The sequence below is a fragment of the Paenibacillus plantarum genome (genome assembly GCF_013141695.1).
Taxonomy (GTDB): Bacteria; Bacillota; Bacilli; order Paenibacillales; family NBRC-103111; genus Paenibacillus_E; species Paenibacillus_E plantarum.
In genome coordinates, this window is sequence record NZ_WHNY01000082.1 from 1 (window position 1) to 57,671 (window position 57,671).

General features: G+C 43.7%; 52 protein-coding genes and 1 riboswitch (1 of these 53 running past the window's edge). Of the genes, 14 read left to right on the forward strand and 38 right to left on the reverse strand.

Going from position 1 to position 57,671, the window contains the following annotated elements; genetic code table 11:
* Nucleotides 1–124: 124 nt before the first annotated feature.
* On the reverse strand, nt 125–823 hold the full coding sequence (locus GC096_RS33285; protein ID WP_171636565.1) for a metallophosphoesterase family protein: 699 nt from the start codon (nt 821–823) through the stop codon (nt 125–127).
* Between the two features lie 245 nt (nt 824–1,068).
* Between GC096_RS33285 and GC096_RS33290 the strand changes: the two genes are divergently transcribed.
* Nucleotides 1,069–1,668 carry a 50S ribosomal protein L25 gene (locus GC096_RS33290; RefSeq protein WP_171636567.1) on the forward strand — a complete coding sequence of 200 codons (600 nt, stop codon included), beginning with the start codon at nt 1,069–1,071 and terminating at the stop codon, nt 1,666–1,668.
* A 230-nt stretch (nt 1,669–1,898) separates the two neighbouring features.
* On the opposite strand, the gene GC096_RS33295 is transcribed toward GC096_RS33290, so the two are convergent.
* Together GC096_RS33295 and GC096_RS33300 are read right to left on the reverse strand one after the other, a co-directional pair.
* Entirely contained in the window at nt 1,899–2,270 is a 372-nt protein-coding gene (locus GC096_RS33295; protein WP_171636569.1) for a Rieske (2Fe-2S) protein, read from the reverse strand.
* Between the two features lie 2 nt (nt 2,271–2,272).
* On the reverse strand, nt 2,273–3,397 hold the full coding sequence (locus GC096_RS33300) for an amidohydrolase family protein (RefSeq protein ID WP_171636571.1): 1,125 nt from the start codon (nt 3,395–3,397) through the stop codon (nt 2,273–2,275).
* Between the two features lie 157 nt (nt 3,398–3,554).
* Between GC096_RS33300 and GC096_RS33305 the strand changes: the two genes are divergently transcribed.
* The gene (locus GC096_RS33305) at nt 3,555–4,439 is read left to right on the forward strand and encodes a helix-turn-helix transcriptional regulator (protein WP_171636573.1); all 885 of its coding nucleotides are present in this window, start codon (nt 3,555–3,557) and stop codon (nt 4,437–4,439) included.
* Nucleotides 4,440–4,502: 63 nt separating this feature from the next.
* Here GC096_RS33305 and GC096_RS33310 read toward each other — a convergent pair whose 3' ends face one another.
* On the reverse strand, nt 4,503–5,429 hold the full coding sequence (locus GC096_RS33310) for a helix-turn-helix transcriptional regulator (protein WP_171636575.1): 927 nt from the start codon (nt 5,427–5,429) through the stop codon (nt 4,503–4,505).
* Between the two features lie 101 nt (nt 5,430–5,530).
* Here GC096_RS33310 and GC096_RS33315 point away from each other — a divergent pair, with 101 nt between their 5' ends.
* Nucleotides 5,531–5,995, forward strand: coding sequence for a VOC family protein (locus GC096_RS33315; RefSeq protein WP_171636577.1), 465 nt, complete (start codon nt 5,531–5,533; stop codon nt 5,993–5,995).
* 183 nt (nt 5,996–6,178) lie between these two features.
* Here the strand turns inward: GC096_RS33315 and GC096_RS33320 are convergent, their stop codons facing one another.
* The 6 genes from GC096_RS33320 to GC096_RS33345 all read right to left on the reverse strand — a co-directional run bounded on the left by GC096_RS33320 (nt 6,179) and on the right by GC096_RS33345 (nt 10,737).
* A complete protein-coding gene (locus GC096_RS33320) occupies nt 6,179–6,637 on the reverse strand; it encodes a hypothetical protein (RefSeq protein ID WP_312886399.1) in 459 nt (152 codons plus the stop codon).
* A gap of 86 nt (nt 6,638–6,723) precedes the next feature.
* The gene (gene rpmG, locus GC096_RS33325; protein WP_171636579.1) at nt 6,724–6,873 is read right to left on the reverse strand and encodes a 50S ribosomal protein L33; all 150 of its coding nucleotides are present in this window, start codon (nt 6,871–6,873) and stop codon (nt 6,724–6,726) included.
* 38 nt (nt 6,874–6,911) lie between these two features.
* Nucleotides 6,912–8,129, reverse strand: a complete 1,218-nt coding sequence (locus GC096_RS33330) for a GTP-binding protein (RefSeq protein WP_171636581.1) — start codon at nt 8,127–8,129, stop codon at nt 6,912–6,914.
* Between the two features lie 88 nt (nt 8,130–8,217).
* The gene (locus GC096_RS33335; protein WP_171636583.1) at nt 8,218–9,156 is read right to left on the reverse strand and encodes a metal ABC transporter substrate-binding protein; all 939 of its coding nucleotides are present in this window, start codon (nt 9,154–9,156) and stop codon (nt 8,218–8,220) included.
* A 40-nt stretch (nt 9,157–9,196) separates the two neighbouring features.
* Nucleotides 9,197–10,084 (reverse strand): metal ABC transporter permease, encoded by an 888-nt coding sequence (locus GC096_RS33340; protein WP_171636585.1) that lies wholly within the window; start codon nt 10,082–10,084, stop codon nt 9,197–9,199.
* On the reverse strand, nt 10,030–10,737 hold the full coding sequence (locus GC096_RS33345; RefSeq protein ID WP_171636587.1) for a metal ABC transporter ATP-binding protein: 708 nt from the start codon (nt 10,735–10,737) through the stop codon (nt 10,030–10,032). Before GC096_RS33345 ends, GC096_RS33340 begins: the two co-directional genes overlap by 55 nt.
* 305 nt (nt 10,738–11,042) lie before the next feature.
* Here GC096_RS33345 and GC096_RS33350 point away from each other — a divergent pair, with 305 nt between their 5' ends.
* The 3 genes from GC096_RS33350 to GC096_RS33360 are packed head-to-tail and all read left to right on the forward strand — an operon-like array spanning nt 11,043 to nt 14,221.
* Nucleotides 11,043–12,062 (forward strand): CobW family GTP-binding protein, encoded by a 1,020-nt coding sequence (locus tag GC096_RS33350; protein ID WP_171636589.1) that lies wholly within the window; start codon nt 11,043–11,045, stop codon nt 12,060–12,062.
* A gap of 29 nt (nt 12,063–12,091) precedes the next feature.
* Nucleotides 12,092–13,102: a permease gene (locus tag GC096_RS33355; RefSeq protein ID WP_171636591.1), complete on the forward strand. Its 1,011-nt coding sequence runs from the start codon at nt 12,092–12,094 to the stop codon at nt 13,100–13,102.
* Between the two features lie 30 nt (nt 13,103–13,132).
* Nucleotides 13,133–14,221, forward strand: coding sequence for a TIGR03943 family putative permease subunit (locus tag GC096_RS33360; protein WP_171636593.1), 1,089 nt, complete (start codon nt 13,133–13,135; stop codon nt 14,219–14,221).
* A 92-nt stretch (nt 14,222–14,313) separates the two neighbouring features.
* Here GC096_RS33360 and GC096_RS33365 read toward each other — a convergent pair whose 3' ends face one another.
* Nucleotides 14,314–15,072, reverse strand: coding sequence for a polysaccharide deacetylase family protein (locus tag GC096_RS33365; protein ID WP_171636595.1), 759 nt, complete (start codon nt 15,070–15,072; stop codon nt 14,314–14,316).
* Between the two features lie 151 nt (nt 15,073–15,223).
* Here GC096_RS33365 and GC096_RS33370 point away from each other — a divergent pair, with 151 nt between their 5' ends.
* The gene (locus GC096_RS33370; protein WP_246303144.1) at nt 15,224–15,928 is read left to right on the forward strand and encodes a DUF421 domain-containing protein; all 705 of its coding nucleotides are present in this window, start codon (nt 15,224–15,226) and stop codon (nt 15,926–15,928) included.
* 29 nt (nt 15,929–15,957) lie between these two features.
* Here GC096_RS33370 and GC096_RS33375 read toward each other — a convergent pair whose 3' ends face one another.
* The 13 genes from GC096_RS33375 to GC096_RS33435 form a co-directional block, all read right to left on the reverse strand.
* The gene (locus tag GC096_RS33375) at nt 15,958–16,965 is read right to left on the reverse strand and encodes a phosphotransferase enzyme family protein (protein ID WP_246303146.1); all 1,008 of its coding nucleotides are present in this window, start codon (nt 16,963–16,965) and stop codon (nt 15,958–15,960) included.
* 300 nt (nt 16,966–17,265) lie between these two features.
* The gene (locus GC096_RS33380) at nt 17,266–19,275 is read right to left on the reverse strand and encodes a beta-galactosidase (RefSeq protein WP_171636600.1); all 2,010 of its coding nucleotides are present in this window, start codon (nt 19,273–19,275) and stop codon (nt 17,266–17,268) included.
* 64 nt (nt 19,276–19,339) lie between these two features.
* Nucleotides 19,340–20,422, reverse strand: coding sequence for a glycoside hydrolase family 172 protein (locus GC096_RS33385; protein WP_171636602.1), 1,083 nt, complete (start codon nt 20,420–20,422; stop codon nt 19,340–19,342).
* Between the two features lie 59 nt (nt 20,423–20,481).
* On the reverse strand, nt 20,482–22,239 hold the full coding sequence (locus GC096_RS33390; protein ID WP_171636603.1) for an exo-alpha-sialidase: 1,758 nt from the start codon (nt 22,237–22,239) through the stop codon (nt 20,482–20,484).
* An 11-nt stretch (nt 22,240–22,250) separates the two neighbouring features.
* Nucleotides 22,251–23,135: a carbohydrate ABC transporter permease gene (locus tag GC096_RS33395; protein WP_171636605.1), complete on the reverse strand. Its 885-nt coding sequence runs from the start codon at nt 23,133–23,135 to the stop codon at nt 22,251–22,253.
* 29 nt (nt 23,136–23,164) lie between these two features.
* Entirely contained in the window at nt 23,165–24,064 is a 900-nt protein-coding gene (locus GC096_RS33400; RefSeq protein WP_171636607.1) for an ABC transporter permease, read from the reverse strand.
* Between the two features lie 68 nt (nt 24,065–24,132).
* Entirely contained in the window at nt 24,133–25,857 is a 1,725-nt protein-coding gene (locus GC096_RS33405; protein ID WP_171636615.1) for a type 2 periplasmic-binding domain-containing protein, read from the reverse strand.
* A gap of 172 nt (nt 25,858–26,029) precedes the next feature.
* Nucleotides 26,030–27,715, reverse strand: coding sequence for an extracellular solute-binding protein (locus GC096_RS33410; protein ID WP_171636617.1), 1,686 nt, complete (start codon nt 27,713–27,715; stop codon nt 26,030–26,032).
* Nucleotides 27,709–29,403 carry a response regulator transcription factor gene (locus GC096_RS33415; protein WP_171636618.1) on the reverse strand — a complete coding sequence of 565 codons (1,695 nt, stop codon included), beginning with the start codon at nt 29,401–29,403 and terminating at the stop codon, nt 27,709–27,711. Before GC096_RS33415 ends, GC096_RS33410 begins: the two co-directional genes overlap by 7 nt.
* A gap of 1 nt (nt 29,404) precedes the next feature.
* Nucleotides 29,405–31,165, reverse strand: coding sequence for a sensor histidine kinase (locus GC096_RS33420; RefSeq protein WP_171636620.1), 1,761 nt, complete (start codon nt 31,163–31,165; stop codon nt 29,405–29,407).
* A gap of 169 nt (nt 31,166–31,334) precedes the next feature.
* Complete coding sequence (locus tag GC096_RS33425) at nt 31,335–32,282, reverse strand: sugar phosphate isomerase/epimerase family protein (RefSeq protein ID WP_171636622.1); 948 nt, start codon at nt 32,280–32,282, stop codon at nt 31,335–31,337.
* 68 nt (nt 32,283–32,350) lie between these two features.
* Nucleotides 32,351–35,536, reverse strand: a complete 3,186-nt coding sequence (locus GC096_RS33430) for a fibronectin type III domain-containing protein (protein ID WP_171636624.1) — start codon at nt 35,534–35,536, stop codon at nt 32,351–32,353.
* A gap of 207 nt (nt 35,537–35,743) precedes the next feature.
* A complete protein-coding gene (locus GC096_RS33435; RefSeq protein WP_171636626.1) occupies nt 35,744–36,301 on the reverse strand; it encodes a helix-turn-helix domain-containing protein in 558 nt (185 codons plus the stop codon).
* Nucleotides 36,302–36,470: 169 nt separating this feature from the next.
* On the opposite strand from GC096_RS33435, the gene GC096_RS33440 reads away from it, so the two are divergent.
* The 3 genes from GC096_RS33440 (at nt 36,471) to GC096_RS33450 (ending at nt 39,538) form a co-directional block, all read left to right on the forward strand.
* Complete coding sequence (locus tag GC096_RS33440; RefSeq protein WP_171636628.1) at nt 36,471–37,565, forward strand: Gfo/Idh/MocA family protein; 1,095 nt, start codon at nt 36,471–36,473, stop codon at nt 37,563–37,565.
* Between the two features lie 38 nt (nt 37,566–37,603).
* On the forward strand, nt 37,604–37,966 hold the full coding sequence (locus GC096_RS33445) for a cupin domain-containing protein (protein WP_171636630.1): 363 nt from the start codon (nt 37,604–37,606) through the stop codon (nt 37,964–37,966).
* Nucleotides 37,967–38,288: 322 nt separating this feature from the next.
* Nucleotides 38,289–38,390, forward strand: a riboswitch (purine riboswitch).
* Between the two features lie 101 nt (nt 38,391–38,491).
* Nucleotides 38,492–39,538, forward strand: coding sequence for a Rieske 2Fe-2S domain-containing protein (locus tag GC096_RS33450; RefSeq protein ID WP_171636632.1), 1,047 nt, complete (start codon nt 38,492–38,494; stop codon nt 39,536–39,538).
* A 355-nt stretch (nt 39,539–39,893) separates the two neighbouring features.
* Here GC096_RS33450 and GC096_RS33455 read toward each other — a convergent pair whose 3' ends face one another.
* Nucleotides 39,894–40,598 carry a type 1 glutamine amidotransferase gene (locus GC096_RS33455; protein ID WP_171636634.1) on the reverse strand — a complete coding sequence of 235 codons (705 nt, stop codon included), beginning with the start codon at nt 40,596–40,598 and terminating at the stop codon, nt 39,894–39,896.
* A gap of 281 nt (nt 40,599–40,879) precedes the next feature.
* Between GC096_RS33455 and GC096_RS33460 the strand changes: the two genes are divergently transcribed.
* Nucleotides 40,880–42,067 (forward strand): chromate transporter, encoded by a 1,188-nt coding sequence (locus GC096_RS33460; protein WP_171636636.1) that lies wholly within the window; start codon nt 40,880–40,882, stop codon nt 42,065–42,067.
* Between the two features lie 50 nt (nt 42,068–42,117).
* Here the strand turns inward: GC096_RS33460 and GC096_RS33465 are convergent, their stop codons facing one another.
* Nucleotides 42,118–43,029 (reverse strand): CapA family protein, encoded by a 912-nt coding sequence (locus tag GC096_RS33465; protein ID WP_171636637.1) that lies wholly within the window; start codon nt 43,027–43,029, stop codon nt 42,118–42,120.
* A 174-nt stretch (nt 43,030–43,203) separates the two neighbouring features.
* A complete protein-coding gene (locus tag GC096_RS33470) occupies nt 43,204–44,034 on the reverse strand; it encodes an SDR family oxidoreductase (protein ID WP_171636638.1) in 831 nt (276 codons plus the stop codon).
* 97 nt (nt 44,035–44,131) lie between these two features.
* Here GC096_RS33470 and GC096_RS33475 point away from each other — a divergent pair, with 97 nt between their 5' ends.
* Nucleotides 44,132–44,545, forward strand: coding sequence for a MerR family transcriptional regulator (locus GC096_RS33475; RefSeq protein WP_171636640.1), 414 nt, complete (start codon nt 44,132–44,134; stop codon nt 44,543–44,545).
* Here GC096_RS33475 and GC096_RS33480 read toward each other — a convergent pair.
* The 5 genes from GC096_RS33480 to GC096_RS33500 all read right to left on the reverse strand — a co-directional run bounded on the left by GC096_RS33480 (nt 44,535) and on the right by GC096_RS33500 (nt 48,742).
* Nucleotides 44,535–44,792 carry a hypothetical protein gene (locus tag GC096_RS33480; RefSeq protein WP_171636563.1) on the reverse strand — a complete coding sequence of 86 codons (258 nt, stop codon included), beginning with the start codon at nt 44,790–44,792 and terminating at the stop codon, nt 44,535–44,537. The genes GC096_RS33475 and GC096_RS33480 overlap by 11 nt on opposite strands.
* 3 nt (nt 44,793–44,795) lie before the next feature.
* Nucleotides 44,796–46,088, reverse strand: a complete 1,293-nt coding sequence (locus GC096_RS33485; RefSeq protein ID WP_171636642.1) for a polysaccharide deacetylase family protein — start codon at nt 46,086–46,088, stop codon at nt 44,796–44,798.
* 300 nt (nt 46,089–46,388) lie between these two features.
* Complete coding sequence (locus GC096_RS33490; RefSeq protein ID WP_171636644.1) at nt 46,389–46,973, reverse strand: undecaprenyl-diphosphatase; 585 nt, start codon at nt 46,971–46,973, stop codon at nt 46,389–46,391.
* A 263-nt stretch (nt 46,974–47,236) separates the two neighbouring features.
* A complete protein-coding gene (locus GC096_RS33495; RefSeq protein WP_171636646.1) occupies nt 47,237–47,806 on the reverse strand; it encodes an SF0329 family protein in 570 nt (189 codons plus the stop codon).
* Between the two features lie 270 nt (nt 47,807–48,076).
* The gene (locus GC096_RS33500; protein ID WP_171636647.1) at nt 48,077–48,742 is read right to left on the reverse strand and encodes a cupin domain-containing protein; all 666 of its coding nucleotides are present in this window, start codon (nt 48,740–48,742) and stop codon (nt 48,077–48,079) included.
* Nucleotides 48,743–49,017: 275 nt separating this feature from the next.
* Here GC096_RS33500 and GC096_RS33505 point away from each other — a divergent pair, with 275 nt between their 5' ends.
* Complete coding sequence (locus GC096_RS33505; RefSeq protein ID WP_171636648.1) at nt 49,018–49,788, forward strand: class I SAM-dependent methyltransferase; 771 nt, start codon at nt 49,018–49,020, stop codon at nt 49,786–49,788.
* Between the two features lie 144 nt (nt 49,789–49,932).
* Here the strand turns inward: GC096_RS33505 and gnd are convergent, their stop codons facing one another.
* From gnd to zwf, 4 genes are read right to left on the reverse strand one after another with little or no spacing between them, the layout of a single operon-like run.
* Nucleotides 49,933–51,354 (reverse strand): NADP-dependent phosphogluconate dehydrogenase, encoded by a 1,422-nt coding sequence (gene gnd, locus GC096_RS33510; protein WP_171636649.1) that lies wholly within the window; start codon nt 51,352–51,354, stop codon nt 49,933–49,935.
* Nucleotides 51,355–51,387: 33 nt separating this feature from the next.
* Nucleotides 51,388–52,056: a fructose-6-phosphate aldolase gene (gene fsa, locus GC096_RS33515; protein WP_171636650.1), complete on the reverse strand. Its 669-nt coding sequence runs from the start codon at nt 52,054–52,056 to the stop codon at nt 51,388–51,390.
* A gap of 56 nt (nt 52,057–52,112) precedes the next feature.
* Nucleotides 52,113–54,107 carry a transketolase gene (gene tkt / locus GC096_RS33520; RefSeq protein ID WP_171636651.1) on the reverse strand — a complete coding sequence of 665 codons (1,995 nt, stop codon included), beginning with the start codon at nt 54,105–54,107 and terminating at the stop codon, nt 52,113–52,115.
* Nucleotides 54,091–55,590, reverse strand: coding sequence for a glucose-6-phosphate dehydrogenase (zwf, locus tag GC096_RS33525; RefSeq protein WP_171636652.1), 1,500 nt, complete (start codon nt 55,588–55,590; stop codon nt 54,091–54,093). The genes tkt and zwf overlap by 17 nt, the downstream gene beginning before the upstream one ends.
* 90 nt (nt 55,591–55,680) lie before the next feature.
* Between zwf and GC096_RS33530 the strand changes: the two genes are divergently transcribed.
* A complete protein-coding gene (locus tag GC096_RS33530) occupies nt 55,681–56,559 on the forward strand; it encodes a LysR family transcriptional regulator (RefSeq protein ID WP_171636654.1) in 879 nt (292 codons plus the stop codon).
* A gap of 13 nt (nt 56,560–56,572) precedes the next feature.
* On the opposite strand, the gene GC096_RS33535 is transcribed toward GC096_RS33530, so the two are convergent.
* Both GC096_RS33535 and GC096_RS33540 read right to left on the reverse strand, forming a co-directional pair.
* On the reverse strand, nt 56,573–56,968 hold the full coding sequence (locus tag GC096_RS33535; protein WP_171636656.1) for a hypothetical protein: 396 nt from the start codon (nt 56,966–56,968) through the stop codon (nt 56,573–56,575).
* 301 nt (nt 56,969–57,269) lie between these two features.
* A protein-coding gene (locus GC096_RS33540; RefSeq protein ID WP_171636905.1) for a fructose bisphosphate aldolase crosses the window boundary here: on the reverse strand, nt 57,270–57,671 show its final stretch. It continues 486 nt past the right edge of the window; the window shows 402 of its 888 coding nt (coding positions 487–888); the start codon falls outside the window, past its right edge — the gene reads right to left on this strand; it ends in the stop codon at nt 57,270–57,272.

The window sequence follows — 57,671 nt, forward strand, 5'->3', positions numbered from 1 at the left end:
TTCTACGAGGCTGTGGATTAATACCGGCAGCCTCGTCTTGTTTCTTATTGAACAAACGTTCCTCATTTGCGGAATTCTTTGAGTCTTTACAGGATTTTATGAATAAATTTGTTGTAGTCATTAACTAAGATTGCTTGGTAGAAAGCACTTCAATTGACTGATAAATAAGTTTTTGTTTGTTTGGTAATTCCATATCTCTATGAAAGTGGCCAAAATACCACTTTTTATAAGATAAACGTTCTTTTATTTGCTCAAGGTAATCACTTAACTGATCCTCATGAATACCAGTATCTTTAGATTTATTAAGAATCTGCAAGGTCGATGAAGGACACATATGCGTGATTACGATATCGACCTCCCATTTATGCCGCTCTAAATTTTTAATTCCTTCTTGGTACTCTTCTAGTGATGGCATCTCTTCTGGCCACCAATTAACATTCTCTTTCCGATACTCTTTGTCGTGAGATTGAGCTCCTCCAAAAGTAAAGATCTTGTATCCCTTAATAGTAAAAATCTGCCCTCTCATTAAATGTATAATGCTTTCACTTATTCGATGTACGTTTCCACCATTCCAACTCTCTACAGGATAAGAATTAAGCAACTTAAAATTCTCATGATTTCCGTCAATGAATAAAGTACTAAAATTTTTTCGAGCTAACCATTTCCTCCAAAATAATTCATCATTTTTATTTTCCCATACAAGACCAAAATCTCCAGCGATTATTACAAAGTCGTCTTTACTTAAATCTCTATTTATGGGAAATCGTTTGGAATTCAATTTACCAATATCTATATACCCATGAAGATCACCAGTTACGTACAATGTAATTCACTTCCTTGGATAAAACTCAATTTAATAACTAACAGTTTATTCTCCACTCTCCACCATTTTCCTTTATCTGTAACTAAACTATAGTTCTGCATTACTTGAACGATTTGAGAATTTGGACAAAAAGTAAAGGAATTCGAGAGTTCAAAAATTGATGCCGATGTTTGAGTTTTCTCTAGATTGGGTATGTAATAATAGGGCTTTTAGCTGCTTTTACAATCTTTCAGGAGGTGTTCGTAATGAGTAATTCTATTCAACTATTAGACCGTACCTGCAATTTAAAACAGATGAGAAAGCAAGGGCAAATTCCGGCAGTCGTATACAGCAGCAGAATGAAAAACGAGCATATAGCTGTTGAGGAGAAAGTAATCCGTGCCGCACTTAAAAGCAATGCGCACGCGATTCTAGAAGTCGTCCTGCCTTCCAAGAAAAAGCATCCCGTGATGATTCATCAAGTTCAAAAGGACGGTTTAAGCGGACAATTGATGCATATTGATTTTCTGCAAATTAATATGAAAGAGAAGCTTGATACTGCTGTGGCCGTTCATTTCAGCGGAGAGCCCCTCGGCACCAAAGAAGGCGGTATGCTGCAGATTGAGATGCATGAGGTCCTGATTCGCTGTATGCCAAATAAGCTGCCAAGTTCATTGGATGTGGATATTAGTAAGCTAAGCATAGGCGACAAATTGCATGTTTCCGACTTGGATGCGGGCAAGGATGTAGAAATCTTAACAGATCCGGAAGTAATTCTTGTAACTATCCTGGCAGCTCAGAAGCTTGATGAAACACTTGAACCTGCAGCCGATGTCGCGGAAGCGGAAAGCAAGGTAGAAGTTTAATCAAACAATCTATGCTACACAAAGAGCTTGGCTTATATGCCAGGCTCTTTGTGTACATGAACAGATTGAGCGCCGGTGTAAAGTTCGGCTTGTTCAACTTTTTCGAAACTCAGCGATTTGATTATCATTTTGTAAGGGCTCGCATGTGAGTGAAGTCCAAAAAAACCTTATCCGAGGGCAAGAGCTTCAAATTGTCTTCCCTTTCTCGATATAAGGTTTCATTGGCACTGCTACATCTCGATGTATACTTTTCCCTGCTCCACTGACAAATCAAACATTTCAACTACAACCTCGTAGGTTTTTGTGCGGACTTTATTGTCTACAACAAGACCGCCGGTTTTAATGTCAAATTCCCAATGGTGCCAGGGACAACGAACGATTTCCCCTTCTTGTTCGTAAATAAATTGCCCAGGCAGCGGCGAAGTGACCCATGAAGTAACGGGTCCTTTACATAGACTAGCCCCCTGATGAGGACAGTAATTAAGAATGGCATGAAGCTTTCCGGATAATTGATAAATCCCTACACTCCGCCCCTTTACATCAACAATTTTGGGTCCCCCGTCCATGAATTCGTCAACTGTTCCTAAATAATGTAGCGCCATCGCTATTCCTCCGACTTATCCTGCATAGGCAGGCCATAGTACTTGGCAGCATTATTGTAAAACACATTATCTGTCGTTTCTTTGTCCAGTTTTGGGAACACGAGCTTCGGCGAGTCAAAATCCCAATGCGGGTAATCGCTGCAGAAGAGCAGCCTTTCCTTTGCGTGCATTGCCTCGAATAACGTGTCGAAAGCTTGACGGTTCGGCGTTTCCTCAATTGGCTGGGAGCCGATGTACATGTTGGTAAGCAAATATTCGCTAGGCTTTTTTTTCACCCAAGGCGTCTGATCGCGCAATGCTTTCCAATCTTGGTCGAGACGCCACAAGTAAGGAGCGACCCAGAAGACGCCGCCTTCGATAAACGCTACCTGCAGCTCCGGAAATATTTCAAATACGCCTTCGAAAATAAAGCTGGCCATATGAGCCATGTAAGCTTGCGCACGGGCAGCGCGGTATTCAATATAGTAAGAAGGATAGCCGACATTCGTAGCGGGTGCGTTCATCCCATCGCCGATAGCTCCTACATGCATGGTGAAGTTGATGCCATGCTTCAAGCAAGCCTCATAGATTGGATGATACATTTTATTTCCGTAAGGATGATGCGAACCCGACGGAACATAAGCTTGAACCATTCCGGGATGGGAGCCGAGCCGCTCGATTTCCCGAACCGATGCAGCCACATCGTGAATCGGCAGGTAGATAGAGCCTCTGAACCGGGGCTCCTTCTCGAGCCAATGCTCGATCGTATAATCGTTGAAAGCGGAACACAATGCAGCCGAATAATACGTATCAGCAGTGTTCGTGCTTGCTATAAATTCACCGGTCAAAATCCCGTATCGGATGTCAAAAGGATTCAAAAGCTGCTCGACCATGAAGTCCAGATCCGAACCGGCAGGACCGCCGTTTGGAGGGAAGGCATCGGCTCTCTTACCGATGTTGCCTCCGTTCAGCGTACCCGGCCCTCCGCCAAGACTCGGTCCCCACAGTTCAATACGCTCCCTATATTCCCGCGGCAAGTAAGGGAACAATTGCTTGATGTCCTGGAACGTATGATGGATATCACAATCAATAATGCCTTTGCCTTTGCGTTGCTTTGTCTGCTTGGCCGTTGCTTCTATTACACTCATGTTGTCATCTCCCCTTCTTTGTTTGCCTCTCTATCATAAAACTTGAACCGCCCAGTCGAGAATGGTATTTCGCAATGATGATTTGTCATTTTGTAAGGTAAGTGCTATGCTTTATCCAACTCTCAATAGACCGGTTTCAGAAGGGAAGGACGAAAGTATGGTCAAGAGGCAGCATACTGACAAATATGATGAATCACGCAATTATGTCGTAGACGAGTTAGCTTTGCACGGCGGCTTATGGCCAGTCCGGATGGGACGTATCAAAGCTGGACCGGAACATCGCTTCCCGCAACGTATGATCGATTATTACGCATTGCATTTTGTAATTAACGGAAAGATTCGTCATCGCTATGGAGATCAGCACATCGAGCTAGCCAAGGGCGATGTTTTTTGTGCATATCCGGGTGTCGTATACCACCATTTCATTGATCCGTCCGACCAGCCCTTGGAAATGATTTGGGTTTCCATCGATGGCGGGCAGACGCCGTTGCTGCTCGAGAAAGCCGGCTTCCGACCGTCTGCCCCTTATGTCCCGGGTGTGATTGGCAAAGAGCTCGAAACATCGCTCGTCCATCTGTTCAGTCAACAGGAAGATAATGGCAGTCAAAGGCAAGTCGAATTGATTGCGGCTATCTACCGTATATTCGGGCTTATGATCCCTAAAAATACAACCGACAAATCAGATACAGGACCTACTGGATGGATTCCCCGAAGCATAGAGTACATGAATATGCATTATGCCGAAAATATTAACGTACAAGACGTCGCTGAGTATATTTCGGTTCACCGAGCTTATTTTTCAAAGATTTTCGCCGAGCAGACCGGAATGACGCCAATCCAATATTTGCAAAAGCTCCGTATGGAGAGAGCACTTCAGCTTCTGCAGCAAACACGGCATTCGATCTCGGAAATCGCAATGATGCTCGGTTATCCCGATTTATACTCTTTCAGCCGGGCATTCAGCAAACATTACGCAGCATCTCCGAGTAAACTGCGCGAAAATGCCGCAAGTCCGGTGGTGGCTGCACATTCAATCGAGTAATTTGTCTGGTGATAAGAGAACCAATGAAGTGTCGTAACGCAGCGATTACCAACCATAAGCCTTTTAATCATTCAACAAATAAGAATATTTCTCCACCATGCTAATTAAATAATTACGAAATTCTTCAACATATGTTTTGGGTTCTAAGATTTCTATATTTGTACCGAGGCTTGCTAAGAATTGAAAGCCAATACTGTTTTGAGGAACGTGGATGGTGGCTAAGAAATAGTCAGAACTATAGTTTTCAATACTCTTTCGACCGTACCTTTCAATGAATTGATCTTTTATGTTAGGCGAAATAAACGCTTTAATAGCGACTAATTGCGGTTGATAACTAGCTTCATGTTCTTGTTCCAATGAATAATCTCTAGGGTTAAATGTGTTTTCATCCATATGAAAATGATCGATCCTGGATAATTTAAATGTTCTATATCTCTGACGATGTAAACAGAATCCCTTCAAGTACCAGCTAGCTTCGCTAAAATGAAGCAAGTATGGCTCGACAATTCTATTTGTAGTAGTGCCATTTTTATCTATATAATCAAATGAAACTAACTTCCTCTTTAATATCGATTCTTGGCATAATTTCAAGGTTTGAAGAATCTCTGACCGACCCTCCCACTCATAAAATGACAGATGGATTGAACCTTTCGGAGACAATGGGTTAACCATGGCTTCTATTTTTTTTATAGTCACTTCAACTTCTTTGCTAATTAGAATTTGTTCCAATCCGCCGAGCGCAGTCAATATATTCTCCAAGTCGGAGTTGCTTAAAAGGCGTTTATCAACTTTGTATTCATCCATCATACAATATCCGCCATTGATTCCATTGATCGAATAGATCGGGATATTTGATAAACTCAGTGTTTCCATATCACGAAGAATCGTCCTTTTGGAAACGTTAAACAATTGTGCGAATTCATTTGCAGTAACGACATCTTTTTTCAGCAAAATCATGATGATAGAAATTAATCTCTCAACCTTGTCCATATTTCCCCTTCTTTTTCTCTACTTCATCGAAGAACAGTGACATACTGCTGTCACCTTTTGTGGATTATACTACATTTATCACATGAAGGAGGTAATATTTTATGTCAGCTATTACATATTTAAACTTTGATGGAATCGCAGAACAAGCGATTGAATTTTATGCGGAGGCTTTACATGCGAACGAGGTGAAAAAGGTAAAATTCAGCGATTTCCCCCAAGATCCAAACTATCCTTTGCCAGAAAATGAATTAAATATGATCATGGAATCATCAATTGAATTTGCAGGCGGAAAAGTCATGATGTCGGATATTCTACCATCAATGAAGAGTGTAACGGGCGAGTTGGTTAAAGGAAACAATATACTGATTAGTATCGTTATTGATGATAAACAAACATTGGAAACTTACTTTTCTAATTTGTCTGCAGGTGGTTATGTTATCATGCCGTTATCAGAGATGCCTTGGTCTTCCTGCTTCGGAATGTTAGCTGATAAATTTGGCGTTGTTTGGAAATTTAATAGTGACGCAGATAAGTTCCTTGATAAAGTTATTTCAAACAAACAGTAACACGTTAAAAAATGGCCTGTTCAATTAAAGGCCATTTTTTTATATTCCTTTTGAATTAAAGGTATACTAAGGGATTATGTATCAATTTTATATTGGTCCAATCTATACTTGGTGGGAAATCAGGGGCTGATAATTATTCTCCCCTTCTTTCAATGGCAGACAAAGGCCGCACGGACTCAAGAATTATTCGAATCTTTCTGCGCATTCCTGAAGTAAGCGACAGAATGAACGATTGTGACCTATATAAAACGATGAGAGATCGTAGCGATTCCTTTCAGGTTCAAGGGATACCAATACACGATGCTTCATCCGGTTCATGGTCAATTGGACGAATCGAGCTGCTTGCTCCGAGGCAATTAAGGTAAGATAGGCATAGAGAGAATGATCTTCAGGCTCATCGAGAGGACTTACACCTGCACATGAAAATTCAGTCATAATGTCTTTCTGCTTAAGGATTGTCAAGGCAGGATACAATTGCAAATCAACATGGATATTGCCAAACAATTTGGTAATCTTGGCTTGTTTACGTTTCTTATCGCGATCTATCCAAAGGAGTAATTCCTCCCCGCGACGATGCCACTGCATTTTGTTGTGATTGCTCATTATGATTTCCTTCTCATCCTTGGCTTGCATATTCATCATATGGCCAGACCTCCTTTGGATATCTCCTTATCAACTTGTTAGTATATCAAAACCCGGGCTTAATAGCCCGGAATTCCCGAATATTTTTATCGTGTTTCACGATGAAGTGTAACTCTATTCAAACGTGGACAAAACTTTTTCAATTCAAGACGAGCTGGATTGTTTCTTTTGTTCTTGGTCGTTGTGTAGTTTCGGTCACCTGTTTCCGTACACGCCAATGTAATAACAACTCTCATACTCTTCACCTCCTATCGGTAATAGTCTAGATAAGACTTTACGGTAATGGACAAGCTTCTTCCAGTTCCATCATGGAATTTGGTAAATGATCTTCGAACTGATTCCAATCCCATTGCATTTCAACATCCGTTAATAAACAACCGTCCAGTGAGGCAATAATTTCAGCACGATCCATGTCTATCCCAATGAAGACAACTTTATTGATCCGGTCTCCATTGGTGTCATCCCAATGCGTGATTTGCTCAGCATCTTCATTAAGAACAGCCTCTCGCTCGCCATCAGGTAGCGCAGCTACCCAATATCCTGCAGGACCGAACCGAATGGAAGGTCCTGCCTGACTTAGATTCTGAGCAAATTCGTTTCGCGTTGCCAACCACATAATTCCTTTAGATCGAACAATCTCAGCAGGCCAATGTTCCATCCAACTCATAAGTCGCGATGGCTCGAAGGGTCTTACTCTTTCATAAACAAAGGAAGAAATACCGTATTCGTCTGTTTCTGGGGTATGAATCTCTTTCTCCATTTCCCTCAACCAGCCTGCCGATGTACTTGCTTCATCAAAATTGAAAAGATGTGTATTCAGAATCTCAGCTGGTTCCACACGTCCATGAACAGATCGAATAAACTTTGCTCTAGGTTGTAAAGCACGAAGTACACCCTCTAATTCAACCAACTCATCTTCTTCCAGCATGTCACATTTATTCAAAATGAGTACATCACAAAACTCGATCTGATCAATAAGAAGATCAACAACTTCACGTGTGTCATCGTCTCCGACGGCTTGACTACGTTCGAGCAGCGTTTCACCAGAGGAATAATCCGTCCAGAAACGATATGCATCAACCACAGTCACCATCGTATCCAATCGGCAGAATTGAGTAAGATCTATACCATTCTCCTCATCCAAATAACTGAACGTTTGTGCGACCGGTAATGGCTCACCTACACCCGTTGATTCAATGAGGATGTAGTCAAATTTATCCTCTTTGGCTAGCCTCTCGACTTCTTTCAAAAGGTCTTCACGAAGTGTGCAGCAAATACAACCATTGGACATCTCAACTAAGCTTTCACTCGTTCGGGATAGCCCGTTACCTTCCCTTATTAAATCGGCATCTATGTTGACTTCGCTTAAATCATTGACGATTACTGCTACCTTTAAGCCATCTCGATTATTGAGGATATGATTTAACAATGTTGTTTTTCCTGCTCCTAGGTAGCCGCTTAATACAGTGACAGGTATTTTAATAGTAGACATAATAACTCTCCTTATTTTCCGTAATTATTACGAATAATCATTAAGTGACACAATGTTTGCTTGATTGCTCATATTCATTTAAGTACAGCTATTCATTTAACGCTTTCTTCAAAGCGTCTAAATTATTGTTCATTACACCAATGTAATCCAAGTTTTTCTTCTTATCCTCATCCGTTAGTCCCTCAATTGGGTTAAGAACATCTGTTTTGGCATTAATTTCTTTGGCTATAGTTTGTGCCACTTTGGGATCGACTAATGTCTCAAAAAAGATCGTCTTCACCTGATTCTCCTTGGCAAATTTGATAATGTAAGCCATTTTATCTGGAGCTGGTTCTTCTTCAGGCGAAAGTCCTGCGATTGGCACTTGTGTTAAGCCATACTCTTTGGCCAAATAACCAAAAGCGGCATGTTGCGTCACGAATTCTTTGTGTTTGACACTAGTGAGAGCCGTTCGGAAAGATTCATCCAAGGCTTTTAGTTTTCCGATATACACATCTGCATTTTGACGATATTCATCTTTATGTGTAGGATCTGCTTGTGTTAAACCATTAACAATAGACTCAACTTCTTTCTGCGCGAGTACTGGATTGAGCCAAACATGAGGGTCCAAGATTTTACCATCTTCCTCGTCATGATCATGGTCATGCTCTTCCTCTGGCAACCCTTCCATTAAATCAATGCCTTTACTTGCTTCAACTACGATACGCTTCGGATTCTCGGCACTCTTTAGTGCTTGTTCTACCCAGCCTTCTACAATACCATTATAAACAAACACACTTGACTCCTTCACTTTTTTCATATCTTTGGCACTTGGCTCCCAATCATGAGGTTCAACACCAGGAGGGATTAAAGCAATGACATTAGCGTAGTCACCTGCTACTTGCTTGGTGAATTCATACATCGGATAAAAAGTTGTTACTACATTCATTTTTCCATCGCCAGATACGGTGTTGGATGCACATCCTGTTAATAGAACTGTTGATAATGCGGTGAATGCCATTGATTTGGCAACCCATGTTTTCTTCATTTTCGTGATTCCCCCAAATAAATTAAAATTGATAAGTATGTTACATGGATTCATTACTCATTTGATGCATGCTGCCGAATGTACGTTCTTCAGCTTGAAGTTTCGTTTTATTGCTTGCTTTACTGAGCTTTACAACCATATGTTTGATACTTAAACCTACGATAAGAACGATAAGCAACAAAAGGGCAATCGTTCCACCTGGAGGTGTACTGAATTCATAAGAAGCGGTTAGCCCTGAGAAAACACCTAGCAAACCAATGCCCATTGCAATAAACAGTGATGAGGTGAAGCTAGGTGCTATCCGTATGGCAAGTGCCGCAGGAAGCACAATAAGTGCCGAAACAAGAAGCACACCAACGATAGGCATAGCGGCGGATACAATCATTCCGGTTAAGACACTAAAACCAAGAGAAATCCATTTAACTGGGAGTCCATTCGTCTTTGCTGTATCTTCATCAAATGTAATCTGATATAGCGGCCGACGAAACAGAAAGAAAAAAACGCCTCCGAACAATGCGACGACTAACATAAGCACGAGTTCAGTTTCATTCACTGCGACGACAGAACCGAACAAATAAGCTGAAAACCCTTTATTCATACTTGGGCTTTGACTCATAATAATCACTGCGGATGACAATCCTCCCACCATGATAATAGCTACTGAGATTTCACTATAGGATTTATATAACCTCCTTACATATTCAACAGCAATAGCACCTAAAGTCGCTACAACAAATCCGGCTATCGTCGGGTTGATGTGCAAGTAAGCTCCTCCTGCTACGCCTGCTAATGAGACATGAGAAAGCATGTCTGCCATGAGTGCCTGTCTGCGAAGCATGAGATACACACCTAGAACAGACGCAATAACAGCAATTAACCCACCGGCACAAAATGCCCGTTGCATGAAGTCGTAGTGCAACATTTCCATCGGCCATCCTCCTTCCTCTCTAGTTCAATAATTCGATCGAGATATGGAGCTACTTCTGCTAGACCATGAGTCACCATGATTACGGTTCTCCCGTGAACTTTCACTTGGTGGTGCATGAGTTGATAGAACCCAAAGCGACTATCTAGGTCCATCCCTGTCGTTGGTTCATCGAGCACAAGCATATCGGGCTCCTGTGCAAGTGCTCTGGCGATGCATATTCGTTGCTTCTGACCGCCTGACAGTTCCCCAATTTTCCGCTTACGCAAATCCCACATCCCTACTTGTCGCAATGCTTCTTCGGTAAGTACATCATCTTCTTTGCTAAGCTTTCTAAACCATGAACCACTTGCATATCTGCCAGAACGTACAAACTCCAATATCGTACTCGGGAATCCACTGTTGAAAGCGGAGATCTGCTGCGAGACATAACCCACTTGCAACTTCTTGCCTTCTTTATTCGAAGGAGACAGAAAGACATTCCCCTTCCATGGTTGAATTAAACCCAACATGAGTTTGAGCAAAGTGGATTTGGCCGCACCATTCGGTCCCGTTACAGCAACGAACTCGTCTGAATGAATCTCCACATTGGCGTCTTGAATACACGGAATATCGTTATAACCAAACTCCACTTGAGTCAAAGAAGAAACTAACATGTATGAAACCCTCCTAGCATATATGTAATTATTACGATTATTGAACATGTACAGTTATAAACATGTCAAATAACTGAGTTTTACTTGTAATCATTACGATATGCAGGCCGTTAATCGTAATATTTACTTATTACACCGAGAAATATATCTTTTTTCGGAAGCCGTGTCAATAAGCAATACTGAAAAAGTCTGCTACATCCCTTAGCGTTATACCCCATTCATTATTTCTTGCAGCCAAACGTTTAATGTATTACAATTTAATTCGTAATTATTACTTTTAAATACGATGTAAGGGAGATTTCCTATTGAGCAAAGTTCCCGTTATTGTTATGAGTGGATTTCTAGGCAGTGGCAAAACGACTCTTCTATTCAGACTGCTACAAGAAGCTGCACACTTCAACCTGCTGCCTGCTGTTCTTATGAATGAGCTGGGAAAACAAGATGTAGATGGACATCTTCTTCAAGAAGCCTCGCCGAATTTGAACCTAGCCAAATTGCTCGACGGTTGCATCTGTTGCTCCAAGAAGAGTGACATAAGTGATTCAATTAAACAACTATTACTGCGTAAACCAGATGTAATACTCATTGAATTGACAGGTGTTGCCAACCCCGAGGAAATCGTCGATGCTCTGACGGAACCCGCATTGATACCTTTGGTAAAGTTACATAAAGTCGTTACTGTGCTTGATGCCGAAAATGTACGCGACTATAACAGTATTTTCGCTACTGACCGTGAACTAGTTCACACGCTTCGCAGACAGATAGAAGTTGCAGACCTGCTTATTTTAAACAAAATTGATCTAATCACTGACAAAAAACAAAAGTCTATTGTGAAAGCTATTCGCAAATACAATGAACGCTCATTGTTACTGCCAACAGCACATAGTAAATTCGATTTGAATTTACTTCTTGGTGCTCTTCAACCAAGGCAAGATCAGCATAACCAATCAACTACATTTAATAGAAACCTGCTCTTTCAAAAACACTTAAAATCAGCAAAAGAATCTACTACACCCGTGGCATCCTATTCGCGTATTCAGAGCATATCCATCCCTATTGAAAGTGAACTTATTATGAATCAGCGATTTATTGAACGCTTTTTAATTGATTGGGGTTCTAAACTCATTCGCGCTAAAGGTTACTTGTCCATTGGAGTTAAATATGAACGGTTAAATATGCAATTTGCTGGCAAACGGATAAACTGGCAACCAACCTCATTTCAAGGAAACCCATACTTGGTTCTGATTGGCTTAGATTTAGATGTGAGCGCACTCGAGGAAGATTGGAAGAGACGTATAATCGAATTGGATGTTCATACACTATAACAGTAATTATTCTGATTAAGGAGTTTATAATGCCGAACACCACATATAAGAGTACAATGCAAATTATGGTCTTTATATGTATCATCCTAAGCTTTCTTCTTCTAAAAGACTTTGATTTTTTTGCTAGTTATTTTACAATTGAGCACCTACAAACATTTAAGACGATCTTCATCAGTATTCTCCTAGAAGCAATGCCGTTTATTTTACTAGGTGTTCTCATGTCTTCATTCCTCCAAACATTTGTCTCTGAGAGAGCCATCCAACGATTTATTCCCAAAAAACCTCTGCTAGGAATCTTGTTCGCATGCCTGCTTGGAATACTATTTCCAATGTGTGAATGTGGGATGATTCCCGTAGTTCGAAGACTTATTCTTAAGGGTATGCCAGTCTACATTGCAGTCGTTTTTATTATAACCGGACCGATTATTAACCCTATTGTGTTCGCGGCTACTTTTATGGCATTTCGTAATCATCCAACTTTAGCCTATTCTCGAATGGGACTAGCTTTATTAGTGGCCATTATTATCGGATTAATCCTCTATCGGTTTGTCAAAAACAACCCATTACGTAATAGTCGTACAAGTTTTGCTACTCTTTCAGATTTGGAGAGCCATCAACATGCGGGAGGCATTTCAAGTAAACTAAACACATTTTTCGTTCATGCATCGAATGAATTTTTTGATATGGGCAAATATCTTGTCTTCGGATCCTTGCTTACGGCAATCATACAAGTGTATATACAGCGTGAAAGCCTACTTGCAATTGGTCAGGGTCCAATCTCTTCCCACGTATTTATGATGGGATTTGCCTATGTACTTTCCTTATGTTCGACATCAGATGCTTTCGTCGCTTCTTCTTTTCAAACATCATTTACATCAGGATCATTGCTTACTTTTCTTGTATTTGGACCCATGCTTGATTTCAAAAGCACGCTTATGTTACTAGCGGTGTTTAAGTCCCGATTCGTGATGATTCTAATCATCCTAATTTCAACGACTGTTCTCGCTTGTTCACTGCTTTGGGAGCGATTATTAACTTAAATAAGTATCAAACTAAAGGAGGACGTCAATATGAGTCAAATACGTATAACCAGCTTTCATTATTTCCTTCGTACGATCATTTTACTTGGATTTTCTGGCTATATTGTATACCTTACCAAATCAGATGCGCTGCAATATTACATAGCTCCACGAATGATGATATACGTTAAAACGGCCTCAGTAATTTTATATATCGTTGCTATTTTCCAAGGTTATTTGGCACTTCGTGCCTACTGGGGCAGGCCTGTAGCCTGTGAATGTGAGCAACCAGTTACAAGCTCGAGAATACGAAATTCTTTTTCATATGGACTTCTGGTGCTACCTTTGATGATCGGCTTTTTTCTACCAGATACAGCCTTAAACAGCGCAATGGTTGCTGCTAAGGGAATCAATCTTTCAGCCAGTACTTCTAGTTTTATCAAACCCCAAAATACATCAACTACCGAAAAATTCAACGTATCAAGCCCAAACACGAATAGTTCAAGTTCAAGTTCAAGTAAGAGTTCATCTCCAAGCCCTATTTCATCAACAAACAGCGATAATCCTTACAATCTTCCGAGTAAACCTAAACCAGCCACTAGCGATAAAACACTACCATTCGGTCAGTCAACAGCTGCGGTTGAAGAACCACCTAGTTCTGTTTCTCCTCAAGAGAATGAGATTTCAAAGTTATTCCAAACTTCTGACGAATGGAACGAAGATTTTGCCAAGATGGGCGTAATTCTCTATAAAAAAGATCATATCGTCGTAGAACCCGACATCTATATGGAAATATTATCAACGATTGATCTCTTCAAAGATAACTTTATTGGCAAAAAAATTGAGCTTACTGGCTTTGTTTACCGCGAGGAAAAAATGACTACGAGTCAGTTTGTGGTAGGCCGATTTGCAGTTAGCTGTTGCTCAGCTGATGCCTCTCCTTATGGGGTTCTTATTGACTTTCCAACAGCTCAAACTTATCCGAAGGACACTTGGGTTAAAGTAACGGGAACGATTCAAAACGGCAACTATTATGGCAATGATATTTTCAAAATCGCTGCAACGAAAATTGAGAAAATCGATGCTCCTAGCTCGCCTTATATCTACCCGAATTTCGAACCGCTTAAAGTTCTAAAGTAATGGAAGAAGCATCCTGTTAAAAAAGAGCGCGTTTTACGCAGCTATTAATTGGATAACGTTCTTGTCACGACAATTCAAGGGATAAGTTAACTCTACTGAAAATGATAATGAAAAGAGTCTTTACTTAACACTTTAAATTGAAATCCTTGCTTAAGCAAACCTTCAATGATCGTAGGTAAAGCCTCGACGGTTGTTGTTTTCACTTTGACATCGTGCATTAATATAATAGCTTCTTTCTTATTTTTACAAGCACTTAGTACAGCATCGATGATTTCATTCTTTGGCTGAACGGTCCTAGCTGCATCGGTGGAACTCACATTCCAATCCATATAATCGTAGCCCTCCCTACTCATTTCGTTAATTATGCGCGGCATAATATTTGGGCCCCCGAAATGCCGGCTAACAAGATTATTAGACCCACCTGGATAACGGAGCAAGCTTGACCTTACACCGATCGTTTGCTCCAACAGTCTTTCGAGCCGCTCTGTATCTTTGGAGAACGCCTGAACGGATTCATAAAGAGAATGATAGTTATGTGTATATGTATGGTTACCAATGACATGTCCATCTGCATGGATTAGTCGATATAGCCGTTTTCCCTCGGAAGATGAATTTCCGATCACAAAAAATGTTGCATGAACGTTATATTTGCGTAGAATATGTAAGATTCGTTCTGTATTCTCGGAAGGCCCGTCATCAAAGGTCAAATAGGCATTTTTGGGCCTTTGTGGATCACTTAAAACAGGATGAGAAACATAAATTGCGTGATCCGTTGGATACTGACAACAAGTAAGCGTTGCTAAAATAAGAAAAGCTACAATCGCCTTGAATTCAAAAAGTTTCTTATACATGGATACATCTCCTTAAAAGGATTTGATCCTAGTATGATTGATCAGTAAGTTGTCTAATCTTCCATTAAATGGCCTATTGTCCTCATGTATTTTTTTCTAGGAAATGAAAAAAATAACAACGTACTCATATGAGCATGGGAGGATAGTTGATATGTTGTTGGAAACAATTCTCCGGACCGTGGTTGCTTTCGTTCTTATTATGTTAATCACGCGAGTTCTCGGAAAACACACGATAGCGCGAATGACTTACAATGATTTTGTCGCTTCAATCACACTGGGTGCCATAATCGGTAATTTAGCCTTTAATACTCACTTGAAGACTTGGAATCTTATTACTTCTTTTTTGATCTTCAGTGGCATAGCCTATCTCATTTCTGTTATTTCCATGAAGAGCCGCAAAATTAGAAAATGGTTTGCCGGAAAACCGACAGTAGTGATCGAAAATGGCAAAATTTTGGAACAAAACTTAAGAAAAATTCAATTTACACTCGACACTTTAAATCAAGAATTGCGAGAAAAGGACATTTTTGATATCGAAGAAGTACAATATGCCATCTTAGAGCTTAACGGCAAACTATCGGTACTCAAAAAGCCAGAATATCGTCCCCTTATACTAAAGGATTTGCATTTGTCAAACACAACAAAGATCCAGTTTCCTGTTGAACTAGTTATGGACGGAAAGATTATGGCAGATAATTTACAGCAGATTGGTTTATCGAAAGAATGGCTTTCAAAGCAGCTACAGCAGCGCGGCGTTACAGCAGAAGAAGTCTGTTACGCTATTAGAGGAACGCAAGGTAAACTATTTATTGATCTATATCAGGATCAAATCCGGCATCCAATTGATCAGGAGTAATCGTCAAAGGTTTTCCTGATTTTGTTTTACTATTTATCATTTTTAACTTCAATAGAATTAAATAGAAAGGGCTCTCCATTTAAGTAATTGTTTATAATAGCTAGGGCGTATGGTTGTTCTGCTTTCAGTCCCGCGGTTTCCCTAGGATCAGGGGCATGGTGACAATAATTTTCAATCATTACCATCACCGCAAACCCTTCCAACGCTGTATACCAATTACCTTCAAGTTTCCTAATACTCTCATACCCCTTGATGACTAACTCTCTTTGTGCGGGATAGAGTCCTAGAATTGTATGTGCGATATCATAAAGGAAGTATCCAAACCCACATCTTCCAAAATCGATCGGACGGGGTTCCCCATTATGAAATACAATATTTCCTTGATGAAGATCACCATGAATAAGCCCATGACTATTTCTATCTTTATGAAGCATAACTATCCATGAGGAGATTTGCTCAGCGGCTGATACATACAAGTTGTATTCAGTTTCACTCAAGAATCGATTGTAATATCTCGTTAAACGAGTAATCGCTTGCCTAAAACTATGCTCGCCCCAAGTAGGACGTTTGAAGTTTGTAGTCAGCTCAAAATCCTGTGATGCTTGATGAAGTTTTGCCAAGAGAACTCCCTCTCTGTATATTTGATCATCAGTAAGTCCTCCTTTGGAATGCTCACCCTCTACCCAACTCATTAATGAGGCATTACAACGGAAACCATTTTCTAGTTGGATTTCTATGGTTCTGGAACCGTAACGATTCAGAATAGCCTTTGGGATAACAAAATCAATTTTTTCATGTAGTGCTTCAAGCAAGAGTAATTCAGAGTTTATTTCTTCGTTGCTCATTTCAGAGTGGATTCGAAGTAAAAAAGATTCATTCTTACTTGTTTCGAGAACGAAAGTACATGTGTCTGATAGTTGATTAAACCGAATCAGTTCCCAATTTACATCATAATTTTGAATTGCATTCAAAGCCGCTTGCTTATATTGCATAAGTACTTTCTCGATATCTTCATCTGATTCCAGTTGAAACAACATGAACAACCCCTCCGGTTTTGATACTCAATATCATGGATAGCTCTGTTCTATAATTCTTTCCTAGCATCAGTATAAAGTGAATATTGCATCATTTATAGGTAGAGTATTCGTCAAATCATTTCTTACATAACAACAATAGGCTCGTATTGGTTTTATCCAACACGAGCCTATTGTTATGCCTTTGCATTATAAACAATCTTATTAACTGTCATGAGATAGACAGTAGGAACTCGCGATTTGTTATCTGTTTTTGCAATTCATCTCCCCTTGGATCCTCAGACAAGGTTTCCTGGAATCGTTTTACACTTCAATGATAGATACACCCCAAGGATCGAGCTCCAGCTGTTCCCCAGTCTCTACCGTTCGTTCGCTTTGCAATTCTTTTCCAGGTGTATGCATATAGGTCATAGTCATATAATCGCTGGAATAGTTAAAAAAATATAAAATTCTATTTCCACTCGTATTTACACCAGACTTCACTATGATTGGAAAACGTTCTTGTTTCATATCATCACGGAGCAAACTGGTTTCCTGTAATAGGATCTCGAGTAATCGACTGACTGCCGCCGGCTTCAGCAAACAGCCCATGTAGGTTGCTTTTCCGAATCCGTAATTGTTTTGAGTAACTGCTGCATACTTACCCCAATGTGGATGGTCGTAGTAAGCCAAAACCTTAGCTGTTGTAGGCTGGATGAGTTCCATCCAAACCTCCACACGATTCCCCTCTTCCCCTACTTCAAAAGGGTCATCCTTCAATTTGACGTTTGTCGGCTCAACGAACATACTGTAGCCAATCCCGCAAGCAGCTTGGATGATGCCGGGCTGTTGTGAGGTTCTGACTTTCACATTCTCGTCCGAAAAGCCGCTTTTGAACGTGTACAGAACGTTGCCACCTGCGTGAACAAACGCGTTCAGCCTATGAAGAAGTTCATCTGGCGCACAGTACAACGCCGGAACAAGAATAAGCTTGTATGCAGCAAGTTTTTCTTGACTAACTGAAGGCGGCAATACGTCACATTCTATGTTTAGCTTATATAACTCATCGTAGATAAGTCGTACGATGTCGTTATATTTGATTTGACCGCCCGGAAGCGGGAACCACTCTAACGCCGTAAGCGATTCGTTGCTCAGCAACAAAGCTACTTGATTTAACTTTTTCAAATTAGTGAGTTTCGGCGATAATCGAGCAAAATCTCGTCCAATTGACTTTGCCTCCATGTAAACAGGATTGGGTTGAAAATCGTGACTAAGCAACCCTTTCCAATACGTTTCCGCCGAGTTGTGGATGGAGTGCCAATGCCAGTAAGAGACCATATTCGCTCCTGAGGCCAAATGACTGAATGCCTGTTGACGAAGTTGCCCCGGATAGGGCGTCCAATGCGGGAATGCCTGGGCTTGCGTTTCAAGCACAAAGTAGTTGTTCATCTTCAGGGAACGAGCGATGTCACCGCCGAACGATATCTCGATCCCCGTGAGCTCATCTTGGGATGGATGGTAGATGTCGACGCCGGCTATCTCAAACGGAATTGACGCATCAAAATGATCTACCTCTGGCTGCATGCCGTAGGAATGCCCACGCCAATCAAAATCAAAATTATGTGTCACAAACTGATCTTGGCGCTTAAATTCGTTCACGATGGACACCTGCCAGCTGAGGAAATCACTCACAAGCTTGCGAGTGAATTTCGCGAATTCTGCTCCGAGGCTTGCATTAATCGTCCCTTCCATCGAAGGAAAATCCTCCCAAGCGTTTATGCGATTACTCCAATAATCTAATCCAAAGATTCGATTCACAGCTTCAAGCGTGACGTATCGATCTCGCATGTATTTAAGAAATTGAAGCTGCACATTCGGTCCAACTGTTCGGTAATGCTTCGTCTCATTATCCGTCTGAAAGCCGATGACCGCAGGATGATCCTTGACGTGAGCGATCAGTTTGCGAATCATCCGTTCCGCGTAATAAAGATAGGCTGGATGGGTAATATCCATGTTCTGCCGAGTACCGTACTTGCCTGGTCCTTGCGGTGTCACGGCTAGAATATCGGGATGCAGTTTCACCATCCAGGTAGGTACGGCATACGTTGGCGTGCCCACGATCACCTGGATGCCGGCCTTATGCATCGCGGTCAGTACCCGATCGACGGAGCGAAAGTCGAAGACACCATTCTGCGGCTCCATTGTGCTCCAAGTCGATTCCGCGATTCGTACGACGTTGATACCGGCTTCCTTCATCATTTGAATATCCTGTTCCAGTCTATCGTATGGCATATATTCGTCATAATATGCTACGCCATAGCGTAAACGGTCCATCGCGAACAGCTCCTTCTTCCTCAGGCAAATGTAATCCCTTCCTTTTCAGCCATAGGTGTAACTATTAGATCACTTCAAGCACATCGCGGCTCGGTAATGTTGGAAATACTGCGTGAGGTTCTGTTTGATACCAGATCGCAACGGAAGCAATATCGTCCTGCAAGGGTAAATAACGACCGCCAGAGCGCCAACCCAAAGCTTGAATGGTGACCCTCAATTGGTCCTCGAACCGGATTGGATCCATAATATGCCAACGGTACATGCCGAATCGCTGTTGACTCCGATAGAGACCATCCGGTTTAATTACTTGATGCATACCGAGAAAAGCCGTCGAGTAAGTGCCATATTCGCCTTGCGGCTGCTCGAAATTCCAGGCGCCGCCAAAATAGTCTTCCGTGCCGGTTCCACATATCGTCGGGAACTCCTCATCTCCATCAAGATAAAATTTGATTTCACCTTCTCCCCACCAGCCTGTGCTATTCGACTGCCAAGCGAGATAGGTTCCGATATAATGACCTTGGCCTTTAACACCATCCAGGATCACATGAACATCTTTGTAAGCGAGTGGATGGCTTCGTCGCCACTGCGCATGTAAATAAGCAGCGTCAGCTGGAACGTCCGTTAACGTGTAATCGATTTGATAATATAAAATGGCTGCTTCGCATGAAGTGTTCTCGATTGTAATTGTGGCATGTTGGCGAAATGGCATGACCCAGTAGCTATTCATCCCACCCGCCGGATTGACGGCAATGGGCAAGGAATTCACATTGCTTCGCTCACACCACCCATTGCAAAAGAAATCACCAACAGGCACTTCGATTGACGGCGCTTCTTCATGATCCCAATGCATACGTACAATGAGGCTGCGCCAAAATTTGGGATGACAAGTCAGCCACACATGCTGAATGGCGCCTGGTCCATCTATGTCCCCGAGGCTTATCGTATTTCCAGCAGGAATGCTTACTGAGGGAGACACCTTCCAACCAACGCCGAGTTCCCTTGCGGCATTAGCGCCAGTCCCCTCCGTGGCCATTCCTGCCATCCCTTTGGCGCCAGTGAAGTTCTCAGCGCTGATCGATCTTGACTTGGCTTTCGAGACAAGCGGCAGATTGCCGAGTCCTAACATAAGTCCATGACATGCATGCATAGGCAATTTCCTTTCCTTTTATATAGTCTTCCATTGCTTTTCCATTGCCTAGTTCCTCCTCAGTCCTGAAGCCCCGCTCGAAAATGTCCAACAGCCTCAGAAGTGCGGAGGCAACGATTGTAGATTCGCAAGGAACGAACCACTTTTCTCATTTCCGAATCAATGTGAATCTGACAGCTTCCTGTTACGTTTCTCATATCGCGGTTAAATCGGCCGAATCCGAATTGCCGATCACTCCCACCGTCACAAAGCCGGCCATCAATCACGAACGAGATCAATTTGGGTCCTCCGTCGACGGTAATAACAACATGGTGAAGGGAATGCGGCTGCAGCAAGTTCCTATCAGAGCTCCATGAGGACTCCGTCCTTCCATCATTCATAACCAACTGAACAGTTCCTGATTGTGTACTCGCGAGCGCGAAGCCAATGCCGTTAGTTCCGCGCGTATCGATAATCGTCCTTGGGCTTATTTCCGCGAAATCTACCCACAGATCGATCGAAAAGCCTGTGCCATTACATAAGTCGCCTAAATCTGGAAGCAGTAAGTTGCGTTCCGCCCCTTCATCTTCTATCGATGCATCCAACGTAAATGAAAGCCCCGCGCTTGCGATTGTTCGAAGATCTTGTTGATTCCACAATCCATCCAGCAGAGAAGCGTCGATTTCGTGGATGCGTGCAAGGCTTTTTTGCGTTTCAGTAATATAATAGCGACCATTCGCTTCAATAAAATCCGGATAGCTGATCCGTGTCTGTGGATCTTCGTCATATAGGATGATCTCCGGCTGCGACCAATGGATATACCCATTCCTCTCACGGCCTCCGCTCAGCCAAACAGGATTGCGGTCGGCATAAGGAAGAAACTGGTTGTTTGAAGTTAACATTGGCGCCCAGTTCATGCCGTGATGATGAAACCACAGTACATAATGTCCATTGCTGAATTTGCGCACGAAAGTCGCTGCTCGTGGATGCTTGATTTTGGGACCGCCAGGGGCATAAACGGTATGTTCAGGCGGCGTCCACGTGTGGCCGTCGTCCCTGCTATAGGCGTGGCAGCTATATCCTTCCGTCGTTCGATAGATGCAATATAGACTGCCATCGCTCAAGCTCACAAGATTATGCTCATCTGCTACGGCACTCTGCGGAGCACGCAATCCGGTCTCTCCGTCCGGCAATGTTTCCCACTGTACACGTGCCGGGTCGTTTTCCCTTAACAGATTGTCACTGCGCACGAACGCGCCTTCTGACGATTCCATGAAGCCATCTCCGAAGCTGCCAACCTTCGCAAGGCCAATGTACACCGCTCCTTTATGCACAATTGGCTTGCACACGCTCCAGAAGAATCGGACCTCTCCTTCGTACGGATTCATCCGGTCGATCTGAAAGTGGCGCACTGGAATCGAAAAACGTTGCTTCGACCACGTTCTCCCGTGATCATCCGAATATTTAAAGGCGAATTCGCCCAATGTATCCACACGTTTATGGAGCCAGGAATATCGGGTTTTCACTTCCCGTAAATTATCTTTGTTGTACGTATAAAACACGTAAACGCGACCGCTGGGCGCAAGCAGCGGCGTCACCCAAGACGACTCCGGTGGACCAGGCGGCTCGATCTCGATCAGCGGCGACCAGGTTAGCCCCTGATCGTTACTAATTGTCGCGACAATGTGCTGATCGTTGTCACCTTCTTCCCCTTTCCCTGTCGTCATGACGCACAGCCAGTTTCCGTCATGGGTGATAACCGTATATGGCTGATCACAGTATCCTTCTTTGGGAAGCTCGACGCCGGTTGCTATGTTTCTCCAGTCTGTCTGTTTCATGTCAACTCTCCTTATTCTTTAACGCTCCCCATTACGATACCGGTAAGAAAGTAACGCTGTAAGAACGGATACACGCAAAAAATCGGAAGCGCGCCCAGAAAAATTTGCGCCGCATGCACAGCCCTATCATCTAGTTGTGACAAGATGGCTAGCTCTGTGGGGTCCATTTGTGAGTAGTCGCGCCTGACTACAACGGTTTGCAAATAGCTGGCGAGCGGATAGTGCTGAGGGTTATTCATGTAGATCAATCCAGCAAACCATTCATTCCAATGTCCAACGATAACGAACAGCCCTACCGTTGCAAGCGCCGGAAGTGATAAGGGTACTACGATCCTTCTGAGCAGCGTCCAATGGCCAGCACCATCAATAAGACCGGCCTCCATCAACTCTTTGGGTAAGGAACGCATGAAGTTCAGCAGCAAGATCACATTAAACACAGGTACAGCACCAGGAAGGACGAGCGCCCATATCGAATCCATAAGACCCAATTGTTTGACGACAAGATAAGTTGGGACGAGCCCGCCAGAGAATAACATTGTGAAGACGAAAATCCAGGCGTATCCCGTTCGAAACCGAAACTGTTCCTTCTCTTTCGAGAGTGGGTACGAAGTTAAAACAATAAGCAGCATATTGATGGCGGTTCCCAACAGGACGCGTTCGAAGGATACGCCGATTGACCGAATAAATGCATCATTCCCAGCAACGAAACGATAAGCCTTTATCGTGAACTCAACCGGCCAAAGTGAAACTTGCATCGATTGAATGGCTTTAATCGAACTAAATGAAACCGCCAGTACATTCACAAGCGGAAGGATACAAAGCAGCGCCAGCAAGGCGAGGAAGAGATGAATAAGTATCAAGGATAGCGAATGCCGCCATGTTCGTTGTTCGACCAAAGTAATGTCCTCCTTTTTGGCCAGACTTTCTAGAAAATACGATAATTGGCGACTCGATAAGCGATGAGATAGGAGATCGAAATCATACAGAAAGAGATAACTGATTTGAAGATACCTACCGCTGTCGCGACGCTGAACTGGGCATTAATTAGTGCAAGGCGGTACACATACGTATCCAGAATGTCGCCTGTCGAATACACGGTCGGACTGTACAGGTTAAATACTTGGTCGAACCCTGCATTCAGGACATTCCCGAGACTAAGTGTGAGCATCAGCACAATGATCGGCGTCATACCCGGCAGTGTGATGTATCGTGTTTGCTGCAGGCGGCTTGCTCCATCAATGACGGCCGCCTCGTACAATGCTGGATTGATGCCAGTTAGTGCCGCCAAGTAAACGATGGTACCGAAGCCGAATTCCTTCCACTCGTTCGTAATGACGAGCATATAAGGGAACCAACGATCATTCCCAAGAAAATAAATCGGATTTATACCAAATGAGCCAAGCGCTTGATTCAGGATACCGGTGTTGGGAGACAAAACATCGATAAGAATGCCGGACAACAACACCCAACTTAAAAAGTGCGGCATGTAAATAATGGTTTGAATTGTGCGTTTAAACCAACGCCGCCGAATCTCGTTAAGTAAAAGCGCTGTTACAATCGGAGCGACTAGACCTGCGATAAGCTTCATCACGGCGATAAAAACGGTATTGCGGATGACACTGAACGTTTGCGGCAAGCTGTAGACATAGCTAAAATGTTTGAATCCCACCCATGGCGAACCGAACAGACCTTTCGTCGGTAAGAAATCTTGGAAGCCAATGACGAGTCCTACCATAGGCGTGTAGCAAAAAATCAAAACTAGGATGAGCCCCGGCCAGATCATTACATGCATCGGCAGTTCAGCACGCCATTTTTTTCGAAACATCCTTGTTCCTCCTATGAAACATTTAGAGGGGACAGAAACGGATCGCCTCCATCCCACCCTTCATTCCATTAATTAAAGCTTCCGCTAGTAGCCACTTCTGTCAGAATGTCGTTGCCTCCTTGGCTTTTCCATTTGGCAACAAACTCAGTATCGAATGCATCCACAGGGAGTGACCCCATAATAATTTTAGTAAATGTCGTTGCTTCTAAGTCTCGCAGCGCAGGTCCCTTCGCGATCATGGTAGGTGTTGGCTGCCCATAATATTGGGAGGTGACGACCTTTTTGTCCTTGATATAACTGCCAAGAATCTCATATGCACCGCCAGGGCCCCACGTCGCATTCTGCCACCATTGCGTCATGTCCCCGTTCTGGAACAACTTAATTTTGTCGTAATACGTTTTTGCTGCCGTCGACAGCTTAGAAGCATCACTAGATTTAAGAGCTTCACGAACGGCTGCTCCATCATTCAAGTTCGTATCCGCGTAGCCGCCACGGATCGGCGAGAAATTTTGGATGTTAATCGTTTTCCCATTTTCGACCTGAGCATGATACTTTTCATCGGGGTTCGACCCGTACAGCTTTTCCATATATAAATTGAGCATTTTGAACACCGCTTCTGGATGTTGGCTGTTTTTGTTAACCACAATGAACTGGCTTGGCATAGCAGACATGCTCTGTACCATAATTGGACTGCTGTCGGCAGATACGAGCGGGTACGCCTGCCAATCTACTTTAGGATCGTCCTTCTTCATGTTGTTGACCGGCCAGGAAGGCACGAACGTCGCGCCGAAGGTCATCCCCACTTTGCCGGAAGTTGCAAGCGTTGCCGACTTGTTCCCATCAATTGTACTGAATTCCGGATTAATCGCCCCGGCTTTGTATAGCTCCTGCAGCTTGCCAAGCGCTGTCTTCACTTCCGGCATCGTGTCCGCAAGGACAGGCTTGCCGTCCGAACCTTTTAAGAACATCAACTGTGTGCCGGCTCCCTTGGTCGGGTTGTACGGATAGGCATGGTAGCCATTGAAAAATCCGTCGAGGCCCGACCAGCCATTCCACAAGTTGTAGTCGAGGCTTAAGCCAAACGTATCCTTTTTCCCATTCCCATCGGGATCGTTATTCGCAAAGGCTAGGGCGATTTGGATGACATCATCCATCGTTTTCGGCGGGGATAGCTTCAGCTTATCCAACCAGTCCTTTCGGATATAAATCATCTGCATATCGCTTTGAACACCACCGTTCATAGCAAGCCCAAGGAACTTGCCGTTGAAGGTTCCGGCTTTTTTTGTGATGCCGTCTGATTGCTCATAAACGCGTTTGGATAATGGCGAAGCATACTTCTCATATGCTGAGGATAGATCTGCGATTTGACCTGCGCTTGCCAAAATCTGAAGCTGCTGGGCGTCTACTTGAAAGAAATCAGGCAAGTCGTTCGCCACCATCGACACGGTAATTTTGTTGGCATATTGCGTGTCAGATGTAATCCATTTGTTGACAAGCTTAATGCCCAATGTGCTAGCGTATTCGCGATACCAAATATTGTTGTCGACGCTGTCACCTGCTGGATACACGGCCGAAGGGTTTGTTGACCTTACGGTCGACATTGTAATCGGCGGCGAATATTGCCCGTTCGGTCCTTCTGTCGTTGCTGGTTGACCCGAAGGTGCGCTGGATGGCGCACCTGAAGGTACGTTTGTAGCCACTGTTTCTACCGTATCCTTGGAGCATGCCGCCATGGTCGCCATTAGCAGCGAAAGCGTTAAGAGCGAAAGCACTTTAAAGCGTTTGCCTCTCATTGTCTACCCCTCCATCTAATTCAATCTAATTGCTACACTTTTATTATGCGGTTCGGAGGAAGGGATTAAAATATTGAAGATTGGTTATCGCTTATCCTCTCATGTCTTTGTTTGATACAAACATAGAAAAATAAAAAACCAGGCGATTGCTTTCATCACCTGGTTCCTTCTATTATTTTACACTAGTTTTCCACGCGTTGACTTCCGTAGTGATCTGATTACCGCCCTGTGACTTCCAATCACGAACAAACTTATCGAATAAATCAAGTGGCTCTCCCATGATCACCTTGGTCAACATAACGGTCTCCAAATCCCGGAGTGTGGATCCCCGTTCGATCATTGTCGGCGTCGGCGGTCCATAGAAGGCATTCACCATAAATGCGTTACTCTTCTTATATTGCCCATAAACAGAGAATGCCCCGTTTTCCCCGAAATCCTTCATCACCCACCACTGACCTTTATCTCCACTGTTATATTTTAGAATGCTGTCATAATATCCCCTTTGTTCAAGATTTAATCGGGAAGGGTTGTTTGACTTCAACGCAGAAATGACGGCTTCATGTGCTTCCTGGTTATTTTCTGCCATGCCCCCTTTAATGGGTGAAGAGGTGAAAACATTGTAAATATCACGACCATCCGTAACAATATGAAATTGCTCATCAGCAGTTCTCCCATAAATCTTTTCCAGATAAAAATTGAGCATAAAGATTACGGCTTCTGGATGCTCGAAATTCCGATTGACGACAAAAAAGTCGGATGGCGCAACATTCGCAATAATTGGTCTGGCTGGATCGCCATCGGCGGATACGAGTGGATATACCCCCCAGTCCGCTTTCGGGTCAAGCTTTTGCGTATTGATTAATGGCCAGTTCGCATTCCAATGTGCCCCAAAATGCATGCCGACCTTCCCCGACGTTTCGGCTTCCGAGGCTTTCGTTCCATCCTGTACAGCAAACTCGGGGTTGATATAGCCGGACCGAAACATTTGCTGCAGCTTGCCGAGTGCCGTTTTTACTTCGGGTTGGATGCCGCCATATACCAGATTGCCTTCTTTGTCCGTCAACCACATGGTCTGTGAACCGCTGCCATTGGTTGGATTATACGGATACGCATGATAGCCGCCGAAGAACCCCTCCAAACCGGAATAACCGTCAAATAAATTTTTATTTAAATTGAGGCCAAACGTATCTTTCCGACCATTTCCATCAGGATCCTGCTCCGTAAATACTTTCGCGATAGATATGACGTCATCCATCGTTTGCGGCGGCTTTAAGCCGAGCTTCGCCAGCCAATCAGTACGAATCCACAGAAGAGGCGCGCCATCGTAGCTTCCCCCATTCGCAGGGATCGCCATTAATCTCCCTTTTTTGGAGGAAGACTGCCGTAACACACCCCCTGAAACAAATTTCTTCGTTAAGTCGGACGCATAGGTATCGAAAACATCAGTGAGATCGGCGATCTGCCCGCTGTTCATGAGCGATTGAAATTGCTGCGAGTTGACCATGAATAAATCAGGCAAGTCGGAGGAGACGATAGATACGTTTATTTTCTGTTGATATTGAGATTCGTCAATAACCCAATTGTTTTTCACTTGGATTCCGTATTGCTCTAGAAACGACCGGGTCCAAATATTATTGTCGATGGAGTCTCCTTCCTGGTATTTGACGCCATCAATGGTTTTGCGCACAGTGGTCAGCGATAGAGGCGGCTCATATTTCCCGCTTGCGGTTAACATGCGTTTATGTTCTGGATTCGAATCTCCCGTCTCACTGGTCGTAGAACCCCCGCTCTTGTCACAGGCTGCAAGTAGCGCGATGGTCAGCACGAGGATGGCAACTTTCCTCCAACGATTTACCATTCGTCGTCTCCCTTAGTTGTTGAGTTATCAGGTGCGGCTGTTCCGCTGAGGGACATTTTCACTGTATCCCGATATTCTTGCGGCGTCAGCTGCGTTGCTTTCTTGAAAAATCGTGTAAAATACGGCGGCGAAAAGTAGCCAAGCATAACGCCGATATCTGCTACTTTATGAGAAGTTTCCAGCAATAGCTGCTTTGCTTTCTGAATCCGCAGCTCGGCAATGTAATCGGTAATGCTGGTGCCGGTTTTTGACTTGTAAAGACGTGAAAAATAAAACGGTGCCAAAAAGACAAGATCTGCAAGCCGGTTGAGCGATAAATCTTTATCCAAATTTGCACTCACATATTCATGCACGCGACGTACGATTTCATCGGACTCATAATCATTTTCTGATTGCTTGGAAGCAAAAATCACCTCAGCTAGGCTGCGAAAATAGTGGGTTACCTCGCTCCAGGACCCCAGCTCCCGCATCGTGAACAGCTTTCCTAAAGGCAATATTTCCGCAAAATACTGCAGCTGTCCGCTCCGATTCATGTAAGACATGAAAATCGCCCCCAAGCGATACTGAACTTCCAGCGCAAGACCGGATTGCATGCTTGGTTGAATGGCTGCCATGACATCTTCATATAACTGGAAAAACTTCGTACGGTCGCGATGCTCCAAATATTGCTCAAGCAGTTGAATGCGCTTGACCTTTATGCTAACATCCTGTGTTCCATCCTCAACTGAGGGACGTTCGGTCAATAGCATTTCGGTATCCAAGCCAAGTCCTCGGATAAACGTTAGATTCAGCCTTTCCATCCGTTCTGGAAGCTGCTCCCAGGCGCAAGGTTCGCTGCTGACAACGAACGAACATTGCAGTTTTAAATATTGTTTGCATGAGGATTGAATGGTTTCTACGAGTCCAAGTACATAGGTGGAAAGATTCGGGAGAGGAACTGTTTGCTGCTCATCTCCCTCCATTGCGGATTTCGGCTGAATCAGCCAAAGGAACCGTTCCGGGTCTAGGGTCACATGAACACTTTGGAACGAGTGGGAGAAATATTCTTCAGCAATATTATGGATTGAAAAGTGAAACAATGCTTTATCCCCCTGCTTCAGATCGCCTCTCCATTGGTCCACGCGTCCAGCAATAAGCAAGACGGATTGATCGGGTTGTAGTGGAACCTGCAAATCGTTGAACGCGGATTCCCGCGTCTTCCGTGACGTCGGCTCTCCTTGTAGAAGCTCCAATAGATAATCTTTTCGCAAGGAAGGTAGTGCTGCAGCAAGTTGCAATCCCGCTTTGTCAATCAAGCGGTCGTAATTCCATTCCTCAGCGATCTGTTCAATTGCTTTGGATACAGCAGCGATGATAGGCTCGTCGCCTTCTGTTTTAAGTACATAATCGATGGCGCCAGTTCGGATGGAGGACTGGATATACGAGAAATTGTTATAGCCCGTCAAGAAAATCGTTCTGCATTTCGGCCATTGTCTTGAAATCTCGGCAGCGAGCTCAATACCGTTCATTCTCGGCATTTCAATATCTGTGAGCACAATATCCATGCGTAGCTGCGTCGTAATGGCTAGCGCTCCTGCAGCATGATGTGCACGATAAATGTCTAGATCCAAATTGTCCATGCTTTGAAAGAGCTCAACAAGCCCCTCCGCAATCAACGGTTCATCGTCCACGATCAATAATCGATACATGCTATATCCCCCCTTCTCTATTCGACTTCAGCGTCATGTGGACTTGAAGCCCACCTTCCTTGCCACGCGCGACTTGAATGCCAAAGGTTTCACCGTACATTAACTGTAGACGGCGATGAACGTTCAGCAGACCGGTGAATTCTCGATCGTGGCGATTCTCTGCCAGCTGAAGCTGTAGGTGTTCCAGTGTTTCTTGACTAAGCTCATCGCCATTGTCTTCCACGAGGATTCGGATACAGGTATGTTCACTCTCGATGTGTACAGAAATTTTACCGCCTTCCAGTTTTCCTTCTAGCCCGTATTTATAGGCATTCTCAAGGATCGGCTGGAGGATAAGTCGCGGAACTGGAACAAGCTCAAGATCTGTCGGGAGCTCGTCGAAGTCGATGTTTATCCGATTCGAGAATCGGATATTTTGAATTTCCACATACGTCCGTGAATGTGCAACTTCATCCCGCAACGAAACTTCATCCGAAGCGTTCCGTGTAATGTATTGGAAATATTGTCCTAAATATTTGCTGAACTGCATAACGCCGTCATGATCCTGAACTTTCGCTAGTCGATACAAGATAAAGTAAGTGTTATATAAGAAGTGGGGATTGATCTGGGATTGCAGCTGCTTCAGCTCGGAGCTCTGAGATCGAATTTTCTCCTCATATACTTGATGGATCAGGATGTTCAGCTTCCGCACCATGGCATTAAAATGATTGAACAAGTAAAAAAATTCATCGTGTCCTCGCGGGGGCGTTATCGTATCCAACTGCCCCTCTTCGATTTTTCGAAAGGAGCGGACTAACACATTCAGCGGTCGATGGATGAGGCGAAACGTCCAATAGGAATAAACCACGATAATCAAGGCTGAGATACCAGACAAAATCCAGAACAGTTTTCGATTCTTATCTAGTATCCCGAATACTTGATGCTCTGGAACATAGATGCTGAGATAGCTGTCAAATTCCGGAACAAATTGATAGGCGACCAAATAAAATCGGCTGCCAATCGTCTGGGATTCCACACCGCTAAGGATGCCTTGGGTATACTTCCGCTGAAATAAACTTTTCAGATAAGGGAGTACCTCCTCATTTTCCTCTCCGCCGGTGATGGACCATCCTTCTTTGGGTTCCAGCATCATTGCGCCGGATTGCGAATAGTTGGATATTTGATCCAATACGTGTTTAAGCTTGTCTTCTGAAAGCTCGATGGACAACAAGTAGGCCGGCTCTTTATCCGGCAGTGGCGGATCTGGGAACGCTAGGCTCAGAAATAAGCGATGTTGCCAATAAATGAGATGTGAACTGTCTCGTTCCTTTACTGGCCGCACGGCTTCGTAATCGTCGCTGATGCGATCTGACAACGGCTTATTGCTGGAAACTGTTCTTCCAAGTGTCAGTATGTGTGCGCTTACATTTTCGATATAGACACTTGAGCTTTTAATCAGCTGCAGCTTGTTTTGAATATTCAGCACCGTATCCGCCCACTCAAATGAGGATAGAATGCCGCCAATAAAGCTCAACTGCCGTAAGTCACGATCGTTGATGTATTGCCGTTGAAGTGTCAGAATGTGGGATTTCTCGTTCTTTAACGTATTTGAGTAAAAGTCCACTCTAGATGCAAGGGAATCTGAAAGCTCTTTGCTGACGCTTGATTCTGCCTGCTTATTGGTCACGATACCAAGGAAATACAGTGGTGCTACGACTAAAAGGAAAGCCACAATCAATTTCGGAAAGATAGAATATTGGAAAGTTTTACGACGTCCATCCATCCTGATGCTCCCCTCAAACCGGACGTATTGGATAACTGGTTGGTTATACTTCTATTATCCACGCAACAGCTCCTGCAAGAAAGATATCTTTTTCGTTTTGACTTATCTTTTCATTACTTTTTATAAAAAAAAAACCGCTGGCACATGCGATGCCGCAGTTTTCGGAACTTTATATAGATAAAACGGCCTCTTCCCGTTCACGAAAGTATTCTGCCGTTTGCATGACTAGTCGATTCAGCACGGCAGGATCAGGGCGCCCGTACATAGCCCGATACGGATTGCCTCCTGGCCCTAATGGTTCCGGTGTCACGTATCGGTTTTCAACATTGAATCCAATCACATAGAGTGCCATGATGATCGTATCCAAATCCAAGGAAGCTTCGCCTAGCGCCCCTCGATTGCTGTCAGCTACATGTAAATTGATCAGAGCATCCCCCGCCTCTAAAATCGCTTCTCCGATATGACGCTCTTGCGATTGCATATGATAGACATCTCCATTAATATACTTGATTCCGAGATGATTAATGGCATTAATAAATGTCTTTGCATCTTGGATGGTATGGCAAAAACTAACCTCATCTGAGCGAATCGGCTCGATCGCCGCGCGAATGCCAGAGGTGACGAATTGATCTGCAACCATGCGCAGCGTTTCTACACTTCGTTCAAACTCCATTGCGTCGTAAGGGACAGGCCGGCCAACTGCGCCAGGTACGACGAGCAAGTAAGTACCGCCGACGGCGGATGTAAAGGCTAACTCACGCTCAATATACGAAAGGGCCGCTTGCCGTTGCCATGCACGGTTGCTGGATAAATCGTTATCCGGGGAGAACATGCCGCAGACACCGGACACGGCGATCTCGTGTGCGCTGAGGATATCCAGCGTTTTCTCGATATCGTAACCAAGATCTGGCCCATAATGATTGCCATGCAGCTCGATATAACGAATGCCTGCCCGCTGTAGCCGCAAGGCCGATTCTTGGAGCGACTCCATGCCGAAGCCCCAATTGCTCCACGACAAATTGAGGCGTCTTGCCAACCGTTCAGGTTGTTCCTTCTTCAATAGCAGAAATTGATCCTTAATCCGATCAGAAATTGTTTCAATATGCTGTCGTTTCATATCCCTTTCCTCCTGCTTCCCTAAAAAGTCGAGGGATACAGGGTTAGCCCCATATCCCCCCATTGACCTTAGTTGATTGCGTTCACCTTAACAAAAATTGGACGCTCGCTGACGTTCACCGTCACCTTACCGCCAGAGATCGTTAAGCTCGATGTTGTGCCGTCGGCATCGCCGTCCACCATGGAGACAAGATTTGCCGTTGTTGGAGAGCCGGCCAGTGTCAGTTGGTAGCTGCTCACGGTCGTGCCGTTGCTCGTTGGCGCCCAGATGGCATATATACCACTGTTGTCGGTGGTGCTTTTGAATTTATAGATCATGACATTCGCATCACCGGATGCTTGATCAGCCAGGAATCGTTTGCCGGTCAATGTTTGAATCATGGTATTCACGTAATACCACGAAGTTTTGCGTGGATAGCCATCCTGCGCTCTGCCTACGACACCTGATGAGCCATATTTAGAGCCCGGTGCCGTATCGCTGTAGTCATCTTTGAATTGGAATTGCATCGCCTTATCAATGCCGGCAGCGGCAAGAGCTAGATAAGAACGAACGAGCCACTGTCCTTGAACCTCATAAGCCGTGTAAGAGCCTATTGGCGGCGCTTTATATTCAGATTGCTGATTCGTATCGTACCCGAACTCACTGATCCACACTTCCTTGCCTGGCATATACGTATCGCGATAAGCGGTCAGCGTTTCCGTTTGATTCCGGAGTCCGCAAGCCTCCGGACTGATGCCGGTCGTATTGTTAATTTGGCAGTAGATGTGGAAATTGAGTACGTCGGCTGGAAATTTGCCATCAGTGCGGTACTCGTTCGCCCACGATTTTATCAGGTTCACATAGTTCAAGTTGTATCCGGCGATGCCGCCAAGTACAACTTTCATATTGGGATCAGCCGTTTTGATCCCGGCTCCTGTACCCATTGTACCTTGATGCCCGTCGTAAGCAGCACTTAGCATAGCCGCATACTCATATGGCATAAATCGGAATTTGCGCGTATCCCAGTCATCGTTCTCTTCGTTCCAAACCTCCATATAGTTCACTGCGTTGAGTCCTGTGCTCACCGGTTGATTCGAAGCGAGCTTCAACTTAGTAGACGCAACACTGCTGCTACCATAACGGGCGGCAAACTGAAATAAATGTTCAGCTGTCGGGCCGTAAGCTTGCGGTGTTGTTGAACTATAGCTATCCAAAGCGGCAATTGGTGTTTTGTATGAACTTGACAAGGTTGACATCCATGACGGAAAACCGTCGCCCTTATTCGATCTGACTTTAAAATCTGGACTGACTGTGCTTCCGTTTGACTTCATCGTTGAATAGAAGTTATCGAAATTCCAGCCGCCTCCAGCGAAGCTCGGATTAAACTGATAATTGTTGCTCGACGGGTATGAGCCTGTTGAATTCCCATCCCAGCTCCAATTGTGGTACTCGCGTATCGTTTTAAAAATATTAAGATCGTTATTTGGCGCATTCGTATCATCGATCACTGCGTTGGTACCGATCAACGTTTCCATCGCAGGATTCGTATGTGCCGTAGGCGATGGCGGCGTATCCGGCGTGCCTACTGGGTATCCGTATACGACAATTTCGTTGATATTGGCACCTGTGTTAGCGAAGCCGAAACGAAGATAACGCGTATCGACATTGACCTGTTTACCTCGCCATGCATTGTAGCTTCCGAGGTTGTCGGTAAACAAATTCGACCAATGGAACGGCGTTCCGGAATCGACAACAAAGCCGTTTGTCGACGATGCGTTCACATCGTAAAAATAAATATCCGTAATATGGAATGTGCGGCCAAAATCGAGATAGGCCGAGGCTGGCAACCACCAATACTGTCCTGTGTTCGGTGCCGCATATTGATTAAGGAAGAAATACCAGCCATTCTGTGGAGCTCCACTCGTTCCTGCTCTTGGGTCTCCAGCTAGCACTTGTTCATCGATCAATCCTTGTGAAAATATGCGGTTATCTAGTTTATCCTGTTGGTCATTTTCGTCAATCAGCATATCCGGCGTCAACGTTATCTTCAGCGACGTACCTGCCGAGGACGTCGTAGCATTAACGACATTCGATAATCCTGACGCATTCGGTACCTCATCACTAGCCTTCATCGCAAAATAGTATAACGTATTCGAACTGAGTCCGCTCACAACCAGCGACTGGCTCGAACCCGCCAATGCAGGAGCAGGAGCTCCCGTCACTTGAGCTGCGGAGGCGAAATTACTGCTGGTAATCGCAGTGGTACTATATCGGATATCATAGGATGTTGCGGTTCCTGTAGACCCATCATCGCCAGGAGCCGTCCATGTTAACGACATCGAGTTTCCTGTTGGCGATCCGACAGCCAAATTCGTTACGTCCGCAGGTGCAGTCGTATCTGAAGCGCTTACATTCGTTGTAGCACTCGCAATTGTTGATAAGGAAGATACGTTACCGACATCATCAACTGCTTTGATTGCAAAGTAATAGGTCACCCCTGCACTGAGACCAGTGACCGTCATGGATTGCGGCGTCCCCGGTGCTGCAGGCGTTGGTTCTCCTGTCGCTTGGGTTGAAGTAGCCCAATTGGTGCTCGAGATATAGCTCATATTGTAACGAACATCATAGGAAGTCGCTGTGCCTGAGTTATTGTCGTCGCCGACAGCCGTCCATGACAAGGATACGCTGTTACTCGTAGGTGAGCTGGCTGTTAACGTGTCAATCCGCTTAGGTGCCACGCTATCCGTCACAGTCGGTGTACCATACACAACGATTTCACCGACATACGCATTATTGGTCATGATACGCAAATAGCGTGTCTGCGTCGAAACGGTGTGCGCGTTCCAGTGATTGTAAAAGGTCAACGGGTCTGTGAACAACAGCGACCAGTTCCCTGTACTGCCGGCATACACGTCGAAATTGGAGTTGCCGTTCAGATCATATACATAAATCGAGTCAATATCATAGGTCTGGCCTAGATCCAGTACAGCATAGGCTGGCGCTTGGCCGGTTTGGAATCCTGGCATCCATTTGGTCGTCGGCTGTCCGGCATTTGCGGCATCGAATCTCGGATCGCCTGCTAAACTTTGCTCGTCCACGAGCGTGGTTGGATCGCCCCCTCCACTTTCCAGCGTGATATTCGAAGTCGATAGCGCGATTTTGGTCCCGGCTGCATAAGCTGTGCCTCCACCTAAAAAGTTGGATGATCCTAAGAATGGCGTAATCGCAAGTACAAAAACAAGGAACAATAGCATTGTCGAACTTTTCCTTCGCACATCAGTTCCTCCTTCGTTTTCGATCATCTGGCGAATCCTGCAATTTTCGCCGTTGCTTCTCTCGTGCCGACGATCACCTCCGTCTACTTCTATCGTAATCATCACAGGGTTCACTGTAAATTATCGCTTTTGACGATCGCTTATCCTTTGATGTCATGCTGCATGAAAAGAAAACATCCACAACCTTATTAGGTGATGGATGTTGGGTCATGCCTTCTCATTGGCATTCATTTCGGTAAAAACAGCTAAGTACTTCACTTGCTCAGATATAGGCGTAACGGTGTGCTCTTCCATGGAGTTGAAATAGATGCCGTCCCCCTCGTTCATCACATAGTCCGTGTTTCCAACTTTGTAGCGCATTGAACCCGAAAGCACATAAATGAACTCCTCGCCTTCATGTGAGAACAGGTGTTTCTTCACTTCTCCTTGTTTCGCGATGAAGAGATAGGGCTGCATGATCTTATTTCTTCGTCCGATGGCAAAAGCAAAAAAAGAATACCCTTTATCCGTTTGAATCCACTTCGTTTCGTCCTGGTATTGATTGGCACACGTCCATACGGTTTCGTTCGGTGCTTCTTCATCTAGCAAATCGGACACCTTCACACCTAGGGCATTCGCGATTTTCATTAGTGTTGCCACTGCTGGCATCGTTTGACCGCTTTCAATCTTCGAAAGCAGACTCTTGGTAAAGCCGCACACCTTTGCGATTTCTTCTTGTGTGCGTCTTTGTTCTTTCCGAATGACTCGGATCCTTTTCCCTAACATGGCTACCCTCTTTAGCATATTCGAATTGTGTAAGTATAAATATAATATAATTCAACTTGGTTGAAAAGCCAATATTGCTATTGCCACATTGTTTAGGTGGATATATAATTACGTTGATTCAACCTAGTTGAACAATACGATATTATGTTAAATGATCGGAGAGAGTGCGATGAATTTATCACCCGTGCAATATAACTTCGAATTTGAGCAAAAGCTGCGCATTTGTTTTATCGGGGCAGGTGGACACTCGTTCCGGAACATTTACCCTACTCTTCAATACGCTCCGGTAGATTTGGTCGCCATATGTGACACCAATGGGGATCGGGCAATGGCTTATGCGCGTCAATTTGGTGCGAATGCTACTTACACCGATTATAAGCAAATGTTCGCAAAGGAGAAACCGGACGCCGTCTTTATCGTTACAAGCTATACGCCAGATGGACGTGTACAAGCGACCGATATGGCAATGGACGCTTTGCGTGCCGGCATTCACGTGTGGATGGAAAAGCCTACAGCTGCTAGCAGTGACGAGGTGCATCAGCTGATTCAAGCAAGCAGGGAAAGTGGACATTTCGTGATGACGGGACTAAAGAAACAGTTTTTTCCAGGCGTCGAGAAAGTTAAACAAATCATCAGCTCTCCTGAATTCGGCACACCGACATCGATCTCCATCAAATATCCACAATCGATGCCGCCTTTTTCCAAGCGCGCCGACCTCAAAAACGTAACAAGCCTCTTGGATCACATCTATCATCCCGGTTCTATTCTTCATTATTTGATGGGCCGAATTGGTACGCTATCGTATCAATGGGAGCCTCTAAATGGCAGCTCAGTGACTAATCTTCGCTTCTTATCTGGTGCGATAGGCACGTTGCATATGGCTTCCGGCATTGCTGGCAGCAGTCCGCTCGAACGGCTTGAGGTCATCGGCCAAGGAGCCAACGTAGTTCTGGAGAATGGCGTGAAATTGACCTATTATCGCAAAACGAAAAGCGCCAGACCGTATGGAAGAACCGCTTCTTACCTGGTTGAGGACGATGAGGCACCGCTTTATTGGGAACCTGAATTTTCATTAGGGCAATTATATAACAAGAACATATTTATGCTTGGTTACGTTCCGGAAGTGCTTCACTTTTGTGAAAGCATCCTGTCTGGACAACCGCCGCAAAAAGGGACATTGGAAGCATCCCTGGAAATTTCGAAGTTGTTCGAAGCTTATCGAACAACACCGGAGGACACACTTGCAACGATCAATGAAAGATAAACTTCATGCATAATACTCATGTAAAGGAGATGGATCATATGGCAACCGTGATGGACTTACGGAAACAGGACCCTGAACACTTAATTCATGAAAACTGGGGGAAAATCCAGTGGCTGTGCGGTCAAGAAATTGACTCAGAATGCGAAATGACGTTCGGCATGGTCTATATCCACGCAGGACAATCCAATCCGCGACACATACATCCGAACTGTGAGGAATATATTTTCGTTTTGTCTGGCGAATGCGATCATAGCTTAGGCAATGAAATTATCCATTTGGAACCAGGTATGCTGCTGCGTATTCCACGTAATGTATCTCACAATGCAACGACAACAAGCTGGGAACCATGCCGTATGATTATCGCCTATTCCGCTCCGGATCGCCAGACGATTGGGGAATAACCTAGTTACATCTGATGTTGCATCACTAAAGAGGCTCTCCCAATTATCAATCTATTGGGAAAGCCTCTTCTTTATAAATCATCTATTGGTTACGACGGATACTGCAGATTGGGCAGACGGGATAGAGGAAGCTTCTGTGTTTTATCCTGCTGAAGAGTACCGCTAGAATTACCATAAGAAAGATCCGAAATATTATAAAGAATCCCGAATATGTTCGGGTCGTGATGCGATCATAGAGAAATACTGGAGTTGAATGTTATATATTATTACATTGACAATTAATTCGATCCTTTCTATAATAAAAATAATCAATACGCGTTATATAATGTAACACAATTACTCTTGTATAAGCTCATTAATTGGAGTGAGCGTCTCGACCAGGCAACCGTAATTGCCCCAGGCTACAAGAGGCCACAAAAAGAAATCCTACCGTTTCATTTTTCGAGACGCAAAAGGGTTACTTTATGTTGTGCCTCTGAAGCCTGGGGATTTTTGCGTTTAACTCAACTTAAAGGAGTGTTTAGAATGACTATTTCCAGTAATGTTACCGATTCACAAGTTCAACTACCTCGTGATTGTACATTTTCACCATCCGACTGGCACGTTCTATCCCACTATTGGTATCCGGTTGCGATTGCGGAAGAAATCAAGGATAAGCCGATCTCAGTTAAGCTTCTCGATGTGAAATTAGTTTGTTACCGCAGCCGCGGTCAAGTGGTCATTGCTCGCGATCTCTGCTTCCATCGCGGTGCTCCGCTTAGCAAAGGCTGGATAGATGGCGATGAAATTGTATGCCCCTATCACGGCTTTCGCTATACTTATGATGGTGTCTGTACCGCGGTCCCTGCACATCCTGACTCTAAAATCTCGCCTAAGCTCAAATTAATCACCTACCCCTCCATTGAAAAGTATGGATTGATCTGGACTTCACTCGCAGGAACTGATGTGAATATTCCTGACTTCTCTGGCTGGGATGATCCAGACTACTTGAATGTCTTGCCGCCTAGCTTCGATATCGCTGGATCGGCAGGACGTCAATTAGAAGGCTTTCTTGACGTTTCACATTTTGCTTTTGTGCACACGGAGACATTTGGGGACCGCAATAACACAGAAGTTCCGCAGTATAAGGTGACCAGGGAAGGAAATACGCTATACGCAGACTATTGGAGTACCGTTAGCAACTATGGCAATGGTCAAGAGAATCCAGCTCCGGATGGTTTTATGTGGCTCCGCGCTTTCCGGGTTTTCGCACCTTTTGCTGCGTCACTAACGGTTCACTTTCCAAATGATGAAAAGTTGACAATTCTGAATTGCGCCTCACCTGTTTCAGCAAGATACACCCGCCTATTCTCCCCATTCTCAAGAAATTTCGATAAAAACGTGCCTGTGGAAGATACAATAAAGTTCAATTTACAAGTATTTCAAGAAGACAGAGAAATGGTGGAAGCACAGACGCCTGAGGATTTGCCTCTAGACCTGATGGCTGAAGCACATATACCTGCAGATCGGACATCTATTGCTTACCGACAGCTCTTGACCGAACTTGGATTAGGACGCAATTATACCTCATAATAAAATCTAAAAAGCAAAAGGCGGCTACTTGAGTGTCTTTTGCTTTTTTGGGCGCATTGTAGAAGGATGTTTTTCTTATTTTAACTGAATGAGAAGTTCATTTATACTACTTTGACGATCTCTTCTAACTCCTCGACTCGATCATTGTTTGCTCGACATTCTGGATCCAAGTTCCGTCGGATTGGATGCAATGGTTCACCAGAGTAGACGTAATCCGGAATGGAATCAACTAGATGAAATTTCCGGAGGCTTATGCTATTTTTAATACGCTTTCAATAAAAACGTACAAAAAATCATCAAAAAAGCAGGTTTCTCCTCGTTGGAGTTGCCGCTTTTTTATTATTGCTAGTATGTATTAAGAATGTCTGTATTGTTGTTCAAGTTGATCTAGAAATCCATACAGAAGCATGTTCGATCGTTCCAATTGCAGCGGAGCATTCAGCATCTCTTTTTCACTTTGGATATACGGCGCAACTGAGATCTCTTCCCCACAGTGCTCGATGATAAGCTGGACATTTCTCTGCATCATTTCCAAATGAAACTGAAGTCCGATAACGGATTTCTCATAAATGAAGGCCTGATTTTTACATGCAGCACTGGATGCAAGCAACTGAGCTCGATCGGGTAAGTCGAACGTTTCTCCATGCCAGTGAAATACAACAGATTCTGAAGATGGATTAGGGAATAAGGGTAGTTCAATGCTCGCTTGTGTCCACTGAATCGGAAACCACCCGATCTCCTTTTGTTCATTTGGGAATACCTTAGCACCAAGTACATGGGCAATTAATTGAGCACCTAAACAGATTCCTACGACCGTTTTTTCTGTCTGAATAACTTCCTTGATGTAACGTTTTTCCTCGTTCAACCATGGATACTCATTTTCATCATGGACGCTCATTGGCCCACCAAGAACAAAAAGCCAATCCCATGTTTCTATCGCATGCAACCTTTCTCCAGCAAATATTCGTGTGACCAAAAGCTCATGCCCTTGTTTTTCAGACCAATTCAGGATTGCTCCAGGGTTTTCGAAAGGGACATGTTGAATACAATGAATTCGCATCTTATTCACTTCTCCTTCTTTATTCACATGTGCTATATTACCCGACGTATCTTAGGTATTTTTTCACCTCTATTATCCCCTCCAATTATATCTAAATCAATCTATTTATATTCAATATATATTAAAGTGGTTTACAAATAATTTATTTCTTCTTGATATTTCAAAAAAGCGTGGATGCTATAATGAGTTAATTTTAGGATTATGTTTTACAAGCAAAGTTTACGTTTTCAGCAGGTTATTATTTCATATAAAGTATGTAGGTCAGGAGAGAAATGAAAGTAATGGATCAATCAAAAAAACATGTTAGATTGCAGTCAATTCTCGAAGTATTATGGGTGTCTCTGAAGTTGGGTATAACATCTTTTGGTGGCCCTGTGGCCCACCTAGGTTATTTCCATGACGAATATGTTCGGAGAAAAAAGTGGTTGGATGAACGTAGCTTTGCAGACTTAGTTGCACTCTGTCAGTTCTTACCCGGACCCGCTAGCAGTCAAGTCGGGATAGGGATTGGTACTATTCGCGCAGGTCTTTTAGGCGGATTCATAGCCTGGTTTGGGTTCACAATGCCATCAGTGATAGCATTAGTTCTGTTTGCTTTCGTTATGAAAGGCTTCGATATTGGAAATGTTGGATGGATTCACGGTTTAAAGATAGTCGCAGTAGCTATCGTTGCACAAGCCATTTTAGGGATGGGTCAAAAACTTACTCCAGATCGGAAACGAGTGACAATAGCCATAGTTAGTGCAACTATCACCCTGATTTGGCAAACTACAATTTCTCAAATCGTACTAATTGCTCTAGCAGCTTTAATTGGATTACTTCTTTACCAAGAAAAAACTGATATGGAACGCACAGCGCTTCAAATCCCAGTTAGCCGCACTTTAGGTATGATCTGTATAGCTTTGTTCTTGGCCATCCTAGTTGGTCTGCCTATTCTGAGGGGAATAACTTCTCAGCACTGGATGGAATTATTTGATAGTTTTTATAGATCTGGATCCCTCGTATTTGGCGGGGGCCACGTGGTTTTACCTCTATTAGAACGAGAGATGGTACCAACAGGTTGGGTAAGTGAAGAAAACTTCTTATCTGGATATGGGATCACTCAAGCGGTACCAGGACCTCTGTTCACATTTGCTTCCTATTTGGGAGCTATTAATGGTGGGATTTTTGGAGCTGTGATTGCAACTTTCGCTATTTTTCTTCCAGCATACTTATTGGTTATCGGTACACTGCCCTTTTGGAATGTTCTCCGCAGCAATCCCAAAATCCAAGGTGCTTTAACAGGAATTAACGCGACTGTCGTCGGAATTTTACTTGCAGCCTTCTATAACCCAATCTGGACATCAGCAATCTTACACCCTGCAGACTTTGCTTTAGCTGCTATTTTATTTATTTTGCTCGTATTTTGGAAATTACCTCCATGGGTTATTGTGATCGCTGGTGCAATAGGAGGAATTCTTGTTAGTTGAAAAAACATCAAGAGGTAAGGGGATATTCCCCTTACCTCTTTGTGCAAGCATCAATTCGGCACAACCCGATATACGTTTTTCTTCCCCACATTTTGCAAAATGCGGGTTGGCACAGATGATATTTTCGACACATCCGTTATCCCTTTTGCATTTTTCGTTAAGGTTAGCATCAAGATTGTTCCTCGCAGTCTAGCGGTATGCCGGGGAATTTCGGTGGAAACGAAATTCCCTAGAGAGGACGCGGCTACCCGATTTCTAGTGAGTCCGTCGATGTCCTTCACCTTAAACATTCTTATCGGATGCAGCACATGTGGATGCGCTCCCAACACGACATTCACACCATTATTAAACAACACCTGCATGAGCTGGATTTGGTTGCGGTCGGGATAAGTACGAAATTCTTTCCCGAAATGTAGGCAGGCGATAATAAAATCTGTTCTATTCTTCAAGCTGCGAACGTCCGCTATTATTTTTTTCTGATCTAACCGATTGACTAACCTGGGCTCCGGGACTGAGATCCCGTTCGTTCCTTTCGTATAAGCCAATATTCCAATTTTTATTCCCTTTACGTTAACTATCAGTTTCTGGCGGGCTTCCCGAGCGGAACGATACGTGCCCGTATGTCGCAGACCGTGTCGATCGAGGACGTTTAATGTCCGCCTCAAACCGGATAGTTTCCCGTCCATACAATGGTTATTGGCTGTGCCTAATACATCGAAGCCCAAGTTCCGGAGCGCAGCAGCGAATTTGTCCGGGGAGTTGAACAACAGTTTTCCGGGCTCTTCGCGGAAATTGTTGCCGGAGAAGGTCGTCTCCAGATTGCCTATAGTTAAATCGGATTTCCGCAGATAGGGTTTCACTTTTGAAAATATAGGGACGAATCCGCCTTCACGTGCGGCCGAGGCGATCATCTGCTTTTTCATCAACAAATCCCCGACTGCTGCGATTGTAATTTTTATCAATCCAGCCACTCCTTTCATGATTACACCTTATGCGATAGAAAAGCAAAATGCTTGTAAGTTGGGCACCCTCGGTACGGCCAAAAAGCCCAAGCCTGGATCGGCTTGAGCTTTTGCGCCATGTAATGCCCATGGTTTGGATGACAATTTCAACTTTCAATTTCCTTACAGTTAACGCTATTTTGTGAAATAATGTCCTTGCTCTAGATCTGCGAGCAGTCCAAGTTGGATAGGCTTCCAGCCGAGCAGCTCTTTCGTCCCTTCACTTGATCTTGCTAAGTCAAGTGACGCGACCATGCCTAGAAAACCGAAGACAGCTTGTGCCTCTTCAGGCGGGATGCTGACTACCGGCACATCCAGGTGACGACCGATGACCTTGGCAATGTCGCTGAATGGAATGCCTTTATCGTCCACGCCATCCAGTCGTGAGCCTGCAGGCGCAGATTCTACAGCGAGTCTGAACAAAACTGCCGCATCCAAACGATGTATCGCTGGCCAACGGTTGGTGCCGTCTCCGATGTATGCCGAAGAGCCTCTTTCCTTGGCGATCCGGATTAATTGCGGAACAAAACCTTTATCCCCTTCTCCATGAACGGAAGGTGCAAGCGAGACGATCGATGCTCTCACGCCTTGTTCTTTAAATGCGAGTGCTGCATCCTCCGATGCTTTGCCATTAGCATGAGCTGTGATAACTAGTGGTTTATTGGAGCCAACAAGCCCCTCTCCCAATGCTTCGATGGCGCGAAGATCAGTTGCTAGTGATCCGGCGAAATTAGAGAAATCGTGGTTAAATGCCAGATGAATAACTCCGTCTGAAGTTACAGCATTGCTGCGCAGTAAATCCAGATCCTCTAAAACACCATGAGCCACCTCAGCTCCCAAACTTTCTAATAGGTGTGCACCACTCTCTGAACGAGTCAAACCAACAACCTGATGTCCCGCACCAATAAGTTCGCGGACAACAGCTGTACCAATATAACCTGCTGCACCTGTAACGAATATACGCATAATTGTTTTACGCCTCCTTAAGCATTTGACGAAGATATGACTCTAGTCTAAACTATGAAGTACACTCTAAGGCAAGCGTTAGGAGGCATATTTTCATATGAAAATTCAAGAATTAGGAGACTTGATGGGTTTAACACCCCACACCATTCGTTTTTATGAGAAGGAAGGCTTGCTAGATAGCAGGCATATTCAGCGAGAGAAGAATAATTACCGCAACTACTCAGACGAAGCAATTGATCGGTTAAAGCTGATTAAAAAATTTCAAGGCATCGGCTGCTCGTTAGCTGAGCTGAAGACAATCTTGCAGGATCACGATACGAACGAACGCACGAACCAAGAAGTAATAGAATGGATTCTTCAGAAGATCAATGAGATCGAACGCAAGAAAGACGAATACGATCATATGCTTATAACGCTGAATTGGATGCTGACATATAGGAAGCTGCTGAATGAAGATCCACAGCAAGCTGAGGCAATGATGGCGGAATTACGTCTTAGAATTAACAACTAGCCGGGGAATCGTAAAAAAGCTCTTTGGACGTAAGTTCCGTCACAAAGAGCCTCATTTTCAGTTCCGCGTATTCTAACGGCTGACTAACAAGCATGTAATAAAGACCTTTTTCCAGGATTAGCTGCTCATGGGTACCTGACTCCGCAATAACCCCCTGACCCAATACGAGAATACGGTCCGCATGCCGAATGGTGCTTAGTCGATGCGCGATGATGAGAGTCGTTCGATCTTTGAGTATCGTACTCATCACCTAACTAATCGGAACCGCATGTTCCGAGATTGCTATTAGTTCCACAGAAACCGCGTACTTCTTACAGAGCTCCTGTGTAGAAATAGTGGCAATTCTCGGAGACAATAGTTCACTTTTCATTTTTAATCGATCTCTTCCGTTTGGATGCAGAAGGCATAGTAACAACTTTAAATAAAACTGTGTAACTCTGCTAAATATACCTTTTGGTAGTTCTGTCAAGGTAAAACCTAATTGTTTAGAACCTCTATGTATCATAGTGATTCCGTAAATCGCTTTAACCTTTTCAGGTATGAAATGAACATGTTGTGTGAGCGTGGGCATAAAGCTCTTTACAGCTTGTTTCATTTGTACAGCAAGTTGAAACATAGAGTCAGATTCGGTAATCAGTTGATGTAGTTTCTCATTATTAAAATGAAGTTCAATAACCAGATCTCCGGAATTCAGCTCTTCCCCACTTCCCAATTGGATCGTTTTCCCGTGATATTTGCGTACACGGCTATAGAAAATTTGATTATCCACGTCAATTGGCCGAATATTGAATAGCCAATGGAAAACACGCTCCCATTTTAACCAGATGAAAATGAGAAATTTCTTTGTACGCCGACTAGGTGCTCGCTTTTTAAATTGAAGTAAATGTAAATAGGTATCTATGCGTAGAAAGGTAACCCTTCGCAGTGTGCAGATTTCAAGGAAAGCATCGAGGGCATCCAACATATAATGAGGAGCATCTCTATTCGCCCCAAAAGTCTGCCCACTGTCATGAAGCACGATAATTTGATTGGATTGTAGTTTGGCTAGTAACTTTGATTTTATTCGCTCAGTGCCTCCATGACTTCTCCAATCTGTGACCATTAATGACCAGAAGACCAAACGAAATCGATGTACTAGAAATAAATCAAAGACATTAATAATACCCCAAGGAGGACGATAATATATCGGTGTTACCCCAATAATGTTCTCAATCGCCGCTACAGAATCTTTCAATTGTTTTCGAACTTTTTGTGGCGTCATACATGCATTCGTCCAATGGACATAATTATGAATGCCAATCAGATGACCTTCGTGGTGAATACGTTGGATGAGCTCTGGATACTTTTCTGCTTTAGACCCAAGTACAAAGAAAGTTGCTATGATCTGATATTTGGAGAGAATATCCAACAATTGCGGTGTAAAATCTGGATCAGGACCATCGTCAAAGGTTAAAGCTATACCGTCTCTGGCCACTTTCTTTTTGTACACCCATAAACCAAGTAAACGAACTGTTAGAGTAGGCAAAATTGTATATAGAAGCAATACTAAGAAAATGCTCCATAACAATGGTTGCAAGCCAATCACATACTTTCTAGAGAGAATTCAGTTACGATTCGTTAAGCATTCTACAAATTGACGAATTTGGTTTATGAGATCAATGATACGATAACTGATAAATGCAATACCTTTCAGAAAAATAAGTTGCATTATGTTAGTTTACACTGCCTGGTACTTGGATATTACAAATATTTCGAAAATTAATTTCATCATAATGAATATTATATTTAAATTATTATGGGCTAATCTATGGACTAATTATTAAGTTATTCTTAAGTTAGTCTGTTAAGGTTTCCATACCTTATGTTCAATGAATTCATAAAGACGGATGAAGGAGAACGAAAACTCTTCCAACACTCGCTGACGCATCGTCTTATTAACGACGATTCCTATGATAATACCAGAAATCGCGCCTCCTACTATATCCAATGGATAGTGAATCCCAGACCATATCCGGGAAAATCCGATGACCGCGGCAAGAACGAACCAAATCCGTCCTTCTTTTCGGCGCCAAAGCCAAATGGAGGAAGCTACCGCAAAAGCTGCAGCTGCATGATTACTGGGAAAAGATGCCGATGCATCGTGTTGAACTAATTGGATAACATGATGAGCCACGAACGGACGATCCCGATGATAAATCGCACCAATAATGTTATTGACTCCTAATGCTATGCCGGCTGAAAGGAGCGTATTCACTACCATTTTCCGATTATCCGGGGTTCGAATAAACCAATAAACAATAACACCTAAGTAAAATACATAATCCAAATTGTTGGCAAAAAATGCGACCATAGGATTCAAAGCTGAAAACCTATCGGCAAAGTGATTAATCGTTTGAAACCATTGGTAGTCTAATTGAGCTAAATTCATAAGTAACTCCTTCAATCATTATTTTAATCTGGTTGCAAGCTTACTAAAGCAAGATTAAAAACTGATGAGGAAACTGTGTTTGGGATTCAAAAAAAATCAGGACATCCCTAGGAATGTCCTGATTTTTTTCAGCTTTAATCTTCTTTTTGCTTGTTTAATGCCCCCAAAATTATTTCAATATAGTCTTTGAGGCTTGGATCCAAGTATTGCGGCGCGAAATGTTTGACAGGCGATCGAAAACGCTGCATGGCTTCTAATTGCTATTAATTTTCATATGTACGAAGACGTAGTTCAAAGAAATACTGTACAATTGGATGCTTTAACTTCATCTTCTCGGTCATATTTAAAATTCGCTTTTTACCAACTCGTCTGTCAACCAAAGCTAGAATATTCAATAAGATATCATTGCTCTCTATACTTTCCTCTATTGAACTGGATAAAAACTTGTTAGCTATGACGACGAAATTTGATTTACTTAATGATGACTGTGCTGACAAAAGCTCTTTTGCATATTCCGTTATTTTTCTACTTCTTGCAATTACTTTTAAACGATCCTCCGGAACACTCCCTTTGGTATCTTTTCTAACCGCTTCGATTTCTTCATTGTTAATAGGAATCTGGATATCTGAATCATTCTTAATTTCCAACTCTGTCTGATACCATCTGATTAAGGTATTACTCATGTTGAGTACGTTCTTTTTATCTACGGCAATATAACAAAGTCCTGCTTTATCTGGTAAATAGCGGTAGCTCGTTGAAAGGTATTCGACCTTTCCAAATAGCGCTGGACTGAGAAAGCTCTCCAGTTGTTGTTTCAATTTGCTCCAGGCCATGTTTTCCTCCTATGTTTTAATTAATAAATCAACCATCGATTTACTCGTTCTAATATCCATAATACAATAACCAACTCAACGATCAAATACAACCTTAAATCCAATCCTCCCTCTTCTAAGTTTGAGAATGTACTAGAACTCGTAGGACACGCTATTCACGTAGAAAAGGACTGCCACATGGCAGCCCTTATAATATACAACTATTTTACGCCGATAGTTAAATAGAAAACAGATCGCATCGGCGGTCTGCCCCACCTAATAATCACAGAACTAACCCTGCTGATTGTAGCCGTTGCCAATGCCGGGATAAGCAGATTGCCGCGCACCATATACCGGATAGGAGACTTGCAAATGTTGCTCCACTTTTGGTGGAAAGCTATCAGGCCGTGTCTGACGATGATGAACGCAATCGGCCGGCGGACCGATCGTAGTCGTGCTCTTGATCGGTGCTAACGCCTGTGTCACCGTCTCTTGATCTAGACAGTACGTGTGAGCAAGCATGTTTCTCGGTGCCAGCCTAAGGAAGTCAGATACTGCAATGAATTCCGGTACTGGCGCGTCGAAGATCGCAAGCAGATGCGTATCGTCTTCCGTAGCCATCTCCCAGTGGAACCATCCCTGGGGAATATTAGTCACCTGACCAGGCGTTATATTGTAATTAAGCACGGTTTTGGTAAATGGATTCAGAATCGACACGATAGCTGCTCCCCGAATACAATAGACCAGCTCAGAAGCGTTCTGATGTATATGCGGCTCGACCACATTCGCTTTAGATAAGTAGATGTCGAGTAGGGATACGTTGCCCAGTGTATTCAGCTGCTGAATACTCAGGGCGTTAATGAAATTGTTCGCATCCTTTGTGAATGTACGATTGTTCTTCAGATCGTAGAAATATTGTACGTTTGGAGAAGTGAAATCCATATAGGATACAGCCATTCGCTCAGCCTCCCAATTGTGGTTTTATCTTTATTTAGCGTATTCCACTGCATTCATTGCCATGACTAATGCATTGACGATTGGATAGGCGTTAGTCATTAACTGAAGTTGTTTGATTTCTTGCAAAGAAAACTTTCAATTACGAACATGGCTCCTAATGAATCCCTCTGCCGGCCTCTCTTCTTTACAAGAATTAGTAAGCATGGTATGTTTGCATTGTAGGTTCGCTTTTTGAAACTCAGTTTCATACAATGAAACATTTGAGGAGTGATGAAATGGATACGAAGGAACAGGTGAAAGCCCAATTTGGAGCAAACGCTTCTCATTATGTCGATAGCCCAAATCATGCATCCGGTCAAGATTTGAAAACATTAATCGAGTGGGCTCAATGGGAGAATGCTGAACAGGCGCTCGATATCGCAACAGGAGCCGGACATTGTACACTTGCGATAGCCCCCTTTGTCAGTGAAGTGACCACGCTGGATATTACGACCGAGATGCTGCAAGAAGCGGAAGCATTCCTTACCGGGAAGGGCTGCACGAATATCAAGTACGTAGTTGGGGACGCGGAGAATCTTCCCTTTGCCCAAGAACAATTCGATATGGTCAGCTGCCGCATCGCCGCCCATCACTTCCCTGATCCCGACCGGTTCGTAGAGGAAGCTTGGCGCGTATTGAAGAGCGGCGGAGTCTTTATTCTAATGGACAACATTGCTCCGGAATTGGATCGAATCGACACTCTCTATAATGATATTGAACAACGACGGGATCCTAGCCACTTTCGTGCTTGGAAAAAAACAGAGTGGATTCGTCGCATCGAGCTAACCGGATTCCGTGTGGAACAGCTGATTCAGACTGGCAAGCCGTTCGAATTTGCTTCTTGGTGTGCCCGAATGAATGTCTCCGAGCAGGTCAAGCAAGAATTGGAGTCCGATATGCTAAACTTGCCAGAAGCGGATCAGCAGCAGCTTAAGGTCCGTAGCGAGAACGGCAAACTACTCAGCTTCGAGGGAAGCTACATGATGTTGAAAGCACGGAAGGCATAATTCGACTAGTTGATGTACTCCGCGAGGTTGGTGAATCAAGTCATTCTCAGTGCTTAAGTTGTATAACAAAAAGCCGCGTATTTGGTATGATTCCCTCCTACCAAATACGCGGCTAAACATTTAGTTGTGATTTAAGCCTTGAATTTATTCTTCGTTATTTTCCATCCATTGAAAATGAAAACTTCCCTCTTTATCAACTCGCTCGAACGTATGCGCGCCAAAATAATCTCTTTGTGCTTGTAGCAAATTAGCCGGCAATCGCTCTGTACGATAGCTGTCGTAATAAGCTAAAGCGGAAGCAAACCCTGGAATGGGTATCCCTCTCGTTACGGCAATCGCAATTACTTTTCTCCAAGCATCTTGATAGTTAGTAACGATTTCACCGAAATATCCATCTAATAACAGGTTTTTCAGAGCTGGATCCCGATCATAAGCGTCTTTAATGTTTTGTAAAAATCTTGCACGGATAATACAGCCTCCGCGGAAAATCATCGCAATGCTGCCATAGTTCAGATTCCAATTATATTCATCGGAAGCAGCTCTCATTTGGGCAAAGCCTTGTGCATAGGAAGCAATTTTACTGGCGTACAAAGCTTGGCGAACGGCTTCGATGAACGCCTTAGGTTCTCCATCAAAGCTTGATACCGCTGGGCCATTAAGTCGTTTGCTCGCCGCTACGCGTTCTTCTTTCATAGCCGAGATGAACCGCGCGAACACGGATTCAGTAATAATGGACAACGGAACGCCTAAATCCAATGCACTTTGACTTGTCCATTTTCCGGTACCTTTTTGTCCGGCCGAATCGAGAATGACATCTACCATCGGTTTGCCTGTATCCGGATCTATCTTCGAGAAAATGTCAGCCGTGATTTCCATCAAATAACTATCCAGCTCACCATTGTTCCATTCGGTGAAAATCTCATGAAGTTCACTAGTAGTTAAGTTCAGTACATCCTTGAGCAAGTGATACGCTTCGCCAATGAGCTGCATATCACCGTATTCGATCCCATTGTGTACCATTTTGACATAATGACCAGCCCCATCTTCTCCGATATACGTCGAGCACGGATCGCCATTCACCTTTGCCGAAATTGCAGTCAAGATAGGCTCAACAAGTTCATACGCGTCCTTTTGGCCGCCTGGCATAATCGCCGGACCATTCAGGGCTCCTTCCTCTCCGCCTGAAACACCTGCACCGATAAAGCGGAATCCTTTCGCTTGTAGATCCTTATTTCTTCTTTGTGTATCAGGGAAAAAGGCATTGCCACCATCGATGAGTATATCCCCTGGACTAAGGTAAGGGACAAGCTGATCAATAGTATCATCTGTTGGTTTTCCCGCTTTTACCATGATTAATATTTTACGCGGCGTTTCAAGCGTTTGGACAAATTCTTCCATACTATATGTGCCTATGAAATTCTTGCCTTGCGCTTCCTCAACTAGCTCCTTCGTTTTCTCAGGGGAACGGTTATACAAAGCTACCGAAAAGCCCTTACTTTCAATATTCAAAGCTAAGTTCTTCCCCATTACGGCTAATCCAACGACGCCAATTTGCTGTTTACTCATTGTTAGTACCTCCCCGAATGATCTAATGTCTAATCAGCCTTTAACTGCTTTTTTCCAATCTGCCGCGAATTTCTCAAGCCCTTGATCTGTTAAGGGATGCTTGGAAATTTGTTCAATGACGCTGAACGGCACCGTTGCAATATGTGCGCCAGCCATGGCTACACGTGTGACATGATCGGGATGACGAACGGATGCGGCGATGATTTGTGCATCTAAGTTATGAACTCGGAATAGCTCCGCAATCTTGACGACGAGTTGTACGCCGTCTTCGGATATATCATCAAGACGACCCAAGAATGGCGAAACATAGGTAGCACCAGCTCGAGCAGCCAATAAGGCTTGATTTACGGTGAAGATCAAAGTCACGTTTGTTTTGATACCTTTATCGGTTAAATAACGGCAAGCTTCTAAGCCATCCAATGTCATTGGTAATTTAATTGTAATGTTCTTATCGTAATTGTTAATCTTGATAAGCTCTTCCGCTTGAGCAATCATTTCTTCAGCCGTTTCTGCTTCCGGTGTAACTTCAGCCGAAACGGATTCGACTTTAGGCACTAATTTCAAAATTTCTTCGATGCGATCCTCGAATTTCACGCCTTCTTTGGCTACCAAGGATGGGTTAGTCGTCACTCCAGACAGAACTCCAACTTTATATGCTTTTTTGATATCCGCTACATTTGCGCTGTCGATGAAAAGTTTCATAATAAATTACCTCCATAAATTTAATTTAGTTTTTAAACTGTGATCCAGTTGGTTCTTTACGTATGACTCAGAAGATCCTTCGATACCCGAACAACGTTCTCTACGGAGAATCCGAAATATGCCATAACCTCAGGTCCTGAGCCCGATGCACCAAAAGTTTGAATCGCGATCATTTGCCCTTGCGGACCAACATAACGTTCCCACCCCATTGAAATACCAGCTTCAATGGATACGCGTTTGGTGACGGAAGCAGGAAGAACGGTTTCTTTATAAGCAGCTGTCTGACGTTCAAAAATGTCCATACTAGGCATTGCTACGACTCTGACAGATATATGATCCTTCTCTAACTCTTGTTTCGCATTCACAGCCAAGGAAACTTCGGATCCGGTACTGATCAGAATAAGATCTGGACGATCGTTGGTTTCCGTCAAAATGTAGGCGCCCCTCTTCACCTCTTCCAAATTTGCTTTCGTTGCACTGTAAACGGGAAGGTTTTGTCTACTTAGCACAAGTGCTACCGGCCCATTCTTGTTCTGCAAAGCATACGCCCATGCGCTCGCTGTCTCGTTGGCATCGCTCGGCCGAATCACGGTTAGGCCGGGAATCGTCCTCAGAGCAGCCAAGTGCTCGACAGGCTCATGCGTCGGGCCATCCTCGCCAACTGCAATCGAATCATGCGTGAATACATAAATAATTGGCAGTTTCTGCAACGCAGCCAATCGAATAGATGGTCGCAGATAATCACTAAATACGAAGAAGGTACTTACAAAAGGGATAACGCCGCCATGCAAGGCCATGCCGTTACCTGCCGCCCCCATCGCGTGCTCACGTACCCCGAAATATACATTTCGTCCTTCATAGGAGCCTGCACCGAAAGTTTTTTCTCCAATGATATCTGTCATCGTCGAATGCGATAAATCGGCGCTTCCACCGAACAAAGAAGGAACATGTTTCAAAAAATGATTAATCGCATTCCCACTGGCAACACGTGTGGAAATGGTTTTCGAATCATCAAATGTTAGGATATCGGAAGCTTCAATCAGGACTTTCCCTTCTATGGCATTTTCAATTTCTAGTCCAAGCTCTGGATACGACGTCTTATAGGAAACGATCAGTTGATTCCATTCAACTTCTTTTGCCTGTCCGAGAAGCTTCAAATGATCAAAGTGAGCCTGAACATCGTCAGGAACAGTGAATTCATCATGCTGCCATCCATAGAATTCTTTTGTCGCTTTGGCTTCTTCGGCCCCTAGTGGATTACCATGTGCTTTATTTGTTCCTGCAACTTTAGGGCTTCCATACCCAATGATCGTTCTTATTTCGATTAAGGAAGGTCTCGTGGTATCTTGCTTTGCTAGTTCAATCGCTTTCGTGATTTCAGCGATATCATTGCCATCCTCAACTCGCAAGTATTGCCAATTCGCAGACTCTGCTCGTAACTTTGCCTGATCGGAATATGAAACATTAAGAGCCCCATCTAAGGAAATATCATTGGAATCATACAAAACGATCAATTTATCTAGCTTCATATGCCCAGCCATCGACATCGCCTCGTAGGAGATACCCTCCATCAGGCAGCCGTCTCCAACAAGTGCATACGTATGATGGTCAATGACCGGGAAGGTATCTTTGTTAAATTTCGCGGCCAAATGCGCTTCAGCCATTGCCATCCCTACAGCCATCGCAATCCCTTGTCCTAAAGGACCTGTCGTTGCGTCAACACCATCTGTATGCCCATATTCCGGATGGCCTGGCGTTTTACTTTCAAGCTTACGAAATTGTTTTAGATCATCTATCGTCACCTGATACCCCGATACATGCAGCAAACTATAGAGAAGTGCTGAGCCGTGTCCCGCGGACAAAACAAATCGATCGCGATTGAACCATTTGGCGTGGAATGGATTATGTTTTAAATGTTTTGCCCATAATGCATAGGCCATCGGGGCTGCTCCCATCGGCAGTCCAGGATGTCCCGAATTCGCTCTGTTGATCGCATCGATCGATAAAGTTCGAATCGTGTTCACGGATAGTTGATCAATTGGTATATTCATAAATATTGAACTCTCCTTTAGTTGCATCGTTATCTGATGCATTTCTATTATCGAACCACCAATGGAAGCCGTCTTTCATCAGCAATTCATTAGCTTCTTGCGGTCCGTATGTTCCTGCTGGGTAGATATGAAGCGGGATCAGATTATCTTGATAAGCGTCTAAAATAGGCTGTACCCATTCCCATGACAGTTCCACTTCATTCCAATGGGCAAAGTAGGTTTTATCGCCAAGTAAAGCATCATGAATGAGTGTTTCATAGGCATCTTTAACGTTTACTTCTTTTTTCGTGAAGCTTAGTTGGCTTCTGAGCGATGTTTCAACGTCTGAAAACGCGAGATCCGATCGACTTTTAAGAAAGGTAATGCCTTCGTCGGGACCAATTTCTATGGTCAAGAGATCTTTTACTGGGCCCTCGGATGTGAATTCGATAACGATTCTCGTCACTTTCTCTTTCAGCCGCTTACCTGTACGAATGTAGATGGGCGTGTCCTTCCAGAACGGATCATCGACTCGTAGTCTAGCTGCGATGAAAGTATCATTGTGAGAACCCAAAGCTATTCCAGCCTCATCGGTATAACCGACAACTTGCTCCTCTTTTATCACTCCTGAAGCATATTGACCACGAACCACATGTTGCGTAACATCAATTTTATTTAATGGCATTAACGACTTCATGATTTTACTTTTAAGATTTACAACCTCATCTGCCGAACTTCGTTTCGGAAACTCGATAGTTAACATCATTAATAATTGAAGCATATGATTCTGAAACATATCGCGGATGGCGCCTGCATGATCGTAGTAGCCAGCTCTTTCCTCCACACCCAAGGTTTCAATTGCGGAAATTTGTACACTGGCAATCGTACGTGTTCTTAAATCCTGCTCCGTAAGAGTTGACTGAAGTAGTTGACCCATTTGCTGGACCATAGGCTTGCCTAAATAATGATCAATTCGATAAATGTCAGATTCATCAAATGCTTGGTTCAACGTATGATTTAATTGTCTTGCCGATTCCAAGTCATGGCCGAAAGGCTTCTCGATTACCAGCCGCTTCCAGCCGCTTGCTGATCCAAGTCCGCTTTCATGTATATTTGTTGCAATTGTCTCAAAGAATTCAGGTCCTACAGACAAATAAAACATGCGATTGGGCATTATGTTAAGCTCAGCTTCCCGATCTTCAACCAGCTTCAGCAGCTTTGTGTAATCTTCTTTACGGTCAACATCTAGAACATGATACTGAAATGAATTCAGGAATTTTTTGATCCTAACAGCATCTTTCACATCACTTCGGGAAAAAGTAAGAAGGGATTTTTCTACATTTGCCTGAAATGATGTATGAGTTAATTCCCTTCTTCCAAGACCAATGAATGAAAAGGATGAAGGTAGTTTCTGATCGATGTACAATTGATATAAGGCTGGGTAAATCTTTCTTTTGGCTAAATCACCTGTAGCTCCAAACAAAACAAAAGTTGCTGGCTCCAATTTAATCGCTCCTTTACTGGTTTCTTTGTCGTTGCTCCACTATAATGTTTGATATGTCCATTAAATCAATCTAGGAGCTCGCCCCATTTTATGAACAATAATTACGAATTGTATAAAGTTTTCTATTGGGCTGCGAAGACCGGTAGCTTAACACAGGCTGCTAAAGTCTTATACCTCACCCAACCAAGCGTTAGCCACGCCATTAAACAACTGGAAGACAGCTTTGGTATGACATTGTTTTACCGTAATTCCAAAGGCGTAATGCTAACTCAAGAAGGTGAAGTTCTATATTCCTACATAGAGAAGTCCCAAATTCTTATATCGCTAGCTGAAAAGCAAATGGCCGCGCTTAAAAATCTAGATAGTGGCGAACTACGGATCGGCGGAAGCGATTCACTGTTTAAGCATTACATTCTTCAATACTTGGAAAAATTTCATAAACAATATCCCAGCATTCGGCTTCATCTTAATCACGGAACAACACCAGAGATCATTGCTCTTTTAAAAGAGGGAGAAATTGATTTGGGTGTCGTTCGTATGCCAATTGCAGATCCCCAACTTGAAGTAAGGGAAAGCTTACAGCTTCAAGACTGCTTTGTAGCAGGAAGTCTGTATTCCGAACTTCAAAATGTCGTACTATCTTTGGATATGTTACTTCAATATCCACTCATTCTATTCTCACGAAATAGTCGGGCAAGAATGGCCATTACGGAAGTATTTCAAAGTTATGGTCATCAACTCAAACCCGAAATTGAGGTTGGAAGTGTGGATCTACTCATTGAGTTAGCGCGCAAAGGACTTGGAATTTCTTATGTGACCAGAGAATTTGTATCCAAAGAACTAGAAGAAGGTACACTCTTCGAGATTCAATTAGATGTTCCGATACCACCATCGCATGTAGGGATTATGATTATGCGCAACATGCCAATTTCAGGCGCGGTCGAGAAATTTATTGAAATGGTTCACTAAAGGGAATCTCGCATCACGCAGATATTTCTGATAACCAACCAACTGCATTGTGAATATCTTCAAAGTCATGATAACGTAATTCAGTTGTATTTTTTTCAATAGATTGTCTCATATCGTCACTAGTAATCGTATTATTAGGACTCACAGTAGCGGTGTATTGTATGCCCGCATTTAGCAGTTTTGGCAACCACTCTGAGGAGAACCAAACAGCGTCTTCTGCCAAAACGATACTAGGACTTTTATCAATCAATACTTTTTTCGCTTTTTTTATTACTGCAAGTTCAATCAGTTTATTCAGAGGCACGCGAAACTCTTCTTCCTGTGCTAAGGAGTTCCATCGAATCACAACGGCTTCAATCACATCATCCCAAAAAATATGAGCTTTATTTGAGAAATAAAAGTGCATCATATTTAATCTCTCCTCTCAGATAGATCTACGGATAGCGAACTACTTCTATAGATGAATGAAGGCGTATCCTTCCGTAAAAAATGCTTTTTTGTCGTAATTCCACTATAGTACGAAAATGATGTATACAAGTAATTAATATATTTGACAATAGCCATAGATGCGGTGAATGGGACAAGCATATGGATCTATATTCTTGTGACTCGACAAAAAAACGAAGCTAGCACATTTTTTCGTGTGCTTCGCTTCGTTTTTTATCTTTCATCCTCGGTCGTCAATGCATACAGCCGAACCATTGGCTCCACTAGGATATCGACGCTTCATATATGGACTTAATGGAACGGGTCAATTTCTCGTTGAACTGCTCGTCCGACTGTTGATCATACAAACCTTCTGCCAATGCGCGGGAGAAGCTAGCGATCAAGCCGCGATTTCTGGCCAGCCGTTCGTTGGCTTCTTTCTGGTCATACCCCCCGGACAGTGCGACGACCCGAGCGACGTGTGGCTCGTCCATCAGATCACGATAGAAATCGTCCTCGCTTGGGATCGAGAGCTTAAGCATAATGGTAACATCGGGAGCAAGAGCGGACAACTGCTTGAAGATTTCATCTTTCAAAATCCGTTCCGATTCCCCCTTGTCGAAGCTGTTAATTTCGACTTCTGGCTCGATGATGGGGATAAGTCCTGCGGACCAAATTTGCTTGCC

Bases quoted from the DNA above. Each gene is read 5' to 3' on its own strand.
- GC096_RS33300 (WP_171636571.1), bottom strand. From the start codon at position 3,397: ATGAGTGTAATAGAAGCAACGGCCAAGCAGACAAAGCAACGCAAAGGC.
- GC096_RS33385 (WP_171636602.1), bottom strand. From the start codon at position 20,422: ATGCATGCATGTCATGGACTTATGTTAGGACTCGGCAATCTGCCGCTT.
- GC096_RS33440 (WP_171636628.1), top strand. From the start codon at position 36,471: ATGAATTTATCACCCGTGCAATATAACTTCGAATTTGAGCAAAAGCTG.
- GC096_RS33320 (WP_312886399.1), bottom strand. From the start codon at position 6,637: ATGATGAATATGCAAGCCAAGGATGAGAAGGAAATCATAATGAGCAAT.
- GC096_RS33375 (WP_246303146.1), bottom strand. From the start codon at position 16,965: ATGTTGTTTCAACTGGAATCAGATGAAGATATCGAGAAAGTACTTATG.
- GC096_RS33330 (WP_171636581.1), bottom strand. From the start codon at position 8,129: ATGTCTACTATTAAAATACCTGTCACTGTATTAAGCGGCTACCTAGGA.
- GC096_RS33445 (WP_171636630.1), top strand. From the start codon at position 37,604: ATGGCAACCGTGATGGACTTACGGAAACAGGACCCTGAACACTTAATT.
- GC096_RS33500 (WP_171636647.1), bottom strand. From the start codon at position 48,742: ATGGCTGTATCCTATATGGATTTCACTTCTCCAAACGTACAATATTTC.
- GC096_RS33490 (WP_171636644.1), bottom strand. From the start codon at position 46,973: ATGAATTTAGCTCAATTAGACTACCAATGGTTTCAAACGATTAATCAC.
- fsa (WP_171636650.1), bottom strand. From the start codon at position 52,056: ATGAAACTTTTCATCGACAGCGCAAATGTAGCGGATATCAAAAAAGCA.
- GC096_RS33390 (WP_171636603.1), bottom strand. From the start codon at position 22,239: ATGAAACAGACAGACTGGAGAAACATAGCAACCGGCGTCGAGCTTCCC.
- GC096_RS33450 (WP_171636632.1), top strand. From the start codon at position 38,492: ATGACTATTTCCAGTAATGTTACCGATTCACAAGTTCAACTACCTCGT.
- GC096_RS33425 (WP_171636622.1), bottom strand. From the start codon at position 32,282: ATGAAACGACAGCATATTGAAACAATTTCTGATCGGATTAAGGATCAA.
- GC096_RS33345 (WP_171636587.1), bottom strand. From the start codon at position 10,737: ATGTTAGTTTCTTCTTTGACTCAAGTGGAGTTTGGTTATAACGATATT.
- GC096_RS33355 (WP_171636591.1), top strand. From the start codon at position 12,092: ATGCCGAACACCACATATAAGAGTACAATGCAAATTATGGTCTTTATA.
- GC096_RS33460 (WP_171636636.1), top strand. From the start codon at position 40,880: ATGGATCAATCAAAAAAACATGTTAGATTGCAGTCAATTCTCGAAGTA.
- GC096_RS33380 (WP_171636600.1), bottom strand. From the start codon at position 19,275: ATGGACCGTTTACGCTATGGCGTAGCATATTATGACGAATATATGCCA.
- gnd (WP_171636649.1), bottom strand. From the start codon at position 51,354: ATGAGTAAACAGCAAATTGGCGTCGTTGGATTAGCCGTAATGGGGAAG.
- tkt (WP_171636651.1), bottom strand. From the start codon at position 54,107: ATGAATATACCAATTGATCAACTATCCGTGAACACGATTCGAACTTTA.
- GC096_RS33435 (WP_171636626.1), bottom strand. From the start codon at position 36,301: ATGTTAGGGAAAAGGATCCGAGTCATTCGGAAAGAACAAAGACGCACA.
- GC096_RS33535 (WP_171636656.1), bottom strand. From the start codon at position 56,968: ATGATGCACTTTTATTTCTCAAATAAAGCTCATATTTTTTGGGATGAT.
- GC096_RS33365 (WP_171636595.1), bottom strand. From the start codon at position 15,072: ATGTATAAGAAACTTTTTGAATTCAAGGCGATTGTAGCTTTTCTTATT.
- GC096_RS33370 (WP_246303144.1), top strand. From the start codon at position 15,224: ATGTTGTTGGAAACAATTCTCCGGACCGTGGTTGCTTTCGTTCTTATT.
- GC096_RS33335 (WP_171636583.1), bottom strand. From the start codon at position 9,156: ATGAAGAAAACATGGGTTGCCAAATCAATGGCATTCACCGCATTATCA.
- GC096_RS33340 (WP_171636585.1), bottom strand. From the start codon at position 10,084: ATGGAAATGTTGCACTACGACTTCATGCAACGGGCATTTTGTGCCGGT.
- GC096_RS33495 (WP_171636646.1), bottom strand. From the start codon at position 47,806: ATGGCCTGGAGCAAATTGAAACAACAACTGGAGAGCTTTCTCAGTCCA.
- GC096_RS33305 (WP_171636573.1), top strand. From the start codon at position 3,555: ATGGTCAAGAGGCAGCATACTGACAAATATGATGAATCACGCAATTAT.
- GC096_RS33475 (WP_171636640.1), top strand. From the start codon at position 44,132: ATGAAAATTCAAGAATTAGGAGACTTGATGGGTTTAACACCCCACACC.
- GC096_RS33295 (WP_171636569.1), bottom strand. From the start codon at position 2,270: ATGGCGCTACATTATTTAGGAACAGTTGACGAATTCATGGACGGGGGA.
- rpmG (WP_171636579.1), bottom strand. From the start codon at position 6,873: ATGAGAGTTGTTATTACATTGGCGTGTACGGAAACAGGTGACCGAAAC.
- GC096_RS33405 (WP_171636615.1), bottom strand. From the start codon at position 25,857: ATGAGAGGCAAACGCTTTAAAGTGCTTTCGCTCTTAACGCTTTCGCTG.
- GC096_RS33315 (WP_171636577.1), top strand. From the start codon at position 5,531: ATGTCAGCTATTACATATTTAAACTTTGATGGAATCGCAGAACAAGCG.
- GC096_RS33290 (WP_171636567.1), top strand. From the start codon at position 1,069: ATGAGTAATTCTATTCAACTATTAGACCGTACCTGCAATTTAAAACAG.
- GC096_RS33400 (WP_171636607.1), bottom strand. From the start codon at position 24,064: ATGTTTCGAAAAAAATGGCGTGCTGAACTGCCGATGCATGTAATGATC.
- GC096_RS33455 (WP_171636634.1), bottom strand. From the start codon at position 40,598: ATGCGAATTCATTGTATTCAACATGTCCCTTTCGAAAACCCTGGAGCA.
- GC096_RS33410 (WP_171636617.1), bottom strand. From the start codon at position 27,715: ATGGTAAATCGTTGGAGGAAAGTTGCCATCCTCGTGCTGACCATCGCG.
- GC096_RS33310 (WP_171636575.1), bottom strand. From the start codon at position 5,429: ATGGACAAGGTTGAGAGATTAATTTCTATCATCATGATTTTGCTGAAA.
- GC096_RS33470 (WP_171636638.1), bottom strand. From the start codon at position 44,034: ATGCGTATATTCGTTACAGGTGCAGCAGGTTATATTGGTACAGCTGTT.
- GC096_RS33420 (WP_171636620.1), bottom strand. From the start codon at position 31,165: ATGGATGGACGTCGTAAAACTTTCCAATATTCTATCTTTCCGAAATTG.
- GC096_RS33505 (WP_171636648.1), top strand. From the start codon at position 49,018: ATGGATACGAAGGAACAGGTGAAAGCCCAATTTGGAGCAAACGCTTCT.
- GC096_RS33415 (WP_171636618.1), bottom strand. From the start codon at position 29,403: ATGTATCGATTATTGATCGTGGACGATGAACCGTTGATTGCGGAGGGG.
- GC096_RS33480 (WP_171636563.1), bottom strand. From the start codon at position 44,792: ATGAGTACGATACTCAAAGATCGAACGACTCTCATCATCGCGCATCGA.
- GC096_RS33360 (WP_171636593.1), top strand. From the start codon at position 13,133: ATGAGTCAAATACGTATAACCAGCTTTCATTATTTCCTTCGTACGATC.
- GC096_RS33530 (WP_171636654.1), top strand. From the start codon at position 55,681: ATGAACAATAATTACGAATTGTATAAAGTTTTCTATTGGGCTGCGAAG.